Raw genomic sequence first — 54,655 nt, 5'->3', positions numbered from 1 at the left:
GAACACCATGCGTGCCGCGCGGCACACCTCGAGGTACGGGTCGACGTCGGGGTCCCAGGCACGACCGAGGTCGTGCCCTGCCTCCTCGCTGGTTCGGGCGTCGGGGCGGGTGGCGGCCAGCATCACCACCACCTCCTCGAGCAGGAGCTCGTGGTCGGCGAAGACCACGTCCTCCTTCGAGCGGTACCGGCGGAAGAACGTGGCCCGGCTGACCTTGGCGGCGTCGGCGATCTCCTCGACGGTGGTCCCCTCGTACCCCTGCCGGGTGAACAGGTCCACCGCGACGTCTACTGCCTGCGCATGCGTGTGGGTACGGACGGCGGTCATGCCAGGCAGGCTACCGCGTGCCCGTCGGGCGGCGTGAAGCATTCTTGAACGCTGCATGGTGTTCACGGCGCTAACTTTCTCGCCTCGGGATCTTGCCGGCCCGGAGTCTGCGCAGGTAGCGCACCTCACGTACTGCCATCAGGAGGCCGAGCCCGCCGGGCACGGCCGACCACGGATGGCCGAGCAGGACGCCCACGAGGCACACCGATGCGACCACCCCGCCGCCGACGACGGTGGCGAGACTCGCCCAACGGATCCCGGTCACGCAGTGAGCGTAGTCTGCTCGGCGTGACCGAGACCGCAGCCAAGCCCGTCGTCGACGTCTACGTCGACCCCATGTGCCCCTACGCCTGGATCACGTCGCGCTGGGCCCTCGAGGTGGCCCGGATCCGCGACGTCGAGCTCACCTTCAAGCTCATGAGCCTGTACCTGCTCAACAAGGACAGGGACATCGACGCCGACTACCGGGCGCGCATCGAGCGGTCGCGCGGCATCGGCCGCATCGCCGCGGCGGTCCAGACGGACCACGGCCCCGAGGCGTTCTCCGCGTTCTACACCGCGGCCGGCACCCGGATCCACGATCAGCAGAACAAGGACTTCGACGCCGTGGCGGTCGAGGCCCTCGCCGAGGCGGGACTGCCCGCCACCCTCGCCGAGGCGGCCACGTCCACCGACCACGACGCGGCGCTCGCGGCCTCCCACGAGTCGGGCATGAAGCCCGTCGGCGACGATGTCGGCACGCCCACGATCCACGTCGACGGCGTCGCGTTTTTCGGCCCCGTGCTCACGCGCATCCCGCGCGGCGAGGAGGCGGGGGCGCTGTTCGACGCCTCGGTGGCCCTCGCGCGGTACCCGTACTTCTACGAGATCAAGCGCTCGCGCACCACGGACCCCGTCTTCGACTGAGCCGACGGCCGACGGCCGACGGCTGACGGCTGATGTCGGTGCGGCGTGGCATCGTGGGTGCCATGACTCTCGACCTGCGTATCTTCACCGAGCCCCAGCAGGGCGCGACCTACGACGACCAGCTCGCCGTCGCCCAGACGACCGAGCAGCTCGGGTTCAGCGCGTTCTTCCGCTCCGACCACTACCTGGCCATGGGCGGCGGCGACGGCCTGCCCGGCCCCACCGACTCCTGGATCACGCTCGCCGGCCTCGCCCGCGACACGTCCACGGTGCGGCTCGGCACCCTGGTGTCCTCGGCGACGTTCCGGCACCCCGGCGTCCTCGCGATCCAGGTGGCGCAGGTGGACCAGATGTCCGGCGGACGGGTGGAGCTCGGCCTCGGCACGGGCTGGTTCGAGGCCGAGCACAAGGCCTACGGCATCCCGTTCCCGGACAAGCGGTTCGGCATCCTCGAGGAGCAGCTCGCGATCGTCACCGGCCTGTGGGGCACCCCGGCCGGGGAGACGTTCTCCTTCTCCGGCGAGCACTACGAGCTCGTCGACTCCCCGGCCCTGCCGAAGCCCGCCCAGTCCAGGATCCCGGTGCTCGTCGGTGGCGGAGGCCCACGCCGGACGCCCGCGCTCGCGGCGCGGTACGGCGACGAGTACAACCAGTCCTTCCCGGAGATCGACACGATCGGCCCGCGGATCGAGGTCATCAACAAGGCCCTGGCCGACGTCGGTCGCGCGCCCGGGTCGATCGTCCAGTCAGTGGCGCTGGTCGCCGCCGTCGGCCAGGACGAGGCCGAGTTCACCAAGCGGGCCGCGGCGATCGGCCGCGAGCCCGCCGAGCTGCGCGAGCACGGCATCGCCGGCACCGTGGCCGAGGCTGTGGACCGGCTCAAGGCCCTGGAGGCCGTGGGCGTCCAGCGGGTCTACCTGCAGGTCCTCGACCTGGCGGACCTGGACCACCTCGACCTGATCGCGCGCGAGGTGCGCCCGCAGCTCGGCTGAGCCACAGCCAGCGCAGGCCGTGTGGAGAAATCTTTCCTATGGTCGTCCCGGCCGTCCTTGCCGCGACACACATCGGAGAACTCCATGCAGAGCTTTTCTCGTGCCGTCCGAGCCGCTCTCGCGGCGACCGCGCTCGCCGCCGGAACTTTCGTGGCGGTCCCGGCCGCTGCCGCCGACGACCGCTACCAGCGCGGGCCCGACCCGACGGCGGAGAGCATCGTGGCTGCCCGGGGGACGTTCGAGATCCGCGCGGTCGTCATCACGCGTGCCGCCGCCGAGGGATACGGCGGCGGCACCGTGTACTACCCGACCGACACCTCCGAGGGGACGTTCGGCGCGGTGGCGATCTCTCCGGGCTACCGCTCCTCGCAGGCCGCCATCGCCTGGCTCGGCCCGCGACTGGCCTCCCAGGGCTTCGTCGTCCTCACCATCGACACCCTCCGTCCTGCCGACTCGCCCACCCGGCGTGGCGCGCAGCTCCTCGCCGCCCTGGAGCAGCTGCGGGAGGGCGCCCTGGCGGATCGCATCGATCCCGACCGGCTCGCCGTGATGGGGCACTCGATGGGTGGCGGCGGCAGCCTGGAGGCAGCCAAGGACGATCCCGCGCTGCGAGCGGTCATCCCGATGACCCCGTGGAGCCCGGACAGGACCTTTCCCGAGGTCACCGCCCCGACCCTGGTCATCGGCGCCGAGGACGACGTCGTCGCACGGGTGCGGTCGTACGCGGAGCCGATCTACGAGTCGCTACCGGCCGACGGGGACAAGGCGTACCTGGAGCTGCGGGACGCGTCACACTCCGCGCCGAGCGCCCCCAGCACGACCATCGCGAAGTACAGCCTCTCCTGGCTGAAGCGCCACGTCGACGACGACGAGCGGTACACGCAGTTCCTCTGCCCGGCGCCGGTGGTCGACGCCGAGCTCAGCGAGGTCCGCAGTACCTGCGACTAGGATCCGCGCGACACCCCCGTTGCGAGATCAAGGACAGACACATGCGAATCGGCTGGCAGCTGCACGGTGACGGCGCACGCATCACCCCCGGTGAGGTCGTCGCCCCCGACGAGCGGCTGAGCTGGCCGCGCACCATCGGGATCGGCCTGCAGCACATCGTCGCGATGTTCGGCGCCACGTTCCTGGTGCCGACCATCACGGGGTTCGACCCGGGCACCACGCTGTTCTTCTCGGCGATCGGCACGATCTCCTTCCTGCTGATCACCGGCAACAAGCTGCCGAGCTACCTGGGCTCGAGCTTCGCGTTCATCTCGCCGATCCTGGCGGCCACGGCGTCGAGCGGGCAGTCGGCCGCGATCGGCGGCATCCTCGCCACCGGCCTGCTCCTGACGCTCGTCGGCGTGGTGGTGCACTTCGCGGGACCGCGCTGGATCCAGGTGGCGATGCCGCCCGTCGTCACGGGCGTGATCGTGGCGCTGATCGGCCTGAACCTGGCGCCGGTCGCCTGGGGCACGTGCGACGAGCAGGGTATCTGCACGGGCTTCCAGGCCTCTCCGGTGACGGCGGTCATCACCCTGGCCTCGATCATCCTCATCCAGGTCCTGTTCCGCGGCCTCGTCGGCCGGCTCGCGATCCTGCTCGGCGTCGTCATCGGGTACGCCGTCGCCACCCTGCGCGGCGAGGTCGACTTCTCGAGGGTCGGTCAGGCGGACTGGGTGGGTCTGCCGCACTTCGTGGCGCCGTCGTTCGACCCGGGCGTGCTCGGTCTGTTCCTGCCCGTGGTGCTGGTGCTCATCGCCGAGAACGTCGGGCACGTGAAGTCGGTGGCCGCGATGACCGGCCGCAACTACGACCCGCTGACCGGCCGGGCGCTCCTGGCCGACGGTGTCGCCACGACCCTCGCGGGCCTCGGCGGCGGCTCCGGCACCACGACGTACGCCGAGAACATCGGCGTCATGGCGGCGTCCCGGGTGTACTCGACGGCGGCGTACTGGGTGGCCGCGTTCGGTGCGCTGGTGCTCAGCCTGTCGCCCAAGTTCGGCGCGCTGATCGCCAGCGTCCCCGATGGAGTGATCGGCGGCGTCACGACCATGCTCTACGGCATGATCGGCATCCTGGGCGCCCGCATCTGGGTGCAGGGCAAGGTCAACTTCTCGGATCCCGTCAACCTGACGACGGCGGCCGTGCCGCTCGTGATCGGCATCGCCAACTTCACCTGGACCGCTGGTGACCTGCAGTTCGGCGGTATCGCCCTCGGTACCGCCGCCGCCCTCGTGATCTATCACGTGATGGGTGCGATCGGCCGCTGGCGCGGCACCGCGGAGGCCTGAGCCACGTCCGTGCCGGGCGGGTGGGCCCACTACCGGGCTGCCCGTCCGGCACCGGTCTGGACACCGGACTGAACACGTGATTAGCATGCTGAACATGCGTTCAGTGCGTGGCGACGAAGAGCGCGGGGGAACCACCCCGCCGTCGGGCAGCGGTGTGCCCGCCGACGCCGACCTGACCGCCCGTGCCCGGATCCGCGATGCAGCGATCACCCGGTTCGCGGTGGACGGCTTCGGCGCGCCGGTCCGGGCCATCGCGTCCGACGCGGGGGTGAGCGCCGGCCTCGTGATGCACCACTTCAGCTCCAAGGACAAGCTCCGTGCCGAGTGCGACGCGCACCTGCTGGCCACGATCCGTCGGCTCAAGCGGGAGAACGTCGCCGACGCCGCGGCGGACCAGAGCTTCTTCCACAAGTTCGCCGCCGCCGAGCAGAACGCGACCCTCGTCGGGTACGTGCTGCGCTCCATGCAGGACGGCAGCCCACTGGCCCGGGAGTTCATCGGCCACATGGTCGACGACGCGGTCGACTACACCCAGGAGGGCGTCGCCGCGGGCGTCATCGTTCCCAGCAGGGACGAGGCCGCACGGGCGCGCTACCTCACGCTGTCCTCGCTCGGTGCGCTGCTGCTGGAGGTCACGCTCAACCCGCCGTCGGACCCGGGCGATCTCGTCGGAATCGTCCGTGGTTACTTCTCCAAGAGCTACCTGCCGATGATGGAGCTGTTCACCGAGGGCTTCCTCACGTCCCGTCGGATGCTCGACGACTACCTCATGTACGTGTCCGACCCGCCGTCGGGCGAGGAGGTAGCGCCCACGCCTGCCCCAGGCTGACCGGTACCCGCCGGTCGAGAGCGCGCTGCCCTGCCACGTCCCCTTCCGACGTCAGAGAGCGAGCGAGTCATGACCGCGACACCAGCGATTCAGATCGACGACCTGCGCAAGTCCTTCGGACGGGTCCAGGCCCTCGACGGCCTGGACCTGACCGTCCAGCCCGGCGAGGTAGCCGGGTTCCTCGGCCCCAACGGGGCCGGCAAGTCGACCGCCATCCGCGTCCTGCTCGGCCTGCTGCGCGCGGACTCCGGCACGGCCCGTCTGTTCGGCGGGGATGCCTGGCGCGACGCCGTCGAGCTGCACCGACGACTCGCCTACGTACCGGGTGACGTCAGCCTGTGGCCCAACCTGACCGGCGGCGAAGCCATCGACTTCCTGGGCCGGCTGCGCGGCACGGTGGACAAGAAGCGCAAGGCCGACCTGCTCGAGCGCTTCGAGCTCGACCCCACCAAGAAGGCCCGCACCTACTCCAAGGGCAACCGGCAGAAGGTCGCGCTCGTGGCGGCGTTCTCCATGGACGTGGACCTGCTGATCCTCGACGAGCCGACGTCGGGTCTCGACCCCCTCATGGAGGCCGTGTTCACCGAGTACGTGCGCGAGACGGCCGCGACGGGTACGTCCGTGCTGCTCAGCAGCCACATCCTGCACGAGGTCGAGAAGGTCTGCGACACCGTGACGATCATCCGTAACGGGACGTCGGTCGAGTCCGGCACGCTCGACGAGCTCCGGCACCTGACCCGTTCGAACGTCACCGCAGTGGTCTCGGACGACCCCTCCGCCGTCGGCGGGCTCGCCGGTGTGCACAACTTCGCCACCGCTCCGGCCGACGGCGGCACGCGCGTCACCTTCGACGTCGACAACGCCCAGGTCGGCTCCGCGATGTCACGGTTGACGGCGCTCGGGCTGCACAGTCTCACCGCCGCACCGCCCTCGCTGGAGGAGCTCTTCATGCGGCACTACGGCGACGTGCTGCCCGGCGCCGAGAGCGCGGCGGACGGCGCGGACGACACCGCGTCCGCGGCGCCGACGGCGCCCGGCACGGCAGGTGCGCGGTGACCGCCGTCGCCCAGGCGCCCGCGGTCCCGCGGCCGTCGTCCGGCTCCACGCTGACCGGGACCGGGCGTCTGGTCCGGTTCATGCTGCGCCGTGACCGGGTGCGGCTCACCGTCTGGACGCTGTCCGTGGTGGCCTTCTACGCCTACTTCGCCGTGGCGCTCGACGCGATGGGCCCCGAGGCGCTCGCCGGGCGGGCGCTCGTCATGGAGACGCCGGCCGGCATCGTCATGGGCGGTCCCGGCTACGGCATCGAGAACTACACGGTCGGCGTGGCCATCGCCAACGAAGGGATCACCTGGGTGGTCCTGGCGCTCGGGATCATGAGCGTCCTGCACGTCGTGCGCCACGCGCGCGCCGAGGAGGAGAGCAGCCGGTCCGAGCTGGTGCGCGCCGCCCCGGTCGGGCGGCACGCCCCCGCGGTGGCGGCCATCGTCACGCTGTTCGTCGTCAACGCGGTCATTGCCGTCGCCTCGGCGTTCGCCCTGTACGGCGCGAGCGGGGAGGCCATGCCGCTCGTGGACTCGTTCGGGCTCACCGTCGGGTCCGGCCTGGCCGCCATGGTGTTCGGTGCCGTCGCCGTGGTGGCGTGCCAGATCACCGAGCACGGCCGGGGCGCCACGGGCATCGGCCTCGCCGCGTACGGCCTGGCGCTCGTGCTGCGGTCCGCCGGGGACATCCAGGAGCGGCACGGCAGCCTGCTGTCGTGGCTCTCGCCCATCGGGTGGGCGCAGCAGATGCGATCCTTCGTCGACCTGCGCTGGTGGCCCGCCGCCCTCTCGATCGTGGCGATCCTCCTGCTGCTGGTGCTCGGGGCGGTCCTCGCCTCGCGCCGCGACTTCGGCGGGGGACTCGTCGCGACCCGCGGTGGACGCGCGGACGCCTCGGCACGCCTGCGCAGCCCGCTCGCACTGGTCTGGCGGCAGCAGCGGTCGGCCTTCGGGTGGACGGCTCTCGGGATGGCACTCATGTGGTACGCGTCCGGCACCCTCCTGCCGGAGATCCTGCAGATGGGCGTCTCCGGCGCGGCGGACAACGAGATGTTCCAGGCCGTGTTCGGGGGGACGGACCCGGCGGTGTTCCGGGACGGCTTCCTGAGCGCCATGATGCTGTTCGCGGCCCTGGCCTGCGCCGCGTACGCGATAGTCATGTCCGGCCGCGCCAAGGCGGAGGAGGCGGCGGGCCGCGCCGAGGTGCTCCTCGCGCTGGCGGTGTCGCGCTCGCGATGGTTCGGCGCGCACCTCGTGGTCGTGGGGCTGAGCACGGTGGTCCTCATGGCGGTGAGCGTCTACGCGATGTGGGTCGGCGCCGTCCAGGTCGGTATGGACGAGCCAGGGCTCGCCGCCTACACCGACGTGTTCTGGACCTACTCCGTGGCGCTCCTCGTCTACCTGGGCCTCGCCGCGGCCCTGTATGCCTGGGTCCCGCGGTTCGCGTCCGCCGCGTGGCTGCTGCTCGTGTACTCGTTCGTGGTCGGCATGTTCGGCGCGGTCTTCAACCTGCCCGAGGGCGCTGAGGCGATCTCGCCGCTGGACTGGCTCCCGGCGGGATTCGGTGAGGCGCCCGAGGCCGCGAACATGGTGGGGCTCGGTGCGGTGGTGGCCGTGCTGCTCGCCCTGGCGCTCCTCGGGTTCCGGCGGCGAGACCTGCAGAGCAACTGAGTGGCCGGACGGAGTGTGCGGCTGTTGTCCGCACTCTCCGTCCGGTATGGTGCGGGACGCCGTTCCGTGTCAGCAGGCAGGTGCTCACCGCCGCTCCCGGACCGCGCCCCGCCGAGTCCAGTGAGGATGGACCGATGATCTTCAAGGCCGTAGGAGACGGCCGCCCGTACCCCGAGCACGGGCGCTCGCGCACGCGCGACTGGGTCGACGTGCCCCCGCGCCAGGTGCGCCTCGACGAGCTCGTCACCACCAAGCGCACACTCGACCTCGACACGCTCCTGGCAGAGGACTCCACTTTCTATGGTGACCTGTTCGCACACGTCGTCGAGTACGAGGGCACCCTGTACCTCGAGGACGGCCTGCACCGCGCGGTGCGCGCCGCCCTGCAACAACGTCCAGTCCTGCACGCTCGCGTGCTCACCATCCGCTGACCTCAGGTAGGTTCCAAGAGTGACATCTCCCGGGTACGACCAGGCGCGCGTGGAGCGCCGGCGTCGAGAGCACGAGCGCCAGGCCGTGGTCTTCGGCGTGCTCATCGCGTTCCTGGCGGTCTGCGGCATCTTCGCGCTCGCGGTGTACTCGGGCGCGATCAGCTCTCCGTTCAACAGGCCGTTCACCACGGTCGGGGTCTCGGAGCAGAAGACCTATCCGGTGCCATGCCTCCCGCCGGTGAAGGGGCAGCCCGACGGCGCCCTCCCGACCGCGTACACCGATACCCGGGTGCGCCTGCTCAACGCATCCGGCGAGCAGGGCCTGGCCAGCGCGCACGAGACCGTCCTGGCGGACCGCGGGTTCGTCATCGTGGGGACCCCCGGCAACGTGCCGACGCCGCTCCAGGAGTCGGAGCTCCGGTTCGGCAAGAAGGGAATCGTCCAGGCGTACACGCTCGCCGCGCAGTTCCCCAAGATGCGGATGGTTCTGGACGACCGGCGTGACAGCGTGATCGACCTGCTCATCGGCGAGAACTTCGATCCTCCGCTCGACGTGGAAGACGTCGAACTGGCCGCTGACCAGCCTCTGCGGAACGCGGAGGGCTGCGTGTCCGTCGACGAGATCACCCCGGAGGAGCGCATCAAGCCGGCCAAGGAAGACGAGTCGGACGAGGTTCAGCCGGCCAAGTGACAGGGCTAGGGTCTGTGCTGTGCTGAACCCGTCCTCAGGTGCCGTGGGCTTCGGCCGCGCGCTCCTGTGGGCCGTGGTCGTGCTCGCCCTCGCGCTGACCGCGCACTTCGAGGCGGGCGGCCATCTCCCGCCGCTCGAGATCGTCGCCCTGCTCGGCGGGCTGCTGCTGGTCGTGACGACCGTCGCCGTGCGACGGCGGATCCGCTGGCCGGGCGGCCTCGCCCTCGCGGGCCTCGGGCAGTACGCCCTGCACCACGTCTTCTCGTTCCTCGGCGGCTCGTTCCCGGGCGGCGCCTGCGCGCCGTCCGCGCTGCCCGACGCCGGAGCGCACGCCCACCTGGCCGGTTCCCTCAGCGGCACGTTCGTGCACGGGGCATGCGTCGGGGCCGACTCCACCGTGATGGGTCCGGGGATGCTCGTCTGGCACGCCCTGGCGACCGTGGTGTCCGTCGGGCTGCTCGTGGGTGTCGAGCGCGGGGTCTGGCTGCTCGCGTCGTGGCTGGTCCGGCCGCTGTCGGTGGCGCCGCTTTGGGTGCCGGTGGTCCGGCGGGCCCTGGTGCCGGCGGCCCCCGAGGCGCCGGGCACGTCGGTGGACGTGCACGTGGCGCCGGAGCGCGGGCCGCCGTCGTCGGCCCTGGTGATGTACCTCGCGGCCTGACGGACTCGGGCGGGAGGTGCGTCGCCGCACGCCCTCCGCTCAACCCTCAGACCGAAGGACCGAGTACATGACTCGCTTCAGCATGCCCGCCCGCCGCGCCTTCGCGGCAGTCCCCGCAACCGCCGTCCTGGTGCTGCTGCCCACCGTGGCCTACGCCCACGTGACGGTGAACCCCGACACGACCGCCGCTGAGAGCTACGCGAGCCTCACGTTCCGCGTACCGACGGAGTCGGACACCGCGTCGACGGAGAAGCTGGTGGTGGACCTGCCCACCGACACCCCGTTCCTCAGCGTGACCCCGCGTTCCCTGCCCGGCTGGGACGTGGAGGTCGAGGTCGAGACGCTCGACGAGCCGTTCGAGGTCGAGGGCGCGACCGTCGACGAGGCGCCCGCGCGGATCACCTGGACGGCGGAGAAGGGCAGTGAGGTTCCGCCGCACGAGTACCAGGAGTTCGCCGTCCGGGTCGGGGCGCTGCCCGAGGAGGGCACCGAGATCGTGCTCCCCGCCCACCAGACGTACAGCGACGGCACCGTCGTCGACTGGGACGACCTCGTCGCCGACGACGGCAAGGAGCCGGAGGCCCCCGCACCCGTGTTCACGACGACCGCCGCCGAGGCGGAGGGCGGGCACCACGGTGCCGCGGCTGCGGCAGCGGAGGACGGATCGGACGACGCCTCGGGCGACGCATCCGGCGAGACCGCGACCGCGGGCGACGCTCCGGCCGTCGACCCGGTGGGCCGCTGGCTCGGTGTGGCCGGCATCGTGGTGGGCGCCGTGGGCATCGGCGCGGCGGTGTTCACGCGCCGTCGGGCCTGATGGCCTGATGCCTCGATGACGTAGGACGGGCTCGACCACCGGTGATGCGGTGGTCGAGCCCGTCCTCGCTGGTCGTGCCGGTCGAGCCCTCAGATCTTCAGCAGCGCCTGGACCGGGGTGTGGTCGCTCGGGTAGCGGCCGTCCCGGGTCCATGGGTTGATCGCCGCCGCACGGACCTCGACGCCGGGCGTCGTGAGGATCCAGTCGATGCGCGTGCCGTCCGGGTTCGGCGTCCCGTAGTTGGGGAAGGTGCCCGCGTGCGGGGTGAGCTGCCGGTCGGCGTCGAGCCAGGTGTCCCGGAGACCGCCGTCGGTCACCAGCACGTCGTACGGCGCCGAGCTCTCGGCCGTGGCGTTGCAGTCGGCGGTGAAGACGACCGGCAGCTCCGTCGCGGCAACCTGGTCGCGAACCACCTGGGCGCTGCGCACTCGCGCGTTCTCCGCCTGGTGGTCGAAGTGCGAGTTGATGTGCAGGAAGTCCCGGCCCGTCACGTTGTCGTGCAGCTCGGCCCAGGTGACGATCCGGGTCACGCTGTTGCCCCAGGTGGCGGAGCCGATGACCTTGGGGGTGTCGGACAGCCAGAACTGGTCCCACCACTTCACGGTCAGGCGGCGGGCGTCGTAGAAGATGCCGGAGTACTCGCCGCCCGCACCCCCGTCACGCCCGAAACCCACCATCTTGTAGTGGCGCCCCAGCCCTTCCTCGATGGCCGCGAGCTGGTGGAACAGGACCTCCTGGACACCCAGGACCGTCGGCTGCTCCAGCCGGAGGAACTCGGTGGTGAGCGGTGCGCGCTCCGGCCAGTAGTCCGGCTCGCCGGGCTGGGTCTGCCCGACCCGGTCGTAGCGGACGTTGAAGCTCATGGCGTGCAGCAGCTCGCCTCGTGCGCGACCGATCACCGGCCGGCCGGCCCCCGAGGTCCGGGCGGAGGCCGGGCCGGCCAGTGCGGCCGAGGCACCGAGGGCGCCCACGGCGCCCGCCGCCGTCAGCATGGTGCGGCGTGAGATTCCGGCGACGCCGGGGGTGGTGGACATGTGCTCTCCTCCAGGGCAGGGGACCGATGCCCGTTGACCCGACCAGACAGAGGTGAGCACGTCCATAACGGCATGTGACGGATGCGCGAATTGCCCGGCTCAGGCCGCCGAGGTCGTCCGCGTGCGGCGGGCCGTGACGGCGCGCCCGACCAGGTGGTCCACGCTCCAGGCGCCGGGTCCGGTGGCCGCGAGGAGGAGGGCGCCGGCGCCGAGTGCGGCGACGAGCTCGAAGCCGCCCTGGTCGACGAACACGCCGTTGCCGAGGTGCACGAGCACGAGCGCCCCGAGCATGTTCAGCACGACCAGGATCCCGGCGACGGTGGTCGCCGCGCCGAGGATCAGCGCGACACCGCCGACGAGCTCGACGACTGCCGCGAACAGGGCGGCGGCCTGGGGCACGGGGATGCCCATGCCGGCGAAGGAGTCGACGGTCCCGGGGATCCCGAAGGTAAAGAACTTCTGGGCGCCGTGCGCGACGAGCACCACCCCGATGGCTACGCGGGCGACGAGTACTGCGAGGTCCTTGGTCCACTGGAACTGCATGTGGTTCTCCCTGTGTCGTTCTGCTGGTGATGGCGGCGCTGGGGGGTGAATCAAGTTGTCGCTTCAACTGTCGCGGCACGCTAGCACGGGGTGAATTGAAGCTTCAACCGTCCCGTGGCAATCTGGCGTGGTGAACGACACCCCGTGGCTCGATCGCAGTCAGATGGCGGCATGGGTCCGCTTCGTCGCGGTGCTCGAGCTGCTCCCCGGAGTCCTCGACAGCCAGCTGCGGCGTGACTCCGGCGTCACGCACTTCGAGTACTTCGTCATGGCGGTGCTGTCCGAGACGCCTGGCGGGGCCATGCGGATGACCGAGCTGGCCGGCGCCACGAACGCGACGCCGTCGCGGCTCTCGCACGTCGTGGCGCGCCTGGAGGAGCGAGGGTACGTCGAGCGTTCGCCCTGCCCCGAGAACGGCAGGGCCACCAACGCGCGGCTCACGGAGGGCGGGCGCGCGAAGATGCGCGCCGCCGCGCCCGGCCACACGGCGGCGGTACGGCGGCACGTGATCGACGTGCTCAGCCCGGAGCAGGTGACGCAGCTCGCCGCGATCAGCGACGCCATCCTCGGGAGCGTCGCCCCGGCCGGACCGATGGCGGAGGGCTACCGGCGCTACGACGGGCCGGCGGGGGAGTCGTCCTGAATCGCGTCCACCTGGAAGCAAGGCGGAGACTCGGGTCCTGGTCCTCGTGGAAGGATCAGACGCATGACCATCACCGAGTTCCTGAGCGCACGGCTGGACGAGGACGAGTCGACCGCGCGTATGGCCGACAGCGCCTCGTCACGTCCCGGCGAGGTTGATGGCGAGCCCTCGGCGGCCGCCCCGTTCCCTCCGCAACGGCAGCGACACATCGACCGCTGGAGCCCCACTCGGGTCCTCGTCGACATAGCGGCCAAGCGGACAATCGTAGAGACGTACGAGGAGCTTGGGCGGGTTCTGAGCAAGGCGTCGGACAGCGGGCAGGAGGACGAAGCCACCGTCACCCGGAACCTGTTCGCTGGACTCCAGGTCGCGGTCCTGGCCCACGCCATGACGTTCGCCGATCACCCGGACTACCGCGCGGAGTGGCAGTTGTGACCTAGTCGTGTTCCAGTGAGGGTGCATGCTCCGGGTGAACGAGAAGAGGCCCGGGACCGTTGGTATTCCAACGTTTCCGGGCCTCTTCCGACTGCGGAGGATGGGGGATTCGAACCCCCGAGGGCGTTAACCCAACACGCTTTCCAAGCGTGCGCCATAGGCCACTAGGCGAATCCTCCTCGCGCTTCGCCGAGGCGGCGCGCGGCCACAGGACCGAAGTCTGGCGCGGCCTGACGAGGATACCGGACGCCGTGCTCGGACAACGAATCGGAGCGTGGAGCGGGGCTGTGAGGTGGCGTACAGCGCGTCCCGCGTGGTTGGGCCGGGGTGCCCGGATCGGTTAGGCTTGAGGCAGACCCCTCGTGCGGCATCACCTCGCCGAACTCCCCCAGGGCCGGAAGGCAGCAAGGGTAAGTGAGCTCTGGTGGGTGTGCGGGGGGTCCTTCAGTGCCCGGAATCTGGCGGCTTATCCAGCATGTGGATGGCTTCCCGTCCGCATCGTGGGATTTACCCCGAGGCGATTCGCTTCGACGTCGTGCAGTGCCGCACGATGTCCGTATGACCCGCACCTGGACCGCCACCACGACGTCGCGCATCTGCCGCGACGCCATGTGTAGCGGCCGCGTGCGCGGCGGGCGAATGTGCGTGCGCTGAGAGCGCCGCACCTCGCCGTAGCCCGCTGAGGGCCGCACGGTATCGCGAGCTCGCCACGTTGCTGATGGCCGTGGCCCGCCGCCGTCACACCCCGGCCTGCGCCCGACGCAGACCCCACGCATCCTGAGCACAGGCATACCCACGCCCGTGCGCCTCCGAGAGGACCACCCATGTCTCGCTTCACCCCTGTCCTGGCCACCGGTCTTGCCGCCGTTACCGCCCTCGCCCTGAGCGCCTGCGGCTCCGGTGAGGCGACTGCCGCCGCCGGCACCGCCGAGGACCCGGTACGCATCGGCGTCGTCAACTCCGGCGACGACTACTGGAACACCTTCACCGACCTGGCCGAGGAGGAGGGCATCAGCGTCGAGCTGGTGAACTTCAGCGACTACCAGCTGCCCAACCAGGGCCTGACGGACGGTGACCTCGACCTCAACCAGTTCCAGCACCTGCAGTTCCTCGCGGGCTACAACACGGCCTCCGGTCAGGAGCTGGCGCCGATCGCGGCCACCGCCGTCTACCCGCTGGGCCTGTACTCCCAGAAGCACGACAGCGTCGAGGACATCCCGGAGGGCGGCGAGGTCGCCATCCCCAACGACGACACCAACCAGGCCCGGGCGCTGCTCGTGCTCCAGGAGGCCGGGCTGATCGCCCTGCGCGACGGCGGCAGCGCGTTCTCCACACCGGCCGACATCCTCGAGGACGAGTCGCGGGTGACGGTGACCCCGGTCGACGCCGCCCAGACGGCGCTCGCGCTGCAGGACGTCGACGCCTCGATCATCAACAACGACTTCGTGGGTGACGCCGACCTGACTGTCGAGGACGCCATCTACTCCGACAACCCCGACTCCGACGCCGCCGCGCCGTACATCAACGTCTGGGTCGCCCGCGCGGACGACGCCGACAACGAGGTGTTCCAGCAGCTCGTCGAGATCTACCACTCCCCGGAGGTCGAGGAGGGTGTGCTCGAGGCGTCGGGCGGCACCGGCGTCATCAAGGACAACTCGGCCACGGAGCTGCAGGAGATCCTGGCCGGCATCGAGGCGGACGCTTCCTGATGCCTGCCGCGACCGGAGCTGCCGCTGGCAGCATCGTGCGGTTCGAGGGCGCCTCCAAGGTGTTCCCCGGCCGTGGGCGCGGGGCGGAGGTGCGCGCCGTCGACGAGGTCACCCTCGACATCCGCGAGGGCGAGATCTTCGGCGTCATCGGCCAGTCGGGTGCCGGCAAGTCCACCCTGGTCCGGCTGATCAACGCCCTGGAGCGCACCACCGGGGGTGACGTCGTGGTGGACGGCGTCGCGCTCGGTGCCCTGAACGAGGCGCGGCTACGTCCGGTGCGGGCCGGGATCGGGATGGTGTTCCAGCAGTTCAACCTGCTCGCCTCCCGGACGGTCGCCGGGAACGTCGCCTATCCGCTCGAGGTGGCGGGCTGGTCGCGCTCGCGGCGCGAGGCACGCGTGGCCGAGCTGCTCGACTTCGTCGGCCTGGCGGAGAAGGCGGGCGTGCACCCGTCGGCCCTGTCGGGCGGGCAGAAGCAGCGCGTCGGCATCGCGCGGGCACTCGCCACGAACCCGCGCATCCTGCTCGCGGACGAGGCGACGTCGGCCCTCGACCCCGAGACGACACGCGACGTGCTGAACCTGCTCCAGCGTGTCAACCGCGAGCTCGGGGTCACCGTCGTCGTGATCACGCACGAGATGGACGTCGTGCGCTCGATCTGTCACCGCGTCGCGGTGATGGACCGGGGACGCGTCGTCGAGGTGGGTGAGGCGTACCAGGTGTTCAGCGCGCCGGCCCACGACATCACCCGGCGGTTCGTCGCCACCGCGCTGCGCGACCGGCCGTCGCCCGAGGTGCTGGAGCGCCTGCGCGCCCGGCACACGGGCCACATCGTGACGGTGGGCGTGGACGAGGTCGCAGGTTCGTCGGCGGTGCTCACGCGCACCCTGCGCGAGCACGGCGTCGACGGCACGGTCGTCTTCGGCGGCATCACCGAGGTCGCGGAGCGGCCGTACGGGTCGCTGACCGTCGAGCTCGTCGGTGACCCGGCCGCGGTGGAAGCCGCAGTGGTGGCGCTGCGCGCGGTCACCTGGGTGGACGACCACGGGACCGCCGCGCGTCCGCACGAGGTGACCACGGGCGACGTCGTGCCCTTCGACGAACCGGCTGCCGACCCGGCAGGCCGGCCGAACCTGGGAGCGCCGCGGCGACCCCGGCTCGGCGGCGGGCTGTTCGGCGGGCCCACCGGATACACGGAAGGAAACGAGCTGTGAGCTGGGACCAGCTGACACCACTGCTCTGGCAGGCCGCCGGCGAGACGGCGTTCATGGTGCTGATCACGTTGCTGGTGGGTGGCTTTCTCGGCCTCGCCCTCGGCCTGGGGCTGTACCTGACGCGACCGGGCAACCTGCTCGGCAACCGGTTCGTGTTCGCCGTGCTGAACCTGGCCGTCAACGTGGTGCGGCCCATCCCGTTCATCATCTTCCTGGTGGCGCTCGGCCCGCTGACCCGGGCGGTCATCGGTTCGACGATCGGCATCGAGGCGTTCACCTTCGCCATGTGCTTTATGGCGACCTTCGTCTTCGCGCGGCTCGTCGAGCAGAACCTCGTCTCCATCGACCCCGGAGTGGTCGAGGCCGCCCGGGCCATGGGCGCCTCACCCTTCCGGATCGTGCGCACCGTGCTGGTCCCCGAGGCGCTCGCGCCCCTGATCCTGGGCTACACGTTCCTGTTCGTCGGTGTGCTCGACATGTCCGCGATCGGCGGCTACCTGGGTGCCGGTGGCCTCGGTGACTTCGCGATCGTCCAGGGCTACCGGCAGTACGACTGGGCGGTGACCGCCGTCGTCGTGGTGATCATCGTGCTGATCGTCCAGGCCGTGCAGTGGCTGGGAAACATCCTGGCGCGCCGCGCGCTGCGGCGGTGATCCGCGGCGGCGCCTCACACGTTGGTGAGGCGCCGCCAGGTCTGCACGACGGCGGCGGTAGCGACCGGGGCGACCGCCGCCGCGAGCAGCAGGTGGGGGAGGCCGACGGCGGCCGCTGCCGTGGGGCCGCCCAGGCCGGTCCACAGGGACGGCGCGGCATAGGGGAACCACGACCCGCCCCCGAGCAGGACCACGATCTGGGTGAGCGCCACCATGCCGACGAGCCCGCCCACGGTGCCGAGCTGGCTGCGCGTCACCGTCGCGAGCCAGGCGAACGGCAGGGCCAGGCCGCCGCCGAGGAGCCCGGCGACGAGTGCGGTGCGCGCACCGGCCCAGGCTCCGTCGAAGGACGCGCCCGACCCCGCCGTGACCACGGCCGAGGCGACGACGGTCACGGCGACCGTCACCACGACGCACACGGTGATCCAGGCCAGCGCGACCAGGCACTTGGCCAGGGCGATCGTGCCGCGCGGCACGGCGAGGCCGAACAGCGCGCCCGCCGTGCCGCTCTCCAGCTCGCGGCCGAACGACCACGCGACGTAGAACCCGCCCGCGACCAGCGTGGCGACGGAGAGGATCTGGGCACACGCCAGCAGATGGGTCGCGGCGAGATCGCCGGTGGCGTAGTCCGCGAGCTTGGCCGCGGTCGGCCCCACGGCCCGCGGCGACCGGGCCAGCGCCACCACGCCCACGCTGCCGAGCGGCACCAGCACGACGAGCAGCAGGGTGGCCAGGCGTGCGACGACCGAGCGGCGCAGCTTGAGCGCCTCGACGGAGAACGCGGCGCCGAGCGGGGCGAGGGCAGTCATGACCGGCCTCCCGGGGTCTCGGCGTGCGCGTCGGCCGCAGCCCGCGTGTCGGCGTCGAGCACCATGGCGAAGAACCGCTGTTCCAGGTCGGAGCCTCCAGGTTCAAGGCGCCCGACGTCGCGCCCGGCGTGCAGCACCACTATCTCGTCCGCGATGCGCGACACCTCGTCGAGGTGATGGCTCGAGACGAGCACCGCCGCGCCGGCGTCGGCAAGGCCGCGGACCAGACCGCGCACGAGGACGACGCCCTGCGGGTCGAGGGCGCTGGTCGGCTCGTCGAGGATCAGGGCGGAGGGCTGATGGAGGGTCGCGCAGGCGATGCCGAGGCGCTGCCGGTTGCCCATCGAGAGCGTTCTTGCGCGCGCGTGGCGCCAGGGCTCCAGGCCCATCCGGCCGACGGCGGCGCTCGCCGCAGGTATCGCCATGTGCCGTGACTTTCCGTGCAGCCGGGCGGCGCAGCGCAGGTTCTCCGTGACCGTCAGCTCGGGATAGACCAGTGGTGCGTCGACGACGTGACCGAAGCGCGCGGCGACGCCGAAGGGCAGGTCAGCGGGGTTGTGGCCCAGGATCGCCACCTCGCCGTCCGTGGGACGCAGGCGGCCGGCCAGCGCGCGCAGCGCCGTCGTCTTGCCTGCGCCGTTGAGGCCGATCAGGGCGGTGACCTGACCTGGCCGAACGGTCAGTGTGAGGCGGTCGAGTGCCAACCGTCCGCCGAAGGTGTGCGAGACGTTGTCGAGCCGGAGCGCCGTCATGGTGTGGCTCCTGCCGGGGCGAGCTGCGCGAGGGCGCGGCGGACGAGGTCGGTGAGGGTGACGCCGCTGGGCGCCGAGCCCCAGGCCAGGAGGGCCGTGGTGGTCGCGGCGAGACAGGCGGCGGCGGCGATGGCGGCGTCGAGGGGATCGGCACCGTCTGCCACGAGCCGGTCCGCGATCGCCTGCTGGGTGGCGTCGGTGCCTACCGAGACGGCCGCGCGGAGCGAGGGGGACTGCGCGACCAGGGCCACCCGGCGCCTGGCCGTCGTGTCCTCGGTCGGGGTGATGTCGCCGAGCGCGGCGAGCAGGCCCAGGCGGGTGCGTTCCAGGGGCGGGAGATCTGCCGGTTGGGCGCCGACGGCGTCCGCGATGAGCGGGTCGTACGGGTCCGTGACGAGCACGGCATCCTTCGTCGGGAAGTGCCGGAAGAACGTCATGGGCGTGATGCCCGCCGCCACGGCGATCTGGTTCACCGTGGTGGCGTCATAGCCCTGGTGCTCGAAGAGGTCGAGCGCGGCATCGAGGATGCGGGCTCGGGTACGGAGGGTGCGGGTGGTGACCACCATGAAATGTTAGTCGCTAACATCCGGTGGTGGCAAGGCATCGTGCCCGTTCCGGCCGGGTGACGTCTCGGTCGAATCCGAACCTGTGGACGGCTGTCCTCCGAGTGTCGGTGAGGCCGTCTATCGTTGCGGGGGTGAGCACCGCCCTATACCGCCGCTACAGGCCCGAGACGTTCGCCGAGGTGATCGGCCAGGACCACGTCACGGGCCCCCTCATGCAGGCCCTGCGCAGCGGGAGGGTCAACCACGCCTATCTCTTCAGCGGTCCACGAGGCTGCGGGAAGACGACGTCGGCACGCATCCTCGCTCGCACGCTGAACTGCGCGAAGAACACACCCGAGTCGCCGATCGACACCCCGTGCGGCGAGTGCCCCTCGTGCGTCGAGCTGGCACGCGGCGGCTCCGGCTCGCTCGACGTGGTGGAGATCGACGCGGCGTCGCACAACGGTGTGGACGACGCGCGTGACCTGCGCGAACGGGCCACGTTCGCCCCGGCTCGCGACCGGTACAAGATCTTCATCCTCGACGAGGCGCACATGGTGACGCCGCAGGGCTTCAACGCGCTGCTGAAGATCGTCGAGGAGCCGCCGCCCCACATCAAGTTCATCTTCGCGACCACGGAGCCGGACAAGGTGATCGGCACCATCCGGTCGCGCACGCACCACTACCCCTTCCGGCTCGTGCCGCCCGACGTGCTGTCCCCGTACCTCGAGCAGCTCTGCGGTGCCGAGGGAGTCGAGGTAGGTGGCGGAGTGCTCCCGCTGGTCACGCGTGCGGGCGGCGGTTCGGTGCGCGACTCCCTGTCCGTGATGGACCAGCTCATCGCCGGTGCCACGGGTGGCGTCGTCGACTACGACCTCGCGGTCGGCCTGCTCGGCTTCACGCACGCGACGCTGCTGGACGACGTCGTGGACGCGCTCGCCGCACGCGACGGGGGCTCGATCTTCCGGGTCGTCGACCAGATCATCGCGACGGGGCACGAGCCGCGCCGGTTCGTCGAGGACGTGCTGGAGCGCCTGCGTGACCTCATCGTCATCGGCGTCTCCGGTGACGCGGCCAGCGCCGTGCTGCGCGGCATACCCACCGATCAGCTCGAGCGCATGCGGACCCAGGCGGGACGGCTGGGGGTGGCGGAGCTCTCCCGGGCCGCGGACCTCGTGAACGCGGCCCTCACCGAGATGACGGGCGCCACGTCGCCGCGCCTGCATCTGGAGCTGCTGTGCGCTCGCCTGCTCCTGCCCGGGGCAGACGATGGCACAGCTGGTCTCGCGGCGCGCATCGACCGCCTGGAACGTGGCGGCATCCCGGCTTCCGGGGCGCCGGCCGCGCCCGCGCCGGGCCGCGACGCGGCACCGGACGGTGCGCCGGCTCCGGAGCCGACGACGGGCGGGCTCGCCGGTGCCGCCGCCGCACGTGCCGTGCTCGATGCACGCAAGAAGCGGGGCGAGCCAGGTCGGCCTGCTGCGCCGGAACCCGCTCAGCCCGAGCCGAGGAGCGCTTCCGCGACGCCTGCCGCCGCGGCGGAGCCGGTGCCGGCAGAAGATGGCGCTTCTGGGCCCGCCGCACCCGCAGAGGCCGAGTCGGTGGACCCGGCCGCAACGGCGACGCCGGCACCGGAGCCCGCGGCCCAGGAGTCTCCAGCCCAGGAGTCCCCGGCACCGGAGGCTCCGGCGCCGGAGACTTCCGCACGGCCCGTACGGGAGCCGGCCGACGCGTCCGTGGCGGCTGCGCCCGCGTCCGTGCCGGCTTCCACGGCCCCCGCGCCCCAGGGTGCGGAGCCGGGCGTCACGACGGAGACGGTCCGACGGCGCTGGCCCGAGGTGCTTGGTTCGCTCGCCGCGGCGCGCGTGACGTGGTCGCTGGTAGGACCGAACGCACAGGTCGTTGCCCTGGAGGGCAACACGCTGAAGCTGGGCTTCGCTGCCCCGGGCCTGGCGCGCACGTTCTCGAACGCACGGCACACCAGTGCTGTGGAGGAGGCGGTCTACCAGACGCTCGGCATCCGGGTCCGGGTCGAGGCGACACTCGACGAGGGGCCGTCCGGTGGCGGTGAGCCGACCGGCGGCGGAACCTCCGGCGGGGGACCGTCGGGTGGGGCCTCGTCAGGTGGGGCCTCGTCAGGTGGTGGTCCTTCGGGCGGCGGCGCGGGTCCGGTGTCGGGCGAGCCACGTCGCGAGACCCCGGCGCCTGCGGCCGCGCCGGCGCCCGACTGGCCCGACGTACCGCCGCCCGGTGGGCGGGTAGCCGCTGTGTCCGCGCCGTCGGCCTCCGCCGATGCGGTGGCCGCTGCCGGCGCCGCTGCGCCGGGTGCGGCAGGCGGCGGTGTCTCCGGAACGTCGGCGGCGCTGGCCCCGGTGTCGGCCCAGGGGAGTGTCGCGGTCGCCGAGCGCCCCGAGCCCTCCAGGCCCGAGCCCACTGGTCCCGAGCACGGTCGTCCGGAGCCTGCTCGGCCTGCCGCCCGCCCGCCGTCGGCGGCGAGTGCGGCGGATGAAGCGTGGCTCTCGGGCGCCAGCGCGACCGAACCTCCCGCCGACTACGACATGCCGGAGCCCGAGCCGGTCTACGAGGACCAGGCCCCGGCGCCCGCACGTGCCCCGATGTCGGGGGCGGGCGGTGCGCGCGAGGCGCTGCGGCAGGCCAACGAACGCCGGGCGCGAGCGGCGAGTGCTGCTGCTGAACCGCGTCGGGGTACCGCAGTGGACACAGGTCCGAGCTCTTCCCGGACCGCGGCCCCGGCCGTCGAGCCAGACTTCTACGACGAGCCGTCTGCCGACGACCCGGACATCACCTCGGCGGGCATGGTCGGAGTGCCGCTCGTGGTGCAGGTGCTGGGCGGAACGGTGATCGACGAGATCGTGGAGCAGCCGTGAGTGAGGACGGCGCCATCGGCCCGATCACGACGCTTCGCATCGTCGCGGCCGTCGTAGAGCGCTCCGACGGGCGGCATCTGCTCGTCCGCAAGCGGGGTACACACGCGTTCATGCAGGTGGGCGGCAAGATCGAGCCGGGTGAAGAGCCTTTGGCGGCCTTGGTGCGGGAGTTCGAGGAGGAGGTCGGGGTGCGACTCGAACCGGCTGACATCGAGAGCCTCGGCCGGTTCGGTGCCCCGGCCGCCAACGAGCCCGACCACATCGTCGACGCGCACGCCTATCGGGTGCGCCTGCGGCCTGGGACCGAGGTCGCGGTCCGGGCCGAGCTCGAGGAGCTGGTGTGGATCGATCCGGCCGACCCGGTCGCGAGCTATCCGCTCGCGCCGTTGTCGCGGGACCTGCTGGTCGCTGCCGGACATTGAGCCCGCCGCGGCGCCGGATACCGGCCAAGGCGACGAGCCGGCGCTGAACGCCTCAGCGCTCGCCCTGCTCCGCCCGGTACCGCGCCACGCGCGCGGCTCGCTCGCGCTCCATCCGACGTCGGGGATCGGTGTCGTCAGCCTGCTCGGCGGGACCGGCCACGTGCAGCAGCAGCCAGTTGAGCCGCCACTTGAAGCGGTATCCCAGGGTCAGACCATCGCTGTCGCGCATGCCGTTCCTCCACTTAGTTTGTGTACAAACAGTTTGCACACAAACTGTTACGCTGGTCAATGTCCGAGAGGAGCCGCATGAATGCCATGTCACGCACGGGTGCCGCGTCGCCGTCCGACCTGAAGGAGTCTTCCGGCCCCGACGTCCCGGAGGTAGAACCTGCCGACGGGGGCCCGACCGCCCCCGACGACCTCCTGGCCCTCGATCGCCAGGTGTGCTTCGCGCTCGCCGTCGCCTCGCGCAGCGTCATCGCGCTGTACCGGCCGCTGCTCGAGCCGATGGGCATCACCCACCCGCAGTACCTGGTCATGCTCGCCCTGTGGGAACGGTCGCCGCTCTCGGTCAAGCAGCTCAGCGGGCTGCTGCAGCTCGACCCGGGCACCCTGTCGCCCCTGCTCAAGAGGCTCGAGGCGATCGGCTATGTCACGCGGCGCCGCGACCCCCGCGACGAGCGAGCCCTCGCCGTCGAGCTCACGGAAGAGGGGCGCGCGCTGCGCGAGCAGGCGCTCCTCGTGCCGCCGGCCATCATGGCGCGCCTGGGCATGTCCGCCGAGGAGCTCACGGTGCTGCACCGCAGCCTCACCCGGGTCATCGCGGCGGCCGCCTCATGAGTCGCGGACGCCTGCACCACGTCGAGCTGTGGGTCCCGTCGCTCGGTCGGGCGGAGCGGTCGTGGGGCTGGCTCCTCACCAGCCTCGGCTACGTCGAGCACCAGCGCTGGAGCGCCGGGGTGAGCTGGATCCTCGACGGCACCTATGTCGTCGTCGAGCAGAGCCCGGCGCTCGCCGCGGACGTCCACGACCGCCTCGCCCCCGGGCTCAACCACCTCGCGTTCCACGGCGGCACGCGTGACGAGGTGGATCGGCTCGTCGAGGCGGCGCCTGCTCACGGCTGGGCGCTGCTGTTCCCCGGCAAACATCCGCACGCCGGCGGGGCGGACCACTACGCCGCCTATCTGGAGAACGAGGACGGCTACGAGGTCGAGGTCGTCGCGGACTGATCGTGCGGTGACGTGTCAGGGGCTGCCGGCGCACTCCGTCACACGCCTCGCGACGTCAAGGCGCGGCTGTTCGGAGACCCCGAAGGCCGAGCGTGCCGCCATCGACGCGCCAAACCCGATGCTCGCCAAGGTCGCCGGATCGGGATGGGCGCGAAGCACGGGGACGCGGAGAACCCGGCGGCCGGGCGCGGGCTCAACCTGCTGGGGTTCGCTCTGATGGAGGCTCGGGAGCGGATTCGGGGCTGAGTGGTCGCACCGCGAGCAGGACAGTCATCCACACCATCGTGAACGGGATGACCGTGACGTTCTTGATCGCGAGCTCCCAGGACATCCAGGTGGCCTCGTCGATGCCGCCCACGCGTCCGGCCAGCGAGTCCGGGACCACCTTGAAGGCGAGCAGGAAGACGAGCAGGAAGCCGGTGCTGATCAGCAGTGCGCCCGCATGTCGCGAGATCCAGGCCGACCAACGGGCTCCGGCGCCTGGTCCTCCCGCGCGCCGGTCGCGCAGTAGTGCCCGCACCACCCAGGCGATGAACGCGAGGCGAGCGACTGCCGTGAACACCTCGCCACCAACGCTGCCTGCCCACTCCGCGGTACCGCTCACTGCCAGGAAGCGCTGGATCGAGGCCAGGGCGCCGAAGGCGAAGACCACCGGATAGTTCCGCGCGAAGAAGCGCCACGTCTCCCCGAGGATCTCGACCGCCTCGGTCCAGGGCCGCGATAGTGCGGTCATCACCTGTGCGGTCATGACGTCTCCCTTTGGTCGACTAAATGGTTCAGCAAACTAAATCATATGGTGGGGTGCACAATGGAGAGATGTCAACACCCGAGCGCTCCGAGCTGCAGGACGCCGAGGCCGACTCCGGAGCCCGCCTCGGGGCCGGCCTGAGCGACGCGATCGTGATGTTCCACGAGGCTCTGGGCGCCCTGACCGGGCTCTCGGCGGCGGACCACAAGGCGCTCGGCGTGATCCGCCGCGACGGGCCGATGTCCGCACGGGAGCTCGCCGACCTGACCGGGCTCACGGCGGGCGCCGTCACCGGGCTCGTCGACCGGTTGGAGGACGCCGGCTACGCCCGGCGTACGCGGCATGAGACGGACCGGCGACGGCTCGTGATCGAAGCGACCGCGCCCGCATCACCGCAGGTGAAGGAGGCTGTGGCGGAGATGCAGGAGGCCATGACCCTGGTCACCGAGCAGTTCTCGGCCGACGAGCTGGCGGTGGTCGCGCGCTGGGTGACGCTGACGACCGCGACGATGCGTGAGCAGGCGGCGAGGGTCGGAGCGGCGGCTGGTCCGCGCTCGGCGAGAACGTAGCCGCCGCGGCAGTGTCAGTGGCGCGTGGGAGTCTGGATCATGGTCAACTTGCACCTGGCAGAGCTCACCCCGGACAACCTCTTCGGGGCGCTCCGCCTGCCCCCGCAGGCAGCCGACGAGGAGCCGGTTGCCCCCGTCGCGTGGTCTGTCGCCGAGGCCTACGTCAATCCCACCGCGTGGCCCAGGGTGGTTCTCGACGGCGACGAGGTGGTCGGCTTCGTGATGGCGAACTGGAACCCGGACGAGGAGATCCCGGAGTTCCGGGCCGGTATCTGGCGCCTCAACGTGGCACGCGAGGCGCGGATGCGCGGGGTGGGCAGATTCGCCGTCGATCAGGTCGCGGAGGAGGCCCGGCGCCGAGGGCTCGACCGCATCACCGTCCTGTGGGTCCCGGGCCCGGACGGGCCCGAGGAGTTCTACCTGCGCTGTGGCTTCCGGAAGACGGGGGACCACCTGTTCGGCGAGGTGGTGGGAGAGCTGCTGCTCTGACGAGGCCTGCCCGTCCTATCCGCCCAGCCAGTCCTGGACTCCGTCGAGCAGCCGGCGCCGCAGGCCTGCCGGCGCGTGCGACGCCCGGATCGAGGCCGCGGCGATGGTGGCGAGATCCGCGTCCGAGCACGCCTGCCGCAGGATCTCGTACTGACCCACCATCCCGACCCCGAACAGCAGCGGGTCGTCGGTGGCAAGGGCGACGGGCACACCCTCGGCCAGCAGGGGTGGTACGGCATCGAGGGCGGATGTGACGCCGAACGGCGGGTACGACGTCGGGCAGACCTCGAGCGTGACCTGGCGCTCCGCGAGGAGCGCGACCACCGACGGGTCCTGGAGTGCTGCCAGCCCGTGCCCGATCCGTGTGGCGCCCAGCAGGTCGACGCATTCGCGCACGTGCCACGCGCCCTCGTAGAAGCCGGCGTGCGGCACCCGCGCCAGCCCGGCGTCCGCCACCTTCCGGAACACGGGGACGAAGTCGCGTACACGTCCACGCCGCTCGTCGTTCGAGAGGCCGAAGCCCAGTACGCCGTCGGGCGCGTACCGCACGGCGAGCTCGGCGATCCGTGCCGCATGGTCCGGGTCCGCGCCCCAGCTCGCCGCCAGGTGCATGCCGACCGGGAGGCCCCGGGCGGCGTCGAGCAAGGCCTCGACCACGGCCTCCAGGGACCCCAGCCATCCGGCGTACGACGTCGGGTCCACCTGCAGCTCGGTCCAGCCGACGCCGTCCGCGGCGTCCTGCACCACAGCCTCACGGACCACGCGTGCGATGTCGTCGGTCGAACGCACCGCAGCGCGGGCCGTGTCGTACCGGGCCTGGAACACGTCCCAGCCGTGCACCACGCCGGCCTGGATCGCGGCGGTGGGAAGCGGCGGGAGACCGTAGCCGGCGGCCAGCTCGGCGGCGGTGGACGGCAGCATCGAGCCCGTCAGGTGCAGGTGGAGGTTGGCCTTGGGCAGCGCGCGCAGGTCGCGGGGCATGCCAGGGAGTCTGGCATGCCCGTCGTGGAGAACTGCCACACCGCCGGGGCACCGCAGCCGAGGTCGCCAGAAGCGGACGACGCTCGCACGCGAGCGTGGTCGCTGGCCGAGGACGCGTTCCGGCGGCTGGTGGGCGTGCGGTCCTGACCGTATGCCGGGCCCTGCTTCCGGCGTCGTGCCCGGTGCGGAACAATGTCGCGTCGCCGAGCGAAAGGACGTGCCCAGCATGTCGCGGATCCTGCCCCGCTCCACCCCAGCGGCCGAGGGGGTCGACCCCGCTGCCGTGCGGCGCCTCGTCGACCGCCTGGACCGCCTGGGAGCCGTGCACAGCGTCATGGTGCTACGGCACGGACGTGTCATCGCGGAGGGATGGTGGCACCCCCACACCGTCGACCGGCCGCACACCATGTTCTCGGTGAGCAAGAGCTTCACGTCGACGGCGGTCGGGATAGCGGTGCACGAGGGGCTCCTCACCCTGGACGACAAGGTGCTGGACCTCCTCCCGGACGACGCCCCGGCCGACCCGAGCGAGAATCTGCGCGCCATGCGCGTGCGCGACCTGCTGACCATGACGACGGGACACGGCGTCTCGACCATGGAGGGCATCGACCGCACGATCTCCCTACCCGGATCCAGCTGGGCCCGCGCGATCCTGGCGCAGCCCGTGGACCACGAGCCGGGTACCCGCTTCGTGTACAACACGGGTGCCACCTACCTGCTGTCGGCGATCCTGCACCGGCTCACGGGGGAGCGGCTCCTCGACTACCTGACGCCACGCCTGCTGGCGCCGCTCGGCATCACGCACGCCGAGTGGGAGCAGGACCCGGACGGCATCGACACCGGTGGTTACGGGATGTCGATCACGACGGAGGAGATGGCGGCGTTCGGTCAGCTCTACCTGCAGGGCGGTGTCTGGGAGGGAAAGCAGCTCGTCCCGGCCGAGTGGGTGGCAGCGGCGACGGTGAAGCAGGTGGAGAACGGCCCGAGCGACTGGCCCGACTGGAACCAGGGCTACGGCTACCAGTTCTGGCAGTGCCGCCACGGCGCCTACCGCGCCGACGGCGCGTTCGGGCAGTACATCGTGGTCTGGCCGGAGAAGGACCTGGTGGTCGTCACGACGTCGGGTCTGTCGGACCTGCCGTCGGTGCCGGACGCGGTATGGGACACCCTCCTGCCCGACGACGTCTGGGCCACGCCTACGGCCGCCGAGGCACCGGCGCTCGAGGATGCGGACGACGCCGCCCCGCTGGAGCTGGAGCTGGAGCTGGAGCTGCGCACGCCGGCAGGTGCGGACTCGTCCCCGGTGGAGGAGTCGCTCCTGGGCGTGACCTACGACCTCGAGCCCAACCCTCGGGGCTTCAGCGCTCTCACGCTGGGTCGCGACGCCGACGGCCGGATCGAGGTCGCCTTCACGGTCGAGGGATCGGACCTCGTGGTGCGGTTCGGCCACGAGGAGTGGAGCCCGGGAACCTGTTCGCTCGAGGGCAACCCGGCCGACGTCGCGACCGCGGCGGCCTGGACCGACGAGCTGACGCTGCACGGCCGGATCGTGTTTCTCGGCACCCCGTTCGAGCTGCGCCTGGAGCTGCGGTTCACCGGTGAGGACGTGGCCGTGCGGATCGACCAGAACGTGGCCTTCGGCGAGCGCGGCGTGCTGGACGTGCGGGGCACGGCGCGTCGGATCTGACAGCAGGTTCATCCCCGGGGCTGACGGCCCCGGGGCACCAGTCACGCTAGTGTCCCCGGCATGACCCCAGACGGTGGTATCCGCGCGCAGGGCGTGCGGCGTTCGTTCGGTCCGGTACACGCGGTGGCCGACGTCGACCTGGTCGCCGCACCCGGTCGCGTCACCGCGCTCATCGGTCCGAACGGGTCCGGCAAGACGACCCTCCTCCTCATGCTCGCCGGCCTCCTGACGCCGGACGCGGGCAGTATCCGCATCGCCGGCGCGGACCCGGTCACCGAGAGCTATGTGGCGCGCTCGCGGACCGGGTGGATGCCCGACGTCTTCGGCACGTGGGACTCCCTCACGGCACGGGAGGTGCTGACCACCGTCGCGGCGGCGTACCGGCTCGACGCCGCCGCCGGCCGGGACCGCGCGAGCGAGCTGCTGGAGCTGGTGCACCTGTTGGAGCTGGCCGACCAGCCCGCGCACGTCCTGTCCCGGGGCCAGAAGCAGCGGCTCGGCCTGGCCCGCGCCCTCGTGCACGACCCCGACGTCCTGCTCCTCGACGAGCCCGCCTCAGGCCTGGACCCGCGCTCCCGGGTGGACCTGCGCGTGCTCCTCCGTCACCTCGCGGCCGAGGGCAAGACGATCCTGGTCTCCTCGCACGTGCTCACCGAGCTCGACGAGATGGCCGACGACGCGGTGTTCATCTCGGGCGGCCGCACCGTCGACACCCGGTCCGTCGCCGACGCCGACCGCCCGCGAGAGTGGCGTGTGACCGGCCTGGACCCCGCGGCACTGGCGGTCTGGCTGGACGAGAACGGTCCCGCCTATCACCAGGAGGCCGACGGGCCCGGGCTGCTCGTCAAGCTGACCGGGGACGCGGAGGCCGCTGCGCTGCTGCGGTCGGCGGTCGAGGGCGGCGTCGCGGTATCGAGCCTCGCCCCCGCGGGCGGCGTGCTGGAACAGGCCTACCTGGCCCTCGAGGAGGAGCGACGATGAGCGTTGACGTGGAGGTCGTCGGGTCCGCACCGGCCGACGGCGGAGCAGCCCGCGGGCGCGGCACCTGGTCCCTGTCCTGGCACGGTCTGCGCACCGTGACGGAGCTCGAGCTGCGCCAGCGGGTGCGCTCGACACGATGGAAGACCGCGCTGATCGTCTGGTTCGTGGTGGTCGGCCTGATCACCCTGCTGACCACCGGGGCGTTCCAGATCCTCTCGGACGACTCGGGCCTGGGCGGCGGAGAGCCGTTCGGCGGGACGGTCTACAGCATCGTCGTCGGGTTCGTGCTGTTCCTGGGCCTGCTGGTGGCGCCGACCTTGTCGTCGGGTGCGATCAACGGCGACCGGAACGCCGGCACGCTCGCGACGCTGCAGGTCACCCTGCTGTCACCCGCCGAGATCGTGCTCGGCAAGCTCGCCGCCGCCTGGATAGCGGCACTCGCGTTCCTCGTCGCGAGCATCCCGTTCCTCGCCTGGGCGCTGGTCGGCGGCGGCGTGCACTGGTTCGCGCTGCTCACCACGGTGCTCATGCTGGCGCTGGTGCTGGGCGTCGTCTGCGCCATCGGGCTGGGCTTCTCGGCCCTGGTGAGCAAGACGTCCGGGTCGGCGGTGCTGACCTACCTGACCATCGGGGCGGTCACCGTGGCGCTGCCGATCCTGTTCGGCCTGCTGGTACCTGTCACCAGCACCACGGAGGAGGTCGAGGTGTGGGACATCGAGGCCGGCTACGACTGGGAGGAGACCACTGCACCTGAGTGCGAGTGGCGGACGCACGAGATGCCCGTGTGGCACAGCGAGCGCACCTGGTGGCTGCTGGCCCCGAACCCGTTCGTGGTGGTCGCCGATGCGCAGCCCCTCCAGGGCGACGTCCAGGAGCTGGCCAACAACGCCAACATGCTCGCGATGCTGCAGTACGGGGTCCGGTACGCGCGGACCGGCGACACGGGACCGCAGGACTGGTGCAGCGACTTCGTGTACGAGAACGGTCGAGAGGTCCGGCCGGACTCCCCGGTGGAGCCGGTCCAGGTCACCGACCAGCTCGTGTGGCCGTGGGGCCTCGGGTTCGACCTGCTGCTCGGTGCGGGCGGTGTCGTCGTTGCGGTGAACCGCCTGCGGATTCCCACGACGGAGCTGCCGCAGGGCACCCGGGTCGCCTGAACTGCCCGACCTCAGGAGTGGAGGGCGTCGTACTCCGCCTCGGCGGCGACGTCGTCCTCCACGTCGAGGCGCACGTGCGCCAGCAGGCCCTGCAGCACGCGCAGGGCGGACGCCGCGCGCTCCCCCCAGAGCGAGAAGTAGGAGAACTGCCACCACCACAGCGCCTCGAGCTCATGGCCGCTGTCGAAGTGCTGCAGGCCCTTGGCCAGCGCCTCGGCGACACACGCGAGGTCGCCGGACAGTGACGCCGAACCGGTCTCCTCGCCCAGCACCGGGTCGACCACCTCGGTGTAGTCGTCGAACCCGTCGAACATCTTGGACAGGGCCTCACGGAGCGGGTCGAGGTCGGTGTCGGGCCCGGCGTCGGGCTCGTACCGCTCCTTGGGCACCACGTCCACGATCGCCGCGAGCCGCGCCCCGGCGGCCAGCAGGTCGGACGACGCGAGCACCAGCAACGAGAGCTCCGCCCCCGGCATGCCGCCGGACGCCACCTGGGTCACCGTCGACAGAAACGTCCGTGCCTGTGCGGACACCTGGTCTGCGACCTCGCTGAGGTCCGACCCGGGGGTTATCTCACTCATCGTGGTCCCACCTACTTGTCGTTGCCGATGACACGGCGGCCTTCGAACGCGCGACCGAGCGTCACCTCGTCCGCGTACTCCAAGTCTCCACCCACGGGGAGACCCGAGGCCAGCCGCGAGACAGTGATACCCATGTGGGCCATCAGTCGGGAAAGATAGGTCGCCGTGGCCTCTCCCTCGACGTTCGGGTCGGTGGCGAGGATGACCTCCTGCACCGTCCCGTCCGCGAGCCGGGCCAGGAGCTCGCTGATGCGCAGGTCGTCGGGGCCGACGTTCTCGATCGGGTTGATGGCGCCGCCGAGCACGTGATAGCGACCGCGGAACTCGCGTGTGCGCTCGATGGCGACCACGTCCTTGGGCTCCTCGACGACGCAGATCACGTCGTCGCTGCGCCGTGGATCGAGGCAGACCCGGCAGCGCTCGGCTTCAGCCACGTTGCCGCAGAGCGCGCAGAACTGGACGCGGAGCTTCACCTCGGTGAGTGCGTCGACCAGCCGCTTGACCTCCTGGTCGTCGGTCGCGAGCAGGTGGAACGCGATGCGTTGCGCGCTCTTGGGCCCGACGCCGGGAAGCCGGCCGAGCTCGTCGATCAGGTCTTGGACCGCGCCTTCGTACACAAGAGGTCAGCCTACGGGTCGCCACCGACATCCGACCGCCGGGGCTGGTACGTTCCCCGCGTGACAGGACCTGAGGCGCGCACCGCGAAGTTCCTCACCGCCCAGTGGCGGCGGCTGGTGATGCTCAGCTACGAGACCGACCCCGCCGTCCTGCGGCCGCTCGTGCCGCGCGGCGTCGAGCTCGACACGTGGGACGGCAGGCACTTCGTGAGCGTCGTCGGGTTCCGGTTCCTCGACACCCGTCTGCTCGGGGTGCCGGTCCCGTTCCACCGGCACTTCGACGAGATCAACCTGCGGTTCTACGTCCGCCGCCGCGCGGACGACGGCTGGCGACGCGGCGTCGTCTTCGTCAAGGAGATCGTGCCCCGCCCGGCGCTGGCCGCCGTCGCACGCGCCGTCTACGGCGAGAAGTACGTGGCCCGGCCGATGCGGCACCGGATCGACCTGCACGACGGCGAGGTCGCGTCCGGCGGCCTGGTCGAGTACTCGTGGCGCGACGCCGGGGCCTGGCACCACGTCCGTGCCACCACCGAGGGCGCCGCGCGTCAGCCCGCCGAGGGATCCCAGGAGGAGTTCATCACCGAGCACTACTGGGGGTACGCGGCACAGCGCGGCGGGGGCTGCGTCGAGTACCGGGTCGAGCACCCGAGCTGGAGCGTCTGGCAGGCCCGCGACCCGTCGTTCGAGTGCGACGTCGAGCAGGTGTACGGCCGCCGGTTCGTCGAGAGCCTCGCCGCCGAACCGGCGTCGGCGTTCGTCGCCGACGGCTCCCTGGTCACCGTCCGCCGCGGCACCGCGTTATAGGCACAATGCACCCGTGCTCGAACTCGATCTCCTCACCATCGTCCTCCTCCTGCTCGCCGGCCTCGCCGCCGGGTGGGTCGACGCCGTAGTGGGCGGTGGCGGGCTGATCCAGCTGCCCGCGCTGCTGCTCGTCCCGGGCATCAGCCCCGTGCAGGCCCTGGCGACCAACAAGCTCGGCAGCATCATGGGCACCTCCACCAGCGCCATCACGTACTACCGCCGGGTCCAGCCCGACCTGCGCACCGCCGGGCCGATGGCGCTCGCCGCCCTGGCCGGAGCGTTCGGCGGCGCCATCGGCGCGTCACACATCCCGGAGGAGCTCTTCAAGCCGATGATCCTGGTCGTGCTCGTCGGCGTCCTGGCGTGGACGCTGCTCAAGCCGAACGTCGGCCAGCACGACAACCTGCGCTGGGTCGGCAACGGGCACAAGCGGATCGCCGCCCTGATCGGCCTCCTGATCGGCGCGTACGACGGGCTGCTCGGTCCGGGCACCGGCACGTTCCTGGTCATCAGCCTCGTGAGCGCCCTCGGGTACTCGTTCCTGCCCGCGTCGGCCATCGCGAAGATCGTGAACTTCGCGACCAACGCGGGCGCCCTGATCTTCTTCGTGCCGAGCGGCGCCGTCATCTGGAGCCTCGGCCTCGGGCTGGGCGTCGCCAACCTCGTCGGCGCCTACATCGGCGCCCGGATGGCCGTGGCCAAGGGCTCCAAGTTCGTCCGCGTGGTGTTCGTCATAGTGGTCGGCGCGCTGATCGCCCGCCTGGCCTGGGACGTCTTCGCCTGACCTTCCGCCGGCCCGGGCCCACGACGTGGGACGGACTACCCCGGGGAACACCAAGCACGTACCATCGAGCCGCAAACCCAACCACCCGGCGGGCCGTTGAGACAGACGGAGGCCGGCAACGGAAGGCAGGCGCATGGCACTTGTCGTGCAGAAGTACGGCGGATCCTCGGTCGGGGACGCGCGCAGCGTGAAGCGCGTCGCGAAGCGGATCGCCGAGGCGAAGCGAGCGGGCAACGACGTCGTGGTGGTGGTCAGCGCCATGGGCGACACCACCGACGAGCTCCTCGACCTCGCGCAGCAGATCACCCCGCTCCCGCCCAAGCGGGAGCTCGACATCCTCCTCACCGCGGGCGAGCGCATCTCCATGTCGGTCCTCGCGATGGCGATCAACAACCTGGGCGTGAAGGCCAAGTCCTACACGGGCCAGCAGGCCGGCCTCATCACCGACGCGGTGCACGGGCGGGCGCGGATCGTCGACGTCGTGCCGCACCGTATCCGCGAGACCCTGAACAAGGGGCAGGTCGCGATCGTGGCCGGCTTCCAGGGGGTCACCCAGTCGACGAACGACGTCACCACCCTCGGCCGCGGCGGCTCCGACACCACCGCGGTGGCGCTCGCGGCGGGCTTGGACGCCGACGTCTGCGAGATCTACACCGACGTGGACGGCGTGTTCACCGCCGACCCGCGCATCGTGCCGGCCGCCCGGAAGATCGACCAGGTCTCCTACGAGGAGATGCTCGAGCTGGCGGCCTGCGGCGCCAAGGTGCTCGCGCTGCGCAGCGTCGAGTACGCGCGCCGGTACAACGTGCCGGTGCACGTCCGCAGCTCGTTCAGCAACCACGACGGCACGCGGGTGGTAGCGGCCGATCTGAAGTCGAAGGAGAACCCCATGGAAGCCCCTATCATCTCCGGCGTGGCGCACGACCGTTCCGAGTCCAAGATCACCGTCATCGGTGTGCCGGACGTGCCGGGCATGGCCGCCCGCATCTTCGAGGTCGTGGCCGGCGCGGGTGCGAACATCGACATGATCGTGCAGAACGTGTCGGCAGCGGCCACGGGCCTCACCGACATCTCGTTCACGCTGCCCGACGGCGACGGCCCGGCCACGATGGCGGCCCTGACCGCGGTGCAGAGCGAGCTGGCCTTCGACTCGCTGCAGTTCGACGACCAGATCGGCAAGCTGTCTCTCGTGGGCGCCGGCATGAAGTCCCATCCCGGTGTGTCGGCGCGGCTCTTCGGCGCGCTCCGCGACGCCGGCATCAACATCGAGATGATCTCCACCTCGGAGATCCGCATCTCGGTGGTCACCCGCGCGGACTCGCTGGACGACGCCGTGCGCGCCGTCCACACCGCGTTCGAGCTCGACGGCGTCGACGGCGAGGCGGTCGTCTACGCGGGAACGGGGCGCTGACATGACCGAGATCTCTGACCAGGGCGTGCACGTCGCCGTCGTCGGCGCCACCGGCCAGGTGGGCGCCGTGATGCGGCGCCTGCTGGAGGAGCGGGACTTCCCCGTGGCCTCGATCCGGTTCTTCGCGTCCGCGCGCTCCGCGGGCAGCACCCTTCCGTTCGGCGGGTTCGACGTCCCGGTGGAGGACCTCGCCGCGACCGCGACGGAGGACCTCGCCGACGTCGACATCGCCCTCTTCTCCGCGGGTGGCGGCACGTCACGCGAGCACGCGCCGCGGTTCGCGGAGGCGGGCGCGCTCGTCGTGGACAACTCGTCGGCCTGGCGGCTCGACCCCGAGGTCCCGCTCGTCGTCTCCGAGGTGAACCCGGAGGCGATCAGCGAGGCGGCCAAGGGCATCGTGGCCAACCCCAACTGCACGACGATGGCCGCGATGCCCGTGCTGTCGCCGCTGGCCCAGGCGGCCGGGCTGGAGCGGCTGCGCGTGGCGACCTACCAAGCGGTGTCCGGTTCCGGGCTCGCGGGTGTGGAGGAGCTGGCGGGGCAGGTGCGGTCGGGAGCCGAGCAGCAGCTCGAGGGCCTGGTGCACGACGGCGGGTCCGTGGACCTGCCCGCCCCCAAGCAGTACGTGGCACCCATCGCGTTCAACGTGCTCCCGCTGGCCGGCAACCTGGTCGACGACGGCTCGGGCGAGACCGACGAGGAGCAGAAGCTCCGCAACGAGTCCCGCAAGATCCTGGGCCTGCCCGACCTGGCGGTGGCCGGCACCTGCGTGCGCGTGCCGGTGTTCACGGGGCACTCGCTGTCGATCCACGCCGAGTTCGGGCGAGCCATCACCCCGGACGAGGCCCGCAAGCTGCTGGCCGGCGCCCCTGGAGTCCAGCTGGCCGACGTCCCGACGCCGCTCGCGGCGGCCGGCGTCGACCCGTCGCTGGTGGGCCGCATCAGGCAGGACCAGTCCGTCCCGGACGGTCGCGGCCTGGTCCTGTTCGTCAGCAACGACAACCTCCGCAAGGGCGCAGCCCTGAACACCATCCAGATCGCCGAGCTCATCGCGGCCGACCTGGCCGAGCTCCAGACGCTGGACGCCGCGGAGCCGGCCGACACGTAGGAAGTACCGCTGTACCGCCGAGGGGCGGGGGAGTGTGCGCCGGCACACTGCCCCGCCCCTCGGTCTGTCTCCGCGCGCCTCTTGCGCTTCGGCCGGTCATGTGGTTCATTAGTCAAGTAACGAACCACTGAACGTCAGGACCGAGACATGTTCGACGGACCCGAGCCCATCTATGTGCAGATCGCGTCATGGATCCGCGCCCAGGTGCTCTCCGGCGAGCTCGGCGAGGAGGAGCAGGTCATGTCCACCACGCAGTTCGCGACCACCTTCCGGATCAATCCCGCGACGGCGGCCAAGGCGTTCTCCGGCCTGGTCGAGGAGGGCATCCTCTACAAGCGGCGCGGCCTGGGCATGTTCGTCGCCCCGGGCGCCCGCCAGAAGCTGCTCGCCGACCACAGGAAGCGCTACTTCGAAGAGGTGCTCGACCCGGCGCTGGCCCAGGCCGAGATCCTCGACATCCCGGTCGGCGACATCGTCGACCACGTTCTCGGCCGCGCTCCCCGCTCCGGCGCGCGCACCGTCAAGAAGGAGAAGTGATGAGCCACTACCCGTTCGGCGCACGGCTGGACGACGTCGCCGTCCGCTACCGCGCCTCCTGGCGGATGACGCAGCAGGGCACCGTCACGAGGGAGACCGGTGGTATCGCGCTCGAAGGCGCGACCTGCGTGTTCCCCGCCGGCGCGATCACCGGTCTGCTCGGTCGGAACGGTGCCGGGAAGACGAGCATGCTCGGCCTGCTGGCCGGGTTCCGCCGCCCTACCGCCGGCACCGTGCACGTGGGCCCGGAGGGCTACGAGCAGGATCCGTGGGAGAACCCGGCGATCGTGTCGGGGGTGCAGCTCGTCCGTGAGAGCGGCGACGTCATGAACGAGGAGAAGGTCGGCGCCACGCTCAAGCAGTACGCGGCCCAGCGTCCCGAGTGGGACGCCGACTACGCCGCCCGGCTGCTCGACCTGTTCGAGGTCGACCCCCGGAAGAGCCCGGCGGCTCTGTCACGCGGCAAGCGGTCGGCCCTCGGTGCCACGATCGGCCTGGCGTCGCGGGCCCCGCTGACGATCTTCGACGAGGTGTACCTCGGCATGGACGCACCGACGCGCTACGCGTTCTACGACGAGCTGCTCAAGGACTACGCGGAGCACCCCCGCACCATCATCCTGTCCAGCCACCTCGTGGAGGAGTCCGAGCGGCTCTTCGAGCACGTGGTGGTCGTGGACCGCGGCCGGGTACTGCTGGCCGAGCCCGCCGACGACATGCGGGCCAGGGGGACGAGCCTCACGGGCAGCGCCGCCGCCGTCGACCGCCTGGCCGCCGGGCACCGCGTACTGCACCGCCAGGAGCTGGGACCCACCGTCATGGTCACGATCGAGGGGTCGCTCACCGAGCGCGAGGAGGCCGAGGCGGCCGACTCCGGCGTCCAGGCCGGCGCCGTGCCGCTCCAGGACCTGTTCGTCCACCTCACCCGCACGACCACACAGAAGGAGACCGAGCGATGAGCATCCCCGTCACTCTCGAGGAGCGCGGGCAGCTCGCCCGCCACCGCTCCGTGCGTGCGGCCGAGAAGGCGCTCATGGGCGGGCTGTTGGTCACCAGCGGCTGGTTCTGGGGCACGGTCATCACCACCAGCATCATCATCGCGGCGATCCAGGGCCGCTTCGGCGGCCTCGAGGGCAGCACCCTGCAGTACACCCTCGGCTCGGCCCGCTGGTACATGTTCACGATGGGCCTGATCCTGGCCGTCGCCGTGCTGCCCCTGCACATCGCCGCCGGTGGCACCCGGCGCTCGTTCGTCATCGGGCTGGTCCGGACATCCGCCCTCGTCGGGCTCCTGACCGGGCTCCTCGTCGCCATCGTGGTACCGGCCGAGCGGCTGATCTGGGGCGCGATCGGCTGGGACTGGCACTTCCCGCAAGGACTGGTCCCCGAGGGCAGCTTCGCGGTCACCGTCGCGGGCGAGGCCCTCGTGATCGCCACCTACATCCTGGCCGGGGCGATGCTCCCCGCCGGCTACCAGCGCCTGGGTGCCTGGGGCGGCAGCCTCTGGATCGTGCCGCTGGTGGCCCTGGTCGTCTTCGTCGACTGGTGCATGCACACCGGCTACATCTTCGGCTGGGAGGCCCTCGCGAACCCCGGCCCCGGCCGGACCCTCCTCGGTCTCGGCGGCGGCGTCCTGGCCGTCGCGGTCGCCGCGTTCGGTGTGGACCGCTTCTACCGCGACATGCCGCTGCGGCCGACCCTCGGCTGAGCGCACTTTTCCACAGCCCTGTCCACAGGCTCCGTCCCCAGCGTTCCCCAGACTCCGTCCCCGAAGGAGAAGCACCGTGGCAACTCCCCAGCCCGACGCAGGCACCCCTGTCGTCGAGGTCAGCCACCTCCGCAAGACCTATCCCGCCGCACGCCGCGGCGCCGGCCCGAAGACCGCCGTATCCGACGTGTCCTTCCAGATCGCACGTGGTGAGATCTTCGGCATCCTCGGCCCCAACGGGGCGGGCAAGACCACCACCGTCGAGTGCCTCGCGGGCCTCCGTCACGCCGACGGCGGCACCGTACGGGTCCTGGGCCAGGACCCGCAGGCCGATCCCCTGCTGATCCGGGAGCACGTCGGCGTCCAGCTCCAGGAAGCGGCGCTGCACGACAAGATCACGGTCGCCGAGGCGCTCGACGTCTTCGGCTCGTTCTACACGGAGCGCGCGGACTCGGCAGAGCTGCTCGACCTGCTCGACCTGACCGCCCACCGCCACCAGCAGTTCGGCAAGCTGTCCGGCGGGCAGAAGCAGCGGCTGTCCATCGCGCTCGCGCTGGTCGGCAAGCCGCAGGTGGCCATCCTCGACGAGCTCACCACAGGCCTCGACCCGGCGGCGCGCCGCGCGACCTGGGAACTGGTGGAACGAGTCCGCGACTCCGGGGTCACCGTCCTGCTGGTCACGCACTTCATGGACGAGGCCGAACGACTCTGCGACCGGCTCGTCGTGATCGACGGCGGACGCGTGGTCGCCGAGGGTACGCCGTCGGCCCTGATCGAAGGGCTCGAGGGCGACCGGGGCGTCCGGCTCCGGTTCGCCGACGACGGCGCGCGCGACCGTGCCACCCAGCTGCTCACCGCCCTCGCCGAGAGGGACGACGACGTCACCGCCGCCGTCCCGGTCGGGGACGAGATCGAGGTGACCGGCACCCGCAAGGTGCTGTTCGCCGTCGTGCAGGCGCTCGCCGCCGCGGACGTCGTCCCCGACGACGTCCGCACGCTCGAACGGACTCTCGAGGACGTGTTCGTCCAGGTCACCGGTCGCCAGTACCGGGTAGAGGAGAACGAGGAGGTGGCGGCATGACCGCCGTCGAGACGACAAGGCCCGTACGCGTGAACCACGGGGGACTGCGCTTCCGCGCCTTCTGGACGTTGTTCGGCAGCGAGCTCAGGGTGTGGCTGCGCGAACCGACCGGCGTGTTCTTCGCTCTGATCTTCCCGAGCCTGCTGCTGCTCGGCCTCGGGCTCGCGATCCCCGACTTCTCGAAGCCGATGGTCGACGCGCCACCGCCCTGGAACGAAGCGCCGGGCGTCACGTCCTACCTGCCCACGATCATCGCCCTGGCCGTGGGGACCATCTCGCTGACCACCATGCCCGTACAGTTCGCCACCTTCCGGGAGAAGGGCATCCTGAAGCGGCTGTCGACCACACCCATGCCGCCGCAGAACCTGGTCGGCGTGCACATGGTGATCAACGTGCTGGCGCTGATCGTGTCGGCCGGCGCCGCGGTGGTCGGAGGCATGGTGGTGCTGGGTGTCCCGTTCGCGGCCGACCCGCTCGTCGTCCTGCTCGTCCTCGTGCTCTCCACGACGGCCATGTTCTCCCTCGGGCTGCTCGTCGCGGCCCGGGCCGAGAAGGGCCAGACGGCGTCCGGCCTGGGGATGCTGATCTACTTCCCGTCCCTGATGTTCTCCGGGGTGTGGGTCCCGCTGTCCGTCATGCCCGAATGGATGCAGGAGATCGGGCTCTACCTGCCGCTCGGTGCCGCCGCCCAGGGGCTCACCATGGGCTGGTTCGGCAACGAGGGCTTCCCCCTCGCCCAGGTGCTCGTGCTGACCGTCTGGACGCTCGTACTCTTCCCGCTCGGCGTCAAGCTGTTCCGTTGGAGCTGACCGCCTGACCGCCTGACCACCTGACGGACCCGGCCCGGGATGCACCCGGGCCGGGTCTAAGGTGTGCCGGCCGATGACGAGGCCGACACCCGGGAGAGGAACACATGGGGACCTTGCGGAAGATCGCGGAACTGGCCGGGCGCTGGTTCGCCCTACTGGTGCTGCTGGGCGGGGTCGCGGGCCTGCTCGCCCGACCCAGCTGGCGCCCCTCGCGGCGCACATCCCGATCTTCCTCGGGATCATCATGTTCGGCATGGGCCTGACCCTGCGGGGCAGCGACTTCGCCCTCGTGGCCAAGCGGCCCTGGGCAGTGCTGGTCGGTGTCGTGGCTCAGTTCGTGATCATGCCGCTGCTCGCCTGGGCCGTCGGCGGGCTGTACGGCCTCACCGGCATGGCGCTGCTCGGCATGATCCTCGTCGGGTCCGCTCCCGGCGGCACCGCCTCGAACGTGATCGTCTATCTCGGCAAGGGCGACACCGCGCTCTCCGTGACGATGACCGCCATCTCCACGCTGCTCGCGCCGTTCCTCACCCCTCTGCTCATCCTGTGGCTCGCCGACGAGACCCTCGACGTCGGGTTCATGGACCTGTTCGGCTCGATCCTCCAGGTGGTGCTCATCCCGGTGCTCGCAGGCATCGTCGTGCGCGCCATCGCCGGGAAGTTCGTCGAGAAGCTGCTGCCCTACCTGCCCCTCGTCTCCGTGGGCGGCATCGTCCTGGTGGTGCTCGGGGTCGTCGCCGCCAACGCCCAGACGGTGCTCTCCACCGGGCTGCTCCTGGCGCTCGCGGTCATCACGCACAACCTGCTCGGGCTGCTGCTCGGGTACGGCACCGCGAAGGCGGTCGGGCTGGACCGGGCCGGGCGGCGCGCGGTGAGCGTCGAGGTGGGCATGCAGAACTCCGGCCTTGCCGCGAGCCTGGCCGCCACCCACTTCACGCCCGCCGCCGCGCTGCCCGCCGCACTGTTCTCGGTGTGGCACAACCTGTCCGGGGCCGGCCTGGCGACGTGGTGGGCCCGGCGTTCCGGGACGCGCTGATCTCACCTACTCTCTTGTCATGAAGCCGTTCCTGCTGCTGGCGACACGCGGTGAAGACATCGCCGCGGACGGGGAGTACGCCGCGTTCTTGCAGTACGGGGGTCTGGAACCGGAGCAGCTGCACCGGGTGCGCCTGGAGCGTGACCCGCTGCCGCCCGTGGACCTCGACGACTACTCAGGTGTGCTCGTCGGCGGCGGGCCGTTCAACTCCTCGGACCCCGCGGAGCAGAAGGGCCCCGTGCAGCGCCGGGTCGAGGCGCAGCTCGCGGCGCTGCTCGACGAGCTGGTCGCCCGCGACTTCCCGTTCCTGGGCGCCTGCTACGGCGTCGGCACGCTGGGCGCGCATCAGGGTGCGGTGATCGACGCGACGTATGGGGAGCCGGTGGGCCCTGTCGTCGTGGAGCTGACGCCGGACGCGGCGTCGGACCCGCTCCTGGCGGGCATGCCGCAGAGCTTCTCGGCGTACGTGGGTCACAAGGAAGCGGTGCGCAAGCTGCCGGACCACGCGGTGCTGCTCGCCTCGTCGGCCGGCTGTCCGGTGCAGATGTTCCGGATCAAGCAGAACCTGTACGCCACGCAGTTCCACCCGGAGCTCGACGTCACGGGTATGGAGCAGCGGATAGCCGTCTACCGGGACTACGGCTACTTCCCGAGCGAAGAGGCGGAGCTGGTGCGTGAGCGGGCCGTCGCCGTGACGATCGCCGAGCCGATGCGCATCCTGCGGGCGTTCGTGGAGCGTTACGCCCGGTAGCGCGTGCGGGCCGGAGGGACTGTGACCGACCGCATCCTAAGATCCGGTGGACAGCCCGCGGGGGTGCGGCTACCGTTTTGGCCGTGGACATCCGTTGGTATTGGCGCTTTACGTCGGCTCCTGGTGGAGCTCGGCGGGCGTACGCCTGACCAACTTTCCACCCGGAGCCAGGGCCTGGGACGCCGATCGCGTCCAGGCCCTTCGTCTTTGCCAGACGGGCCGCTCCGGACCAGGAGTCGGTGGCGGGCCGTCCGGTTCCTCGAACCAGACCTCGCCAACCAGGAGCCCCGATTCCGATGAGCATCACCCCCGCGGAACCCAGCACCGAGGTTTCCGACCTCGGTACCCGCACCTCCGACCTGCGCATTCGCGCTCTCGACCCGCTTCCCGCGCCGAACAGCCTGCTGGAGTCGATGCCGCTCGGCACCGCCCGGAGCGACCTCGTCACGACGTCCCGCCGCGAGGTGCGCGACGTCCTGACCGGCGACGACGACCGGCTGCTGACGATCGTCGGCCCGTGCTCCGTGCACGACCCGGTCGCCGCGCTCGACTACGCCGCGCGGCTCGCCACGCTCCGGCGCGAGCTGTCCGACGACCTGGTCGTCGTGATGCGGGTGTACTTCGAGAAGCCGCGTACCACCGTGGGCTGGAAGGGCCTCATCAACGACCCGCACCTGGATGGTTCGCACGACGTGCGGCACGGTCTGAACCTCGCTCGTGAGGTGCTGCTGGGCGTGCTCGACGCCGGGGTGCCGGCCGGGGCCGAGTTCCTCGAGCCGACCAGCCCTCAGTACATCGCCGACGCCGTGACCTGGGGCGCCATCGGCGCGCGCAACGTCGAGTCGCAGGTGCACCGCCAGCTCGCCTCGGGCCTGTCGATGCCCGTCGGGTTCAAGAACGCCACCGACGGCGACGTCCAGATCGCCGTTGACGGCTGCATCACCGCGGCGAGCGAGCACACCTTCTTCGGGGCCGACGGCGAGGGCCGTGCCGCCGCGGTCGAGACCACCGGGAACCCGGACTGCCACGTGATCCTGCGCGGTGGGCGGTCCGGCCCGAACTACGGAGTCGAGGACGTCGCCGCCGCGCTGCGCGTTGCGCGCACCTCCGGCCTGGGCGGCGCCGTCGAGAACGGCGTGATCGTGGACGCGAGCCACGGCAACTCGGGCAAGGACCACGTCCGCCAGGCCGGCGTCGTGCACGAGATCGCCAACCGCATCGCCGACGGCGAGCGTGGCATCACCGGTCTGATGATGGAGAGCTTCCTGGTGGCCGGTGCACAGAAGCCCGCCCCGCTGTCCGAGCTCACCTACGGCCAGTCGGTCACCGACAAGTGCATGGACTGGGACACCACGGAGGACCTCCTCCGTGAGCTGGCCAAGGCGGTCCGGGAACGGCGCGGCTGACACCGCACGTGTGTGGTCGAGCCTGGCGAGAAGCACTCTCGCCAGGCTCGACCGGCGGCCTCGTCGCATCTGTGGACGCCGTCTCGTCGCGACCTTAGTCTCGGCCCATGACCAGGGTCGAGACTCAGGAACCGGCCGAAGCGGCGCAGGTGCCGACGGTAGTCAGGCGCCGTGGGCGCTGGGTACCCGTCACGCTGGTCGTGGCCCTGCTGGTCGGCGTCGCCGCATGGCAGGGCCTCGCGCGGGTCGGACGGATCGACACCGGCTTCGCCACGCTGGCCGAACGCGGCCTCGTTCTTCCTGACTGCATCCCGCAGGACGGGTACTGGACGTCGTTCGCCACGGACGAGGACGTCGTCGTGGCGCACACGGTGCGCAACCCGTCCCCATGGCCCGTCACGGTCATCAGCGCCGACCCCGAGGTCTACCGGTTCCAGCCGCTGAGCGCGGACCCGGCACTGGACACCGCGTTCGGGGCCAGCCCCCCAGGCGGCCTCCCGGAGGAAACCCGGAGCTCCGTCGTCGTTCCCCCGGACCGTTCGGTGGTGATGTGGATCCACAACCCGCAGGGCGACATCATCCGTGGTTCGACCGTCCAGTACAGCTTTGACAGCGCGCCTCTGCGGATCCGTTCTCTCGGTGTCGAGCGCGAGGTCCACATGCCGTATCGGGGGACGCTCTATGTGGGGGGCAGTGCGCGGGACAGCGCGGAGCTCGGCAAGGCCCTGGAAGAAGCCTGCTCGGCCTGACCGTTCGGGCCTGGTGGATCGACCGGCTCAGCTCGACGCGCGTGGTGCGCGGAGCCGGGGGCGCAGCCCGTTTCATCCAGTCTTTTTGCAGCGGCAGGCGGGCCGAGAACCTAACCTCGGCCCATGACGAGTGTCGAGGCAGCGAAACCGGCTGGGGCCGCTGAGGCGAAGAGAGTATGGGTTCGGCGAGCCGGCTGGATCGTGGGTGCCGCAGTGGTCGTGGCCTTGATTGCAGGTGTCGTGGCCTGGCAGGTAGCCGCACGCACGGCGCGCGTGGAGCGAGGTGCGTCCAGCAGCAGCGGGGCTGGTGCGACACTTCCGGACTGCCTCCCCGGCGACAGCATCTGGGCGATGTTCGGCGCGGAAGAGGACGCCGTGGTGGTGCAGACGGTGCGCAATCCGTCGCGGTGGCCCGTCACGGTGATCAGCACGGATCCGGATGTGTACCGGTTCGAGCCCATGGCCGACGATTGGCGGGGCGACTATACGTTTGTCAGCGACCCCGCTGAGGGCGCACCAGACCGCGGCGACACCTCCGACCGAGTAGTCATTCCGCCGGACCGCGAGGCGACGATGTGGATCATCAACCCCCAGGGCGATCTATCGATAAGCCCCGGTGTGTGGCACCTCTATGAGGGTACGTTCGTCACCGTTCGTGCTCTCGGGGTCGAGCGTGAGCTCTACCTGCCGTTTCGGGGGGCCGTGTCGGTCGGCGGGCGGGAATCTACGACCACCAGGCTCGATCGCGCCCTGCAGGCGGCTTGCGAGGCCTGAACGGGCCCGAGCTGCGGCTGCCGAGTTTCAGCCCGCTGGGCTCTGTCAGGTTGCCCCCGGAGCGAAACGACCGATCAACAGGTCCAGCCGTTGCTGGTGCGCCTCGGCCGGAAGGCGACCGCTGCGCTCCAGCATGGCGAGGCCGTGCAGGCTCGCCCAGAAGGTCTCGGTGAGGAGGCCGGTGTCGTCGTCCCCGGCCAGCGGCTGGACGGCCTGGAGCAGCTGGTCGAACCCTTCGCGCAGATAGGCGGGGCCCTCGGGGCTCGCGAACGTCAGGTCGACGGCGTGGGTGAACATCGCGTCGTAGAGCGCGGGGCGCTTCGTGGCGAAGCTCGTGTAGGCCGCCGCGACTGAGGCGAGGGCCTCGCGGGTCCCGCGGACGGCGGTCCGGGCAGCGCGCATCTCGACCGCCAGCTCCTCGAAGCCCTGGACGGCGACCGCCGTCATGATGGCGGCCTTGCCCTTGAAGTGGCTGTACAGGACGGGCTGGCTGTATTCGATCTCGGCGGCGAGCCGCCTGGTCGTGACCGCCTCCCACCCCTCCGTCTCCGCCAGCTCCCGGGCTGCCGCGACGATCAGCCGCTCACGCTGCTCCCGCTCACGCTCTCGGCGCGTCTGAATCGTCATGCCCAGATTCTAGCGCTGCTAGGTGAACTGCTCCTGCTCTGCTAGCGTCGCTACATCATCTATCGTCGCTAGCATGGAGCCTTCATGACCGTCGTCGCTTACACCCTCGCCGTCGTCCTCGACCTGTTCGTCCTGTACATCGGAGCACGGTTCCTGCTCCGGCCCTACCCCTCCGCCGCCGCCTACGGCGTGCCGGCCGCACACGATCAGGCCTACCTCGAGGTCAAGGGGCTGAGGGACTTCACCTTCGGCCTCGCTGGCCTGGCGCTCCTCTTCTTCGCGGGGCCTCTCGCCGCGGCATGGTTGATGCTCGTGGTGGCACTGGTGCCGCTCGGTGACACCCTGATCGTGCTGCGCCACGGCGGCACCAGGGCGGTCGCCTTCGGGATCCACTTCGCCACGGCGGTCGTCGTGCTCATCAGCGCCGGACTGCTCTTCGCGGTCTGACGCGGCTCACCGGGCGGGGCTGTAGCCCTCCAGCGCCTGCACCCAAGGGCTGATCCGGAGCGCGGCGCCGTCCAGCACGTCGAGGCCGCCGCGTGACTCCGGGCGTCCCGAGACCGGCACCTCGACGGCGGCGGTCCCGGGCTGCGGCACCACGCGGAGCGTCGTCGTGAGGTCGGGGTCGTTCGCCGTCGACATGGCGCCCCACTCGACCGCTGCCGATGCTGTCTCCCCGGGCGGGACGACCAGCCGGCCCGGCACCACGCCTGGTGCGTAGAGCTCGATCGACACGTCGTCCTGGCCGCGACCGGCACCGTTCAGGGGCGTCACTCCCGGCACCGCCTCGAGGGCGCACGCGTTTCCCGCGACGTTGCGCGCGGTGAGCAGACCGTAGCGGTGCCCGGTCGCGGCGTCGGACCCGGCCCAGGCGATGCGCAGGTCGTCATCCGTGCAGGCCGGCGCCGCGTCGTCGTCCGGCCAGGCCTTGGTCCCGGCCGGGAGCGGGACGGTGTGCGGTGCGTGGGCGGTGGGAACGGCGCCCGAGACCCAGCCGGTGGCCTCGGTGTACTCCGCGTCCAGGACCGTGTAGGCCAGCGGATGGTCGGCGGTCGCGAAGCGCCGGGCCTCGAGCCAGGACCGCAGGTCGGCGAGGCTCTGCGCGCCGGGCGCGGCGTCGGACTGGATGGTGAGCGGCTGGCCGGCGACGTAGGCGGCGTTCCGGACGTCCGGTCGGCCTGCCGCTGCGACCACGAGCCGGACGGCGGCCAGGTCGGGCGGACGCGACGCGGACTCATAGCGGATCCCGGGCGCCTCGAGGTCGGCACCGCGGTCCAGCTCGATGGCCTTCCGTGCCAGGGTGACGAGGTCGTCCGCGGAGGACGCCACGACGGACGCCCAAGCCGTGGGCGGATCCTCCGCCCCGGAGGTGACGCCGAGGCTCACGCTCTCGGCGCCGGTGGCGCGCAGCTCGTAGCCGTACTCGGTGGCCTCGGCCACTCTCTCGGGCTCGGCGTCGTCTTCCGCCCGGACGCTGAGCCAGGGCTGACCTGCCGTGAAGTTCTCGGACGGCTCGGATCCGGCGAAGAACTCCGCTGACACGGTGACGTTCTCGAGGGGGTCCACGCGTTCCGCCCCGGCCGCCAGCAGGCGGTGCGCCTCGCCGACGGCGTCCCCGGCTGCCGCGGGGTCGAGCGACTCAGCCAGCTCGACCCTGGCGTCGACACTGCTCGGCGGAGTTTCTTCCTGCTGGCCGAAGTTCCCCTGGACGGGACCGCTCACCGTCGTCCTGGTGACCTCGACGCCGACGACGCCGTCAAGCTCGCGTACCTCATCGGCCGCGGACCGGATCTCGGCCGGCGGTCGTTCAGCGCTCGGGGTGCACCCGACGAGCGTGAGGGCGGCCGCGGCGGCGAGCACGAGGATCCGGGGGAGTGGTGGCACCGGGGAATCGTCCCACCGCGGATCAGCCGACGAAGCCCTCCAGCTCCGCTGTCGACACCTTCCTCCGAGACCTGATCAGTTCCTCCACACGCTCCATCTGCTCCCACACGTTCACCGCCATGCCGGCCGCCACCTGCCCCTCGACGCGCCAGAACGCCACGAACTCGCGGGAGCCGGTGTCTCCGGAGATCACCACGTCGTCGTATCCGGCCTCGACGTCCACCCAGCCCGTGTACTCCATGCCGACGTCGTACTGGTCGCTGTAGAAGTACGGCAGCTTGTCGTACTGGTCCGGGGCGCCGAGCATGGCGCGACCCGCGTGCGCGCCGGTCTCCTGGGCGATGGCCCAGTGCTCGACGCGGAGCGGGCGGCCGTAGTGGGGGGACGGGACGCTTGCCACGTCGCCCCCGGCGAACACGTCGGGGTGCGACGTCGCCAGCGTGCCGTCCACGACGACGCCCCCGCCCTGCGACGCGGGCCGGAGGTCCAGGCCCGCGGCCTCGGCGAGACCGACGTTCGGCGCGGCGCCCACGCCGATCACCACGACGTCGGCTCCGATGCGCCTGCCGTCCGTGAGGTCGACGCCGGTGACGCGGCCGTCGGCACCCAGGATTCGCATGACCGAGGCGTTGCGCAGCAGATGTACCTCGTGCTCGGCGTGGACGCCCGCGTAGAAGTCGCTCATCTCGGGCCCGAGCACCCGCCCGAGCGGGTGTGAACCACGACCCACCACCGTGACGTCCAGGCCGAGGGACCGTGCGGACGCGGCCACCTCGAGCCCGATCCACCCGTCGCCGATCACGACGAGCCGCCCCACGCCCTCCAGGGATGCCTCGAGCAGCGTGCTGGAGATGCGATCGGAGTCGTCGATGGTGCGGAGGTAGTGCACGCCGGCGAGGTCCGTACCGGGCTGGTCCAGTGTTCGCGGCGTGGACCCGGGGGCGAGGAGTGCCTTCGCGAAGGTGAGCGTGCCGCCGTCGGACAGGGTCAGGTGGTGCCTGGTCAGGTCCAGCCCGACGACCGTCTCGTTGGTTCGGACGGTGACGTCGTGCTCGCGGTACCAGGCTTCGTCCAGCGGAAAGGCGACGTCGCGCTCCGCTTCCCCGCGCAGGTAGTCCTTGCTCAGCGGAGGACGCTCGTACGGGTGATGGGGCTCGGCCGTAACGACCACCAGGTCGCCGTCGTATCCACCGGCACGCAGCGCTTCTGCGGCGCGGGCTGTCGTCAGCCCGCCGCCGACGAGGACGTACGGATCCATCGGATGCCTCCCGTGCTGGGTTGGCTCTCCAGTCTTGCACCGGAGAGAGGGGCAGGCACGAGCGTCCGGAGGCGGTCGGCTCAGCGGATATCCGCCCAGGCGAGGTCGGTCCGGGGCCGCCGGTTCGAGGACCGGCGCCGCCCCCGCGGGCGGTAGGCGATCGTCTCGCTGCGCCGCGGGGCACAGCGCCCGACGTCGTACCGACTGCGCGGGGTGTGCCCGGCACGGGGACCGGTCATGCCCGTCGCCGGTGTCCAGGCGGGCGGTCCCTCACGACCCGGTTCGGGAGGCGCGGGCGCGGCGATGACGGACTTGTGCCCCGGTGCGGTGTCGTGGATCGGCTGCGGTGGCTCAGGCGCCACGAAGACAGACTTGTGCCCCGTCGGTGTGACCGTCTCCACGCCGTGGCGGCCGTTGATCTCGGTGGGCTTCTGCCGCCACCCTGGTGCCTGCTTGGCGTGGTTGCAGCGCACGCAAACGCCTTGGCCGTTGTCCAGGCTGGTCTCGCCGCCCTCGGCGTGCGGGGTGACGTGGTCGATGTGCCGTACCGGGGCGTCGCACCACGACGTGGCACAGATGCCCTGCTCACGAGCACGCAGCAGGTCCGCCAGCCCTTGCGGGTGGAACCGTGCCTTCGACGTGGTGGCCAGCAACCGCCCGTTCGGGTCGACGTAGATCGAGCGGAGCCATGCGGCGTCGGCGTCGATCCCGTGCGCGGCCAGGTGCCGGGCCACCGGGGCAGGGACGACGCCCGCGCCCACGGACATCCCCTCTATGACCACACCGGGCTCATCACCACCGGTCAGCAGCGTCTGGTCGGAGACCAGCAGGTTGAGCGTGACCGGGACGTCATCGGCATGACCTGGCTCGCGGCTGGTGACTCGTTCGATCAGGGTGTCGGCCATGATCTGCCCGGTCCCGCGCTCGTCGCCGGTCGCCTTGGCTGCTTCGGCGTGCTTCTTCAGCTGCGCGTACGCCTGGACGCCTTGTTGCATGGGTACCAGTGCGGTCAGGTACACCATCAGGTCCGGTGCGGGACGGACCGAGACGCACCGCTCACCGGCCGCCTTCGCGTTCCGCTTCACACACGCGTGCACGTCCAGCTGGCCCGCGAGCTCCTTGATCCGCGCGACAAGCCGGCGGGTGCCTGTCCCCGCCAGTGCTGGCAGGTTCGCGGGCCCGCAGATCTGCTCATCGATCTGAGCGCGATGCTCCGCCGTCAGGTGCGAGGTCTCCCGGACCAACAGGGTCGCGCGCCACTGCGAGAGCGCTCCGGTGCGGAGCGCGTGGAACGTGTGGGGCATGCCAGTCAGCCATACCCGCGCCGTGCCCAGGAACGCTGATCCGGCGTGCGGGCTCTGCTGCATCGCTGGCCCGACCTGGTTCGGCACGGCCCGACCCCGCCGCTCAGCACGGACCCCATGTTCGGCCTCGGCGGCCTTCGTGGCTTCCTCCACTGCTACGGCCAATCGAGCCTGAGCGGCGGTCGCGGTGTTCTTCAGGGCTTCGAGTTCCGCGAGCAGATCGATCCATTGTGCTTGAACCCCGTCGGCCGGTGCGGAAGCCGTGTCGGAGGTGCCTGGAAGGATCATGTCCGCGAGCTGCTCGCGCACAGCTCGCAGCGCCGACGGGCGGAGCGCAGCGCCGTCCACGCCGAGCGGCGCCGACGGAGGAGAGCCGTCGGGCGTCCGTCGTGATCGACCACTGGTTCGCGTCATGGCACCAACGTATCCGACAGGTGTTCGATGTGCGCGCTGGACGAATGTCCTCTGCCGACGGCAGAACCGCCGCCGACGGCAGTCGGTGGTCGGCCCCTCAGCTGCGGGCCGGCGCCTGTCGATTCGGCCGCGGGCGTGAAGCCTGACTGGTGAAGGGCGCCGCCGGTGCGGACAGGCAACGAAAAAGGCCCTCCGACACAGCATTTCTGCTGGTCAGAGGGCCTTTTTCATGGTCGGGGTGACAGGATTTGAACCTGCGACCTCTTCGTCCCGAACGAAGCGCGCTACCAAGCTGCGCCACACCCCGATGGAGTCCACCGCACGACAGGCACGAAGCCTTTCCGCGGAAGCCTGCTCAGAATAGCCGACGCAGGGCCCGGAACGGAAACCGAATCCACAGTGGGTCCGATCACGCTCGTTCCGGGCCGCTGCGGGGCGTTACGTCAGCTCGACGACGAGTTCCAGCTCGACCGGTGAGTCCAGCGGAAGAACTGCCACGCCGACGGCGGATCGGGCGTGCAGGCCGGCGTCGCCGAAGATCTCGCCGAGCACCGTGCTGGCACCGTTGATGACCGCGGGCTGGCCGGTGAACGACGGGTCGCTCGCGACGAACCCGACGACCTTCACGATCCGGGAGATCGCATCGAGCGAGCCCGTGACCGACCGGACCGCTGCCAGGGCGTTGAGTGCGCAGGCGCGCGCGTAGGCCGCGGCGTCGTCGGGAGAGACAAGACCCTCGCCCTCGCCCACCTTGCCGGTCGCCGGCAGGGCGCCGTCGACGAAGGGCAGCTGCCCCGAGGTGTAGATGTAGCGGCCGGTCTGCACAGCCGGCACGTATGCCGCGACCGGAGCCGCTACCTCAGGGAGGGTGATGCCCAGCTCGGCGAGGCGCTTCTCGTGGGTCATGCGTCACCGCCCGCCGGCCGCTTCAGGTAAGCGACGAGACCGGTGCCGTCGGGTCCGGGGACCACCTGCACGAGCTCCCAGCCGTCCGAGCCCCACTGATCGAGGATCGCCTTGGTGTTGTGAATGAGGAGGGGGATCGTCGCGTACTCCCACTTCGTTGCCATGGCGACGATGCTAGCCCGCGATCGGCGACGGCGATTCCCCACGAGACCTGCACACGGGTGGCTCCAGTTTCGGCGCGCCCGGTCAGGTACAGCCCGTAACCTGGGCTCATGGCCATGGCGAACCCTCGCGAGCCGCGCCGGATCACCCGGACCATTCCCGCCGCGCAGCTCATCGGACTCCTTCTCGCATTCGTGCTCACCGCTGGTGCTGGTGGCGTGATCGCGGCCGGGCTCGTGATCCCGCTGGCGTCGGGCGTGAACACCGCCGTCGACACCGGCGTCGAGGTCTTCGAGGAGGTGCCGGCCGAGCTGGTTCCGGGTCCGCTGTCGGAGCAGTCCCAGATCTATGCGAGCGACGGCAAGACGAAGCTGGCCACGTTCTACGCGCAGAACCGCATCGTCGTGCCGCTCGACAAGGTGTCGGACAACATGAAGAACGCCGTCATCTCCATCGAGGACGAGCGCTTCTACACGCACGGTGGCGTGGACCCCGAGGGCATCTCGCGCGCCGCGGTCAAGAACTTCGGTGGCGGCGACATGCAGGGCGCCTCGACGCTCACGCAGCAGTACGTGAAGAACGTCCTGATCGAGGAGGCCGACCGGTCGGGTGACACCTTCGGCATCCTGGAGGCTCGCGAGGACTCGCTGACGCGCAAGCTGCGCGAGGCGAAGCTCGCGATCGCCCTCGAGAAGGAGATGTCCAAGGACGAGATCCTGCAGGGCTACCTCAACATCGCGCAGTTCGGCCGAAGCGTCTACGGCGTCGAGACGGCCGCGCGGCACTACTTCAACAAGTCGTCGAGCGACCTGTCGGTGGTCGAGGCGGCGACGATCGCCGGCATCACCAAGGCGCCGGGCCAGTTCGACCCGGTGGAGAACCCGGAGAGGGCCAGGGAACGTCGTGACCTCGTCGTCGGCAAGATGTGGCAGCTGGGCTACATCTCGACCGAGGAGCGGGACGAGGCGCTGGCGACGAAGCTGTCGGACAGCCTTGACGTCCAGCCCCTGGACGTCGGATGTGACTCCGCGAAGGGCGCAGCGTTCTTCTGCGACTACGTCATCAAGGAGGTCATGGCCAGTCCCGAGTTCGGAGAGACCAGGGATGACCGCTCAGATCTCCTGTACCGCGGTGGACTGAAGATCGTCACGACGTTGGACATCAAGATGCAGCGCGCCGCCGAAAAGACGATCACGAATGCCGTCCCGGCAGACGACCCGAGTCAGCTCGAGGCTGCGATCACCTCGGTCGAGCCTGGGACGGGCAAGATCCTGGCGATGGCGCAGAACATCCCCTATGACTCGGGTGCAGAACCGGCCCCCCGGCACACCTCGTTGAACTACTCCGCTGACAACGCACACGGAGGGTCCCGCGGGTTCCAGCTCGGGTCGAACTTCAAGCCGTACGTTCTCGCGGAGTGGCTGCGTTCCGGCCGCCAGCTGTATGACCCGATCAGCGCCAGCTCGTATTCCGCACCCGTTTCGTCTTTCCAGGTGCAACCCTGCAAGCAGAGCCTGGGCGGTGATGTTTGGAATGTTGGAAACGTTGAAGGCTCGACTAGTGGGATGACCAACATCATGACGGGAACGTTCCAGTCGCTGAACACCGTCTACGCCCGCATGTCGCACGAACTGAACCTGTGCAATGTAGCCAACACAGCATGGGACGCCGGCTTCCGGCCGACCACGTCGACCGATCCGTCGCCCCGGCTCATCGACGTCCCCAAGAAGTCGGACATTGACGTCTTCGCACCGATGACGCTGGGCACCCAGTCGACGACGCCGGTCTACATGGCTGCCTCGTACGCGACGTTCGCCAGCGGTGGTACCTACTGCGAGCCGGTCGCGATCCTTGAGGTGTACGAGCGGGATGGCAAGAAGATGAAGGTGCCCGGGAGCGAGTGCAAGCAGACCATCGAGCCCAACGTGGCGAACACTGTCGCTTTCGCCATGAGCAAGGTCTTCGGATCGACAGGCACGGCCTGGAAGCTCGACGGCGGCCTCAACGATGGTCGCCCCGTGGCCGGCAAGACCGGTACGACGAACGGCGCGTACCAGAGCTGGTTCACGGGGTACACGCCGAATCTCTCGACCTCCGTCTGGGTCGGGGAGGCGAACGGTGACTTCGAGCACTTCAACTTTTACGTGAAGGGTCAGTTCTACGACGCTCTCTACGGTGGCGAGATTGCTGCGCCGACGTGGAAGACGTACATGGACCAGGCCGTGGCCGATCTGCCAATCAAGAACTTCGGCCCTGCGGACCCGAACCTCGTCGGTAAGGCTCCGTCCCCGAAGTCCAACAACAACAACAACGACGACGGCGGCTCCGGTGGCGGCGGCTCGGACGACGATGAGGGTGGCGACTCCGGTGACAACGGCGGCGGTGGCGACTCCGGCAACGGGAACGGGAACGGCAACGGCGGCGGTAACGGGAACGGCAACGGCGGCAACAACGGGAACGACTGATCTCTATGGGGACGCTGGGTAACGTCGGCAAGGCGCTCGGGATAGCCGGGGGCGTCGTCGCCGCCGGACTCGCGTACGCGCACGTGGAGACCAAGCTCTTCCGTGTGCGGCGGGTCACCATGCCTGTGCTGCCACCGGGGCAGCGCCCGATCCGGGTGCTCCACGTCTCGGATCTGCACCTGACGCCGAGTCAGCGCACCAAGCAGGCCTGGGTGCAGTCGCTCGCCGCGCTCGAACCCGACCTGGTGATCAACACGGGCGACAACTTCGGCCACACCCAGGCGCTGGCTCCGCTGCTCGATGTCCTCGGCCAGCTGATGGACGTGCCCGGCGCGTTCGTCATGGGTTCGAACGACTACTACGCACCGACGTTCAAGAACCCGGCCCGGTACCTCCTCCCCGACGCTCGCGTCCAGCGTGAGGACAAGGTTCCGCTGCCCACGGAGTCGCTCACCAAGGCGTTCACCGAAGCCGGCTGGGTGGACCTCGACAACAGCCGCGGGCTGGTGGAGCTGCGCGACGGTCGCACCGTCGGGCTGGTCGGCATGGACGACCCCCACCTCGACCGGGACGTCATGCCGGAGCCGGGCCGCGTGCCGGGCGAGGAGGACGCGGTGCTGCGCCTCGGCGTCGTGCACGCGCCGTACCAGCGGGTGCTGAACCAGCTGAAGGCTGACGGCGTCGACGCGATCATCGCCGGCCACACGCACGGCGGGCAGCTCTGCCTGCCGTTCTACGGGGCGCTCGTGACCAACTGCGACCTGGACCGGACCCGTGCGTCCGGCCTGCACGGGTGGCCCGGAGCCCGGCCCGACCGCGAGGGTGGCGAGGGCTCGACGTGGCTCCACGTGTCCGCAGGCGCCGGCACATCGCCCTACGCGCAGGTGCGCTTCGCGTGCCGCCCTGAGGCGACGCTGATGACGCTGACGGCGCGGGTGGCCTAGCTGTGATGTCCAGGGAGGTTGTTCAGTCGGCTGATGGGTGGTTGGTTGCCGATCGCTGAGTGGGTGCGGTGGTGGTTGTAGAAGTGGAGCCAGCCCGGTAGTTCGGTGCGGCGTTCGGCCTCGGAGTGGTAGTGCCGGGCGTAGGCCCATCCGTCGGCCAGGGTGCGGTGGAATCGTTCGATCTTGCCGTTGGTCTGAGGTCGGTAGGGGCGGGTCCGTTTGGGCTTGATCCCGAGCTGGTCGCACGCATCTCGCCAGGCGTGGGACCGGTAGGCCGACCCGTTGCTGGACAGCACTCGCTGGACGCTCACGCCGCGTTCGGCCAGCCAGGCCACTGCCCGGTGCAGGACCCCGACTGCGGTATCGGCCTTCTCATCTGCGTGGATCTCGACGTAGGCCACTCGGG

Annotated in this window: 62 protein-coding genes, 2 tRNA genes and 1 other RNA gene (1 of these 65 cut by a window edge); 44 read left to right on the top strand and 21 right to left on the bottom strand. The window is 70.9% G+C overall.

What is annotated here, in order from left to right:
* On the bottom strand, positions 1-327 hold the beginning of the coding sequence (locus LUU90_RS25130; protein ID WP_275006941.1) for a TetR/AcrR family transcriptional regulator. The gene continues 423 nt to the left of window position 1, outside the view; only the first 327 of its 750 coding nucleotides appear in the window; its start codon is at positions 325-327; its stop codon lies off the left edge, out of view.
* A 70-nt stretch (positions 328-397) separates the two neighbouring features.
* Entirely contained in the window at positions 398-592 is a 195-nt protein-coding gene (locus LUU90_RS25125) for a hypothetical protein (RefSeq protein ID WP_275006939.1), read from the bottom strand.
* Positions 593-615: 23 nt separating this feature from the next.
* Here LUU90_RS25125 and LUU90_RS25120 point away from each other — a divergent pair, with 23 nt between their 5' ends.
* From LUU90_RS25120 to LUU90_RS25070, 11 genes are all read left to right on the top strand, one after another.
* Positions 616-1,233, top strand: a complete 618-nt coding sequence (locus LUU90_RS25120) for a DsbA family protein (RefSeq protein ID WP_275006937.1) — start codon at positions 616-618, stop codon at positions 1,231-1,233.
* A 62-nt stretch (positions 1,234-1,295) separates the two neighbouring features.
* A complete protein-coding gene (locus LUU90_RS25115) occupies positions 1,296-2,225 on the top strand; it encodes an LLM class F420-dependent oxidoreductase (protein WP_275006935.1) in 930 nt (309 codons plus the stop codon).
* A gap of 84 nt (positions 2,226-2,309) precedes the next feature.
* Positions 2,310-3,173, top strand: coding sequence for an alpha/beta hydrolase fold domain-containing protein (locus LUU90_RS25110; protein WP_275006933.1), 864 nt, complete (start codon positions 2,310-2,312; stop codon positions 3,171-3,173).
* Between the two features lie 41 nt (positions 3,174-3,214).
* The gene (locus tag LUU90_RS25105; protein ID WP_275006932.1) at positions 3,215-4,504 is read left to right on the top strand and encodes a uracil-xanthine permease family protein; all 1,290 of its coding nucleotides are present in this window, start codon (positions 3,215-3,217) and stop codon (positions 4,502-4,504) included.
* Between the two features lie 94 nt (positions 4,505-4,598).
* Entirely contained in the window at positions 4,599-5,333 is a 735-nt protein-coding gene (locus LUU90_RS25100; RefSeq protein WP_275006930.1) for a TetR/AcrR family transcriptional regulator, read from the top strand.
* A gap of 69 nt (positions 5,334-5,402) precedes the next feature.
* Positions 5,403-6,389, top strand: a complete 987-nt coding sequence (locus LUU90_RS25095) for an ABC transporter ATP-binding protein (protein ID WP_275006929.1) — start codon at positions 5,403-5,405, stop codon at positions 6,387-6,389.
* The gene (locus LUU90_RS25090; RefSeq protein ID WP_275006926.1) at positions 6,386-8,047 is read left to right on the top strand and encodes an ABC transporter permease; all 1,662 of its coding nucleotides are present in this window, start codon (positions 6,386-6,388) and stop codon (positions 8,045-8,047) included. The genes LUU90_RS25095 and LUU90_RS25090 overlap by 4 nt, the downstream gene beginning before the upstream one ends.
* A gap of 134 nt (positions 8,048-8,181) precedes the next feature.
* Positions 8,182-8,478, top strand: coding sequence for a type II toxin-antitoxin system VapB family antitoxin (locus LUU90_RS25085; RefSeq protein ID WP_108493446.1), 297 nt, complete (start codon positions 8,182-8,184; stop codon positions 8,476-8,478).
* Between the two features lie 19 nt (positions 8,479-8,497).
* Complete coding sequence (locus tag LUU90_RS25080; protein ID WP_275006924.1) at positions 8,498-9,169, top strand: LytR C-terminal domain-containing protein; 672 nt, start codon at positions 8,498-8,500, stop codon at positions 9,167-9,169.
* Positions 9,170-9,188: 19 nt separating this feature from the next.
* Entirely contained in the window at positions 9,189-9,827 is a 639-nt protein-coding gene (locus LUU90_RS25075) for a hypothetical protein (RefSeq protein ID WP_275006922.1), read from the top strand.
* Positions 9,828-9,894: 67 nt separating this feature from the next.
* Positions 9,895-10,644, top strand: a complete 750-nt coding sequence (locus tag LUU90_RS25070; RefSeq protein ID WP_275006920.1) for a YcnI family protein — start codon at positions 9,895-9,897, stop codon at positions 10,642-10,644.
* Between the two features lie 89 nt (positions 10,645-10,733).
* Here the strand turns inward: LUU90_RS25070 and LUU90_RS25065 are convergent, their stop codons facing one another.
* Positions 10,734-11,678, bottom strand: coding sequence for an endonuclease/exonuclease/phosphatase family protein (locus tag LUU90_RS25065; protein ID WP_275006919.1), 945 nt, complete (start codon positions 11,676-11,678; stop codon positions 10,734-10,736).
* A 99-nt stretch (positions 11,679-11,777) separates the two neighbouring features.
* Positions 11,778-12,221: a DoxX family protein gene (locus tag LUU90_RS25060; protein ID WP_275006917.1), complete on the bottom strand. Its 444-nt coding sequence runs from the start codon at positions 12,219-12,221 to the stop codon at positions 11,778-11,780.
* A 130-nt stretch (positions 12,222-12,351) separates the two neighbouring features.
* On the opposite strand from LUU90_RS25060, the gene LUU90_RS25055 reads away from it, so the two are divergent.
* Positions 12,352-12,864 (top strand): MarR family winged helix-turn-helix transcriptional regulator, encoded by a 513-nt coding sequence (locus LUU90_RS25055; RefSeq protein WP_275006915.1) that lies wholly within the window; start codon positions 12,352-12,354, stop codon positions 12,862-12,864.
* A 63-nt stretch (positions 12,865-12,927) separates the two neighbouring features.
* A complete protein-coding gene (locus tag LUU90_RS25050; RefSeq protein ID WP_275006913.1) occupies positions 12,928-13,299 on the top strand; it encodes a DUF6221 family protein in 372 nt (123 codons plus the stop codon).
* Positions 13,300-13,393: 94 nt separating this feature from the next.
* Here the strand turns inward: LUU90_RS25050 and LUU90_RS25045 are convergent.
* Positions 13,394-13,478: transfer RNA gene (locus LUU90_RS25045), tRNA-Ser, on the bottom strand.
* A 172-nt stretch (positions 13,479-13,650) separates the two neighbouring features.
* Between LUU90_RS25045 and ffs the strand changes: the two genes are divergently transcribed.
* The 4 genes from ffs to LUU90_RS25025 all read left to right on the top strand — a co-directional run bounded on the left by ffs (position 13,651) and on the right by LUU90_RS25025 (position 16,875).
* Positions 13,651-13,747: signal recognition particle sRNA small type (gene ffs, locus LUU90_RS25040), an RNA gene on the top strand.
* Between the two features lie 376 nt (positions 13,748-14,123).
* Positions 14,124-15,008 (top strand): MetQ/NlpA family ABC transporter substrate-binding protein, encoded by an 885-nt coding sequence (locus LUU90_RS25035; RefSeq protein WP_275006911.1) that lies wholly within the window; start codon positions 14,124-14,126, stop codon positions 15,006-15,008.
* On the top strand, positions 15,008-16,222 hold the full coding sequence (locus tag LUU90_RS25030) for a methionine ABC transporter ATP-binding protein (RefSeq protein ID WP_275006910.1): 1,215 nt from the start codon (positions 15,008-15,010) through the stop codon (positions 16,220-16,222). Before LUU90_RS25035 ends, LUU90_RS25030 begins: the two co-directional genes overlap by 1 nt.
* The gene (locus tag LUU90_RS25025) at positions 16,219-16,875 is read left to right on the top strand and encodes a methionine ABC transporter permease (RefSeq protein ID WP_275006909.1); all 657 of its coding nucleotides are present in this window, start codon (positions 16,219-16,221) and stop codon (positions 16,873-16,875) included. The genes LUU90_RS25030 and LUU90_RS25025 overlap by 4 nt, the downstream gene beginning before the upstream one ends.
* Before the next feature lie 14 nt (positions 16,876-16,889).
* Here LUU90_RS25025 and LUU90_RS25020 read toward each other — a convergent pair whose 3' ends face one another.
* Genes LUU90_RS25020 through LUU90_RS25010 form a run of 3 tightly spaced genes read right to left on the bottom strand, consistent with a single transcriptional unit; the run spans position 16,890 to position 18,999 of the window.
* The gene (locus LUU90_RS25020) at positions 16,890-17,684 is read right to left on the bottom strand and encodes an ABC transporter permease (protein WP_275006907.1); all 795 of its coding nucleotides are present in this window, start codon (positions 17,682-17,684) and stop codon (positions 16,890-16,892) included.
* Entirely contained in the window at positions 17,681-18,436 is a 756-nt protein-coding gene (locus tag LUU90_RS25015; protein WP_275006906.1) for an ABC transporter ATP-binding protein, read from the bottom strand. Before LUU90_RS25015 ends, LUU90_RS25020 begins: the two co-directional genes overlap by 4 nt.
* On the bottom strand, positions 18,433-18,999 hold the full coding sequence (locus tag LUU90_RS25010) for a TetR/AcrR family transcriptional regulator (RefSeq protein WP_275006904.1): 567 nt from the start codon (positions 18,997-18,999) through the stop codon (positions 18,433-18,435). Before LUU90_RS25010 ends, LUU90_RS25015 begins: the two co-directional genes overlap by 4 nt.
* Positions 19,000-19,133: 134 nt before the next feature.
* Between LUU90_RS25010 and LUU90_RS25005 the strand changes: the two genes are divergently transcribed.
* A complete protein-coding gene (locus LUU90_RS25005) occupies positions 19,134-21,869 on the top strand; it encodes a DNA polymerase III subunit gamma and tau (protein ID WP_275006902.1) in 2,736 nt (911 codons plus the stop codon).
* Complete coding sequence (locus tag LUU90_RS25000) at positions 21,866-22,291, top strand: NUDIX hydrolase (protein ID WP_275006900.1); 426 nt, start codon at positions 21,866-21,868, stop codon at positions 22,289-22,291. Before LUU90_RS25005 ends, LUU90_RS25000 begins: the two co-directional genes overlap by 4 nt.
* Before the next feature lie 52 nt (positions 22,292-22,343).
* Here LUU90_RS25000 and LUU90_RS24995 read toward each other — a convergent pair whose 3' ends face one another.
* Positions 22,344-22,520, bottom strand: coding sequence for a hypothetical protein (locus LUU90_RS24995; protein ID WP_275006899.1), 177 nt, complete (start codon positions 22,518-22,520; stop codon positions 22,344-22,346).
* A 77-nt stretch (positions 22,521-22,597) separates the two neighbouring features.
* Here LUU90_RS24995 and LUU90_RS24990 point away from each other — a divergent pair, with 77 nt between their 5' ends.
* Positions 22,598-23,131, top strand: coding sequence for a MarR family winged helix-turn-helix transcriptional regulator (locus tag LUU90_RS24990; protein WP_275006898.1), 534 nt, complete (start codon positions 22,598-22,600; stop codon positions 23,129-23,131).
* Positions 23,128-23,520: a VOC family protein gene (locus tag LUU90_RS24985; RefSeq protein WP_275006896.1), complete on the top strand. Its 393-nt coding sequence runs from the start codon at positions 23,128-23,130 to the stop codon at positions 23,518-23,520. The genes LUU90_RS24990 and LUU90_RS24985 overlap by 4 nt, the downstream gene beginning before the upstream one ends.
* A 193-nt stretch (positions 23,521-23,713) precedes the next feature.
* On the opposite strand, the gene LUU90_RS24980 is transcribed toward LUU90_RS24985, so the two are convergent.
* On the bottom strand, positions 23,714-24,268 hold the full coding sequence (locus tag LUU90_RS24980) for a hypothetical protein (RefSeq protein ID WP_275006894.1): 555 nt from the start codon (positions 24,266-24,268) through the stop codon (positions 23,714-23,716).
* A 68-nt stretch (positions 24,269-24,336) separates the two neighbouring features.
* Here LUU90_RS24980 and LUU90_RS24975 point away from each other — a divergent pair, with 68 nt between their 5' ends.
* Together LUU90_RS24975 and LUU90_RS24970 are read left to right on the top strand one after the other, a co-directional pair.
* Entirely contained in the window at positions 24,337-24,837 is a 501-nt protein-coding gene (locus tag LUU90_RS24975; protein WP_275006892.1) for a MarR family transcriptional regulator, read from the top strand.
* A gap of 39 nt (positions 24,838-24,876) precedes the next feature.
* A complete protein-coding gene (locus tag LUU90_RS24970) occupies positions 24,877-25,326 on the top strand; it encodes a GNAT family N-acetyltransferase (RefSeq protein WP_275006891.1) in 450 nt (149 codons plus the stop codon).
* A gap of 15 nt (positions 25,327-25,341) precedes the next feature.
* Here the strand turns inward: LUU90_RS24970 and add are convergent, their stop codons facing one another.
* The gene (gene add, locus LUU90_RS24965) at positions 25,342-26,307 is read right to left on the bottom strand and encodes an adenosine deaminase (RefSeq protein WP_275006888.1); all 966 of its coding nucleotides are present in this window, start codon (positions 26,305-26,307) and stop codon (positions 25,342-25,344) included.
* A 15-nt stretch (positions 26,308-26,322) separates the two neighbouring features.
* Here add and LUU90_RS24960 point away from each other — a divergent pair, with 15 nt between their 5' ends.
* From LUU90_RS24960 to LUU90_RS24945, 4 genes are all read left to right on the top strand, one after another.
* Complete coding sequence (locus tag LUU90_RS24960; protein WP_275006886.1) at positions 26,323-26,454, top strand: hypothetical protein; 132 nt, start codon at positions 26,323-26,325, stop codon at positions 26,452-26,454.
* 79 nt (positions 26,455-26,533) lie between these two features.
* A complete protein-coding gene (locus tag LUU90_RS24955) occupies positions 26,534-27,994 on the top strand; it encodes a serine hydrolase domain-containing protein (protein WP_275006884.1) in 1,461 nt (486 codons plus the stop codon).
* A 60-nt stretch (positions 27,995-28,054) separates the two neighbouring features.
* A complete protein-coding gene (locus tag LUU90_RS24950; protein ID WP_275006883.1) occupies positions 28,055-28,975 on the top strand; it encodes an ABC transporter ATP-binding protein in 921 nt (306 codons plus the stop codon).
* On the top strand, positions 28,972-30,132 hold the full coding sequence (locus LUU90_RS24945) for an ABC transporter permease (RefSeq protein ID WP_275006881.1): 1,161 nt from the start codon (positions 28,972-28,974) through the stop codon (positions 30,130-30,132). The genes LUU90_RS24950 and LUU90_RS24945 overlap by 4 nt, the downstream gene beginning before the upstream one ends.
* A gap of 11 nt (positions 30,133-30,143) precedes the next feature.
* Here the strand turns inward: LUU90_RS24945 and LUU90_RS24940 are convergent, their stop codons facing one another.
* Both LUU90_RS24940 and recR read right to left on the bottom strand, forming a co-directional pair.
* Complete coding sequence (locus LUU90_RS24940; protein WP_275006879.1) at positions 30,144-30,713, bottom strand: DUF5063 domain-containing protein; 570 nt, start codon at positions 30,711-30,713, stop codon at positions 30,144-30,146.
* 11 nt (positions 30,714-30,724) lie between these two features.
* A complete protein-coding gene (gene recR / locus LUU90_RS24935) occupies positions 30,725-31,330 on the bottom strand; it encodes a recombination mediator RecR (protein ID WP_275006877.1) in 606 nt (201 codons plus the stop codon).
* Positions 31,331-31,390: 60 nt separating this feature from the next.
* On the opposite strand from recR, the gene LUU90_RS24930 reads away from it, so the two are divergent.
* The 14 genes from LUU90_RS24930 (at position 31,391) to LUU90_RS24865 (ending at position 44,285) form a co-directional block, all read left to right on the top strand.
* Entirely contained in the window at positions 31,391-32,134 is a 744-nt protein-coding gene (locus tag LUU90_RS24930) for a YqjF family protein (RefSeq protein ID WP_275006875.1), read from the top strand.
* A 13-nt stretch (positions 32,135-32,147) separates the two neighbouring features.
* Positions 32,148-32,918 carry a TSUP family transporter gene (locus LUU90_RS24925; protein WP_275006874.1) on the top strand — a complete coding sequence of 257 codons (771 nt, stop codon included), beginning with the start codon at positions 32,148-32,150 and terminating at the stop codon, positions 32,916-32,918.
* 133 nt (positions 32,919-33,051) lie between these two features.
* Positions 33,052-34,329, top strand: coding sequence for an aspartate kinase (locus LUU90_RS24920; protein WP_275006872.1), 1,278 nt, complete (start codon positions 33,052-33,054; stop codon positions 34,327-34,329).
* A gap of 1 nt (position 34,330) precedes the next feature.
* A complete protein-coding gene (locus LUU90_RS24915) occupies positions 34,331-35,437 on the top strand; it encodes an aspartate-semialdehyde dehydrogenase (RefSeq protein ID WP_275006870.1) in 1,107 nt (368 codons plus the stop codon).
* A gap of 147 nt (positions 35,438-35,584) precedes the next feature.
* The gene (locus tag LUU90_RS24910) at positions 35,585-35,974 is read left to right on the top strand and encodes a GntR family transcriptional regulator (RefSeq protein WP_275006868.1); all 390 of its coding nucleotides are present in this window, start codon (positions 35,585-35,587) and stop codon (positions 35,972-35,974) included.
* Positions 35,974-36,930, top strand: a complete 957-nt coding sequence (locus tag LUU90_RS24905) for an ATP-binding cassette domain-containing protein (protein ID WP_275006866.1) — start codon at positions 35,974-35,976, stop codon at positions 36,928-36,930. Before LUU90_RS24910 ends, LUU90_RS24905 begins: the two co-directional genes overlap by 1 nt.
* Positions 36,927-37,679 (top strand): hypothetical protein, encoded by a 753-nt coding sequence (locus LUU90_RS24900; protein WP_275006864.1) that lies wholly within the window; start codon positions 36,927-36,929, stop codon positions 37,677-37,679. The genes LUU90_RS24905 and LUU90_RS24900 overlap by 4 nt, the downstream gene beginning before the upstream one ends.
* Before the next feature lie 76 nt (positions 37,680-37,755).
* Positions 37,756-38,760, top strand: a complete 1,005-nt coding sequence (locus LUU90_RS24895; RefSeq protein ID WP_275006862.1) for an ABC transporter ATP-binding protein — start codon at positions 37,756-37,758, stop codon at positions 38,758-38,760.
* A complete protein-coding gene (locus LUU90_RS24890) occupies positions 38,757-39,569 on the top strand; it encodes an ABC transporter permease (protein WP_275006860.1) in 813 nt (270 codons plus the stop codon). The genes LUU90_RS24895 and LUU90_RS24890 overlap by 4 nt, the downstream gene beginning before the upstream one ends.
* Positions 39,570-39,822: 253 nt before the next feature.
* Positions 39,823-40,605: a bile acid:sodium symporter family protein gene (locus LUU90_RS24885; protein ID WP_275006859.1), complete on the top strand. Its 783-nt coding sequence runs from the start codon at positions 39,823-39,825 to the stop codon at positions 40,603-40,605.
* A 19-nt stretch (positions 40,606-40,624) separates the two neighbouring features.
* Entirely contained in the window at positions 40,625-41,356 is a 732-nt protein-coding gene (locus LUU90_RS24880) for a glutamine amidotransferase (protein ID WP_275006857.1), read from the top strand.
* A 296-nt stretch (positions 41,357-41,652) separates the two neighbouring features.
* Positions 41,653-42,762, top strand: a complete 1,110-nt coding sequence (locus tag LUU90_RS24875) for a 3-deoxy-7-phosphoheptulonate synthase (RefSeq protein ID WP_275006855.1) — start codon at positions 41,653-41,655, stop codon at positions 42,760-42,762.
* 107 nt (positions 42,763-42,869) lie between these two features.
* Positions 42,870-43,511, top strand: a complete 642-nt coding sequence (locus tag LUU90_RS24870; RefSeq protein ID WP_275006854.1) for a hypothetical protein — start codon at positions 42,870-42,872, stop codon at positions 43,509-43,511.
* Positions 43,512-43,634: 123 nt separating this feature from the next.
* Positions 43,635-44,285 (top strand): hypothetical protein, encoded by a 651-nt coding sequence (locus tag LUU90_RS24865; protein ID WP_275006853.1) that lies wholly within the window; start codon positions 43,635-43,637, stop codon positions 44,283-44,285.
* Positions 44,286-44,330: 45 nt separating this feature from the next.
* On the opposite strand, the gene LUU90_RS24860 is transcribed toward LUU90_RS24865, so the two are convergent.
* Positions 44,331-44,912 (bottom strand): TetR/AcrR family transcriptional regulator, encoded by a 582-nt coding sequence (locus LUU90_RS24860; protein ID WP_275006851.1) that lies wholly within the window; start codon positions 44,910-44,912, stop codon positions 44,331-44,333.
* An 84-nt stretch (positions 44,913-44,996) separates the two neighbouring features.
* Between LUU90_RS24860 and LUU90_RS24855 the strand changes: the two genes are divergently transcribed.
* Positions 44,997-45,359: a DUF4267 domain-containing protein gene (locus LUU90_RS24855; protein WP_275006849.1), complete on the top strand. Its 363-nt coding sequence runs from the start codon at positions 44,997-44,999 to the stop codon at positions 45,357-45,359.
* Positions 45,360-45,365: 6 nt separating this feature from the next.
* On the opposite strand, the gene LUU90_RS24850 is transcribed toward LUU90_RS24855, so the two are convergent.
* The 6 genes from LUU90_RS24850 to LUU90_RS24825 form a co-directional block, all read right to left on the bottom strand.
* A complete protein-coding gene (locus LUU90_RS24850) occupies positions 45,366-46,796 on the bottom strand; it encodes a DUF4232 domain-containing protein (protein WP_275006847.1) in 1,431 nt (476 codons plus the stop codon).
* Positions 46,797-46,818: 22 nt separating this feature from the next.
* Positions 46,819-48,054: an NAD(P)/FAD-dependent oxidoreductase gene (locus LUU90_RS24845; RefSeq protein ID WP_275006845.1), complete on the bottom strand. Its 1,236-nt coding sequence runs from the start codon at positions 48,052-48,054 to the stop codon at positions 46,819-46,821.
* Positions 48,055-48,134: 80 nt separating this feature from the next.
* Positions 48,135-49,358 (bottom strand): HNH endonuclease, encoded by a 1,224-nt coding sequence (locus LUU90_RS24840; protein ID WP_425596297.1) that lies wholly within the window; start codon positions 49,356-49,358, stop codon positions 48,135-48,137.
* A 644-nt stretch (positions 49,359-50,002) separates the two neighbouring features.
* Positions 50,003-50,079, bottom strand: a tRNA-Pro gene (locus LUU90_RS24835).
* Positions 50,080-50,210: 131 nt separating this feature from the next.
* The gene (locus LUU90_RS24830; protein WP_275006843.1) at positions 50,211-50,678 is read right to left on the bottom strand and encodes a RidA family protein; all 468 of its coding nucleotides are present in this window, start codon (positions 50,676-50,678) and stop codon (positions 50,211-50,213) included.
* Positions 50,675-50,842, bottom strand: a complete 168-nt coding sequence (locus LUU90_RS24825; protein WP_253870720.1) for a DUF4177 domain-containing protein — start codon at positions 50,840-50,842, stop codon at positions 50,675-50,677. Before LUU90_RS24825 ends, LUU90_RS24830 begins: the two co-directional genes overlap by 4 nt.
* Before the next feature lie 108 nt (positions 50,843-50,950).
* Between LUU90_RS24825 and LUU90_RS24820 the strand changes: the two genes are divergently transcribed.
* Together LUU90_RS24820 and LUU90_RS24815 are read left to right on the top strand one after the other, a co-directional pair.
* Positions 50,951-53,305 carry a transglycosylase domain-containing protein gene (locus LUU90_RS24820; protein WP_275006842.1) on the top strand — a complete coding sequence of 785 codons (2,355 nt, stop codon included), beginning with the start codon at positions 50,951-50,953 and terminating at the stop codon, positions 53,303-53,305.
* Between the two features lie 5 nt (positions 53,306-53,310).
* The gene (locus tag LUU90_RS24815) at positions 53,311-54,249 is read left to right on the top strand and encodes a metallophosphoesterase (protein WP_275006841.1); all 939 of its coding nucleotides are present in this window, start codon (positions 53,311-53,313) and stop codon (positions 54,247-54,249) included.
* Here the strand turns inward: LUU90_RS24815 and LUU90_RS24810 are convergent.
* Positions 54,246-54,655: integrase core domain-containing protein (locus LUU90_RS24810; RefSeq protein WP_275006840.1), on the bottom strand; the 410-nt coding region annotated here is incomplete at its 5' end. The two genes, LUU90_RS24815 and LUU90_RS24810, sit on opposite strands and share 4 nt — an antisense overlap.

The organism is Promicromonospora iranensis (assembly GCF_028994775.1).
Lineage (GTDB): Bacteria > Actinomycetota > Actinomycetes > Actinomycetales > Cellulomonadaceae > Promicromonospora > Promicromonospora iranensis_A.
This window is presented reverse-complemented; position numbering and strand designations above follow the sequence as displayed.

Bases quoted from the DNA above. Each gene is read 5' to 3' on its own strand.
- LUU90_RS25020 (WP_275006907.1), bottom strand. From the start codon at position 17,684: ATGACTGCCCTCGCCCCGCTCGGCGCCGCGTTCTCCGTCGAGGCGCTC.
- LUU90_RS25060 (WP_275006917.1), bottom strand. From the start codon at position 12,221: ATGCAGTTCCAGTGGACCAAGGACCTCGCAGTACTCGTCGCCCGCGTA.
- LUU90_RS24970 (WP_275006891.1), top strand. From the start codon at position 24,877: ATGGTCAACTTGCACCTGGCAGAGCTCACCCCGGACAACCTCTTCGGG.
- LUU90_RS24885 (WP_275006859.1), top strand. From the start codon at position 39,823: ATGGGCCTGACCCTGCGGGGCAGCGACTTCGCCCTCGTGGCCAAGCGG.
- LUU90_RS24975 (WP_275006892.1), top strand. From the start codon at position 24,337: ATGTCAACACCCGAGCGCTCCGAGCTGCAGGACGCCGAGGCCGACTCC.
- LUU90_RS25070 (WP_275006920.1), top strand. From the start codon at position 9,895: ATGACTCGCTTCAGCATGCCCGCCCGCCGCGCCTTCGCGGCAGTCCCC.
- LUU90_RS24995 (WP_275006899.1), bottom strand. From the start codon at position 22,520: ATGCGCGACAGCGATGGTCTGACCCTGGGATACCGCTTCAAGTGGCGG.
- LUU90_RS24840 (WP_425596297.1), bottom strand. From the start codon at position 49,358: ATGCCCCACACGTTCCACGCGCTCCGCACCGGAGCGCTCTCGCAGTGG.
- LUU90_RS24880 (WP_275006857.1), top strand. From the start codon at position 40,625: ATGAAGCCGTTCCTGCTGCTGGCGACACGCGGTGAAGACATCGCCGCG.
- LUU90_RS24905 (WP_275006866.1), top strand. From the start codon at position 35,974: ATGAGCCACTACCCGTTCGGCGCACGGCTGGACGACGTCGCCGTCCGC.
- LUU90_RS24960 (WP_275006886.1), top strand. From the start codon at position 26,323: ATGCCCGTCGTGGAGAACTGCCACACCGCCGGGGCACCGCAGCCGAGG.
- LUU90_RS24845 (WP_275006845.1), bottom strand. From the start codon at position 48,054: ATGGATCCGTACGTCCTCGTCGGCGGCGGGCTGACGACAGCCCGCGCC.
- LUU90_RS24860 (WP_275006851.1), bottom strand. From the start codon at position 44,912: ATGACGATTCAGACGCGCCGAGAGCGTGAGCGGGAGCAGCGTGAGCGG.
- LUU90_RS24985 (WP_275006896.1), top strand. From the start codon at position 23,128: ATGAGTCGCGGACGCCTGCACCACGTCGAGCTGTGGGTCCCGTCGCTC.
- LUU90_RS25050 (WP_275006913.1), top strand. From the start codon at position 12,928: ATGACCATCACCGAGTTCCTGAGCGCACGGCTGGACGAGGACGAGTCG.
- LUU90_RS24890 (WP_275006860.1), top strand. From the start codon at position 38,757: ATGACCGCCGTCGAGACGACAAGGCCCGTACGCGTGAACCACGGGGGA.
- LUU90_RS25030 (WP_275006910.1), top strand. From the start codon at position 15,008: ATGCCTGCCGCGACCGGAGCTGCCGCTGGCAGCATCGTGCGGTTCGAG.
- LUU90_RS24950 (WP_275006883.1), top strand. From the start codon at position 28,055: ATGACCCCAGACGGTGGTATCCGCGCGCAGGGCGTGCGGCGTTCGTTC.
- LUU90_RS24910 (WP_275006868.1), top strand. From the start codon at position 35,585: ATGTTCGACGGACCCGAGCCCATCTATGTGCAGATCGCGTCATGGATC.
- LUU90_RS24900 (WP_275006864.1), top strand. From the start codon at position 36,927: ATGAGCATCCCCGTCACTCTCGAGGAGCGCGGGCAGCTCGCCCGCCAC.
- LUU90_RS25100 (WP_275006930.1), top strand. From the start codon at position 4,599: ATGCGTTCAGTGCGTGGCGACGAAGAGCGCGGGGGAACCACCCCGCCG.
- LUU90_RS25115 (WP_275006935.1), top strand. From the start codon at position 1,296: ATGACTCTCGACCTGCGTATCTTCACCGAGCCCCAGCAGGGCGCGACC.
- LUU90_RS24815 (WP_275006841.1), top strand. From the start codon at position 53,311: ATGGGGACGCTGGGTAACGTCGGCAAGGCGCTCGGGATAGCCGGGGGC.
- LUU90_RS24945 (WP_275006881.1), top strand. From the start codon at position 28,972: ATGAGCGTTGACGTGGAGGTCGTCGGGTCCGCACCGGCCGACGGCGGA.
- LUU90_RS24955 (WP_275006884.1), top strand. From the start codon at position 26,534: ATGTCGCGGATCCTGCCCCGCTCCACCCCAGCGGCCGAGGGGGTCGAC.
- LUU90_RS25105 (WP_275006932.1), top strand. From the start codon at position 3,215: ATGCGAATCGGCTGGCAGCTGCACGGTGACGGCGCACGCATCACCCCC.
- LUU90_RS24875 (WP_275006855.1), top strand. From the start codon at position 41,653: ATGAGCATCACCCCCGCGGAACCCAGCACCGAGGTTTCCGACCTCGGT.
- LUU90_RS24980 (WP_275006894.1), bottom strand. From the start codon at position 24,268: ATGACCGCACAGGTGATGACCGCACTATCGCGGCCCTGGACCGAGGCG.
- LUU90_RS24855 (WP_275006849.1), top strand. From the start codon at position 44,997: ATGACCGTCGTCGCTTACACCCTCGCCGTCGTCCTCGACCTGTTCGTC.
- LUU90_RS24825 (WP_253870720.1), bottom strand. From the start codon at position 50,842: ATGGCAACGAAGTGGGAGTACGCGACGATCCCCCTCCTCATTCACAAC.
- LUU90_RS25110 (WP_275006933.1), top strand. From the start codon at position 2,310: ATGCAGAGCTTTTCTCGTGCCGTCCGAGCCGCTCTCGCGGCGACCGCG.
- LUU90_RS24820 (WP_275006842.1), top strand. From the start codon at position 50,951: ATGGCCATGGCGAACCCTCGCGAGCCGCGCCGGATCACCCGGACCATT.
- LUU90_RS25085 (WP_108493446.1), top strand. From the start codon at position 8,182: ATGATCTTCAAGGCCGTAGGAGACGGCCGCCCGTACCCCGAGCACGGG.
- LUU90_RS24915 (WP_275006870.1), top strand. From the start codon at position 34,331: ATGACCGAGATCTCTGACCAGGGCGTGCACGTCGCCGTCGTCGGCGCC.
- LUU90_RS25095 (WP_275006929.1), top strand. From the start codon at position 5,403: ATGACCGCGACACCAGCGATTCAGATCGACGACCTGCGCAAGTCCTTC.
- LUU90_RS24830 (WP_275006843.1), bottom strand. From the start codon at position 50,678: ATGACCCACGAGAAGCGCCTCGCCGAGCTGGGCATCACCCTCCCTGAG.
- LUU90_RS24870 (WP_275006854.1), top strand. From the start codon at position 42,870: ATGACCAGGGTCGAGACTCAGGAACCGGCCGAAGCGGCGCAGGTGCCG.
- add (WP_275006888.1), bottom strand. From the start codon at position 26,307: ATGCCCCGCGACCTGCGCGCGCTGCCCAAGGCCAACCTCCACCTGCAC.
- LUU90_RS24940 (WP_275006879.1), bottom strand. From the start codon at position 30,713: ATGAGTGAGATAACCCCCGGGTCGGACCTCAGCGAGGTCGCAGACCAG.
- LUU90_RS24990 (WP_275006898.1), top strand. From the start codon at position 22,598: ATGAATGCCATGTCACGCACGGGTGCCGCGTCGCCGTCCGACCTGAAG.
- LUU90_RS25035 (WP_275006911.1), top strand. From the start codon at position 14,124: ATGTCTCGCTTCACCCCTGTCCTGGCCACCGGTCTTGCCGCCGTTACC.
- LUU90_RS25065 (WP_275006919.1), bottom strand. From the start codon at position 11,678: ATGTCCACCACCCCCGGCGTCGCCGGAATCTCACGCCGCACCATGCTG.
- LUU90_RS24865 (WP_275006853.1), top strand. From the start codon at position 43,635: ATGACGAGTGTCGAGGCAGCGAAACCGGCTGGGGCCGCTGAGGCGAAG.
- LUU90_RS25015 (WP_275006906.1), bottom strand. From the start codon at position 18,436: ATGACGGCGCTCCGGCTCGACAACGTCTCGCACACCTTCGGCGGACGG.
- LUU90_RS24920 (WP_275006872.1), top strand. From the start codon at position 33,052: ATGGCACTTGTCGTGCAGAAGTACGGCGGATCCTCGGTCGGGGACGCG.